The organism is Streptococcus cristatus, from assembly GCF_003944225.1.
GTDB classification, from domain to species: Bacteria; Bacillota; Bacilli; order Lactobacillales; family Streptococcaceae; genus Streptococcus; species Streptococcus cristatus_K.
Window position 1 is genome coordinate 115343 of the sequence record NZ_RJPN01000003.1, and the last position, 57671, is coordinate 173013.

General features: G+C 42.4%; 56 protein-coding genes and 1 pseudogene. 6 read left to right on the plus strand and 51 right to left on the minus strand.

What is annotated here, in order from left to right; genetic code table 11:
* Positions 1–99: 99 nt before the first annotated feature.
* From D8797_RS05015 to udk, 15 genes are all read right to left on the minus strand, one after another.
* On the minus strand, positions 100–1620 hold the full coding sequence (locus tag D8797_RS05015) for an ABC transporter permease/substrate-binding protein (RefSeq protein WP_125379503.1): 1521 nt from the start codon (positions 1618–1620) through the stop codon (positions 100–102).
* Entirely contained in the window at positions 1613–2341 is a 729-nt protein-coding gene (locus D8797_RS05020) for an ABC transporter ATP-binding protein (RefSeq protein WP_125379504.1), read from the minus strand. Before D8797_RS05020 ends, D8797_RS05015 begins: the two co-directional genes overlap by 8 nt.
* Positions 2338–3300, minus strand: coding sequence for a zinc-binding dehydrogenase (locus D8797_RS05025; RefSeq protein ID WP_125379505.1), 963 nt, complete (start codon positions 3298–3300; stop codon positions 2338–2340). The genes D8797_RS05020 and D8797_RS05025 overlap by 4 nt, the downstream gene beginning before the upstream one ends.
* A gap of 14 nt (positions 3301–3314) precedes the next feature.
* On the minus strand, positions 3315–4079 hold the full coding sequence (locus D8797_RS05030; RefSeq protein ID WP_125379506.1) for a nuclear transport factor 2 family protein: 765 nt from the start codon (positions 4077–4079) through the stop codon (positions 3315–3317).
* Positions 4080–4082: 3 nt separating this feature from the next.
* Entirely contained in the window at positions 4083–4520 is a 438-nt protein-coding gene (locus D8797_RS05035; RefSeq protein WP_125379507.1) for a MarR family winged helix-turn-helix transcriptional regulator, read from the minus strand.
* A 129-nt stretch (positions 4521–4649) separates the two neighbouring features.
* Entirely contained in the window at positions 4650–5954 is a 1305-nt protein-coding gene (locus D8797_RS05040; RefSeq protein ID WP_125379508.1) for an McrC family protein, read from the minus strand.
* Complete coding sequence (locus D8797_RS05045) at positions 5917–7446, minus strand: AAA family ATPase (protein WP_125379509.1); 1530 nt, start codon at positions 7444–7446, stop codon at positions 5917–5919. The genes D8797_RS05040 and D8797_RS05045 overlap by 38 nt, the downstream gene beginning before the upstream one ends.
* 162 nt (positions 7447–7608) lie before the next feature.
* On the minus strand, positions 7609–8388 hold the full coding sequence (locus D8797_RS05050; RefSeq protein ID WP_005590290.1) for an L-threonylcarbamoyladenylate synthase: 780 nt from the start codon (positions 8386–8388) through the stop codon (positions 7609–7611).
* Positions 8389–8487: 99 nt separating this feature from the next.
* Positions 8488–9078 carry a 3-isopropylmalate dehydratase small subunit gene (gene leuD / locus D8797_RS05055; protein ID WP_125379510.1) on the minus strand — a complete coding sequence of 197 codons (591 nt, stop codon included), beginning with the start codon at positions 9076–9078 and terminating at the stop codon, positions 8488–8490.
* A 9-nt stretch (positions 9079–9087) separates the two neighbouring features.
* Positions 9088–10470 carry a 3-isopropylmalate dehydratase large subunit gene (leuC, locus tag D8797_RS05060; protein ID WP_125379511.1) on the minus strand — a complete coding sequence of 461 codons (1383 nt, stop codon included), beginning with the start codon at positions 10468–10470 and terminating at the stop codon, positions 9088–9090.
* Between the two features lies 1 nt (position 10471).
* A complete protein-coding gene (locus tag D8797_RS05065; protein WP_125379512.1) occupies positions 10472–10738 on the minus strand; it encodes a DUF1294 domain-containing protein in 267 nt (88 codons plus the stop codon).
* Positions 10735–11772 (minus strand): 3-isopropylmalate dehydrogenase, encoded by a 1038-nt coding sequence (leuB, locus tag D8797_RS05070; protein WP_125379513.1) that lies wholly within the window; start codon positions 11770–11772, stop codon positions 10735–10737. The genes D8797_RS05065 and leuB overlap by 4 nt, the downstream gene beginning before the upstream one ends.
* Before the next feature lie 12 nt (positions 11773–11784).
* Complete coding sequence (locus tag D8797_RS05075) at positions 11785–13350, minus strand: 2-isopropylmalate synthase (RefSeq protein ID WP_125379514.1); 1566 nt, start codon at positions 13348–13350, stop codon at positions 11785–11787.
* Between the two features lie 495 nt (positions 13351–13845).
* Positions 13846–14514 (minus strand): YoaK family protein, encoded by a 669-nt coding sequence (locus tag D8797_RS05080; protein ID WP_125379515.1) that lies wholly within the window; start codon positions 14512–14514, stop codon positions 13846–13848.
* A 40-nt stretch (positions 14515–14554) separates the two neighbouring features.
* Positions 14555–15190 (minus strand): uridine kinase, encoded by a 636-nt coding sequence (gene udk / locus D8797_RS05085; protein ID WP_005591973.1) that lies wholly within the window; start codon positions 15188–15190, stop codon positions 14555–14557.
* A 104-nt stretch (positions 15191–15294) separates the two neighbouring features.
* Between udk and D8797_RS05090 the strand changes: the two genes are divergently transcribed.
* On the plus strand, positions 15295–16275 hold the full coding sequence (locus D8797_RS05090) for a Gfo/Idh/MocA family protein (RefSeq protein ID WP_125379516.1): 981 nt from the start codon (positions 15295–15297) through the stop codon (positions 16273–16275).
* On the plus strand, positions 16268–17356 hold the full coding sequence (locus D8797_RS05095; RefSeq protein WP_312023859.1) for a DEAD/DEAH box helicase: 1089 nt from the start codon (positions 16268–16270) through the stop codon (positions 17354–17356). The genes D8797_RS05090 and D8797_RS05095 overlap by 8 nt, the downstream gene beginning before the upstream one ends.
* A gap of 81 nt (positions 17357–17437) precedes the next feature.
* Here the strand turns inward: D8797_RS05095 and D8797_RS05100 are convergent, their stop codons facing one another.
* The 32 genes and pseudogenes from D8797_RS05100 to D8797_RS05260 form a co-directional block, all read right to left on the minus strand.
* Complete coding sequence (locus tag D8797_RS05100; protein WP_125379518.1) at positions 17438–18835, minus strand: polysaccharide deacetylase family protein; 1398 nt, start codon at positions 18833–18835, stop codon at positions 17438–17440.
* 89 nt (positions 18836–18924) lie between these two features.
* On the minus strand, positions 18925–19311 hold the full coding sequence (gene gloA / locus D8797_RS05105; protein WP_005590267.1) for a lactoylglutathione lyase: 387 nt from the start codon (positions 19309–19311) through the stop codon (positions 18925–18927).
* Positions 19312–19385: 74 nt separating this feature from the next.
* Positions 19386–20750, minus strand: a complete 1365-nt coding sequence (locus D8797_RS05110) for a sensor histidine kinase (RefSeq protein ID WP_125379519.1) — start codon at positions 20748–20750, stop codon at positions 19386–19388.
* On the minus strand, positions 20740–21414 hold the full coding sequence (locus tag D8797_RS05115; protein ID WP_125379520.1) for a response regulator transcription factor: 675 nt from the start codon (positions 21412–21414) through the stop codon (positions 20740–20742). Before D8797_RS05115 ends, D8797_RS05110 begins: the two co-directional genes overlap by 11 nt.
* Positions 21415–21534: 120 nt before the next feature.
* Positions 21535–21981 carry a hypothetical protein gene (locus tag D8797_RS05120; RefSeq protein ID WP_125379521.1) on the minus strand — a complete coding sequence of 149 codons (447 nt, stop codon included), beginning with the start codon at positions 21979–21981 and terminating at the stop codon, positions 21535–21537.
* Between the two features lie 219 nt (positions 21982–22200).
* Complete coding sequence (locus D8797_RS05125) at positions 22201–24744, minus strand: M1 family metallopeptidase (RefSeq protein WP_125379522.1); 2544 nt, start codon at positions 24742–24744, stop codon at positions 22201–22203.
* 242 nt (positions 24745–24986) lie between these two features.
* Positions 24987–25313, minus strand: coding sequence for a hypothetical protein (locus D8797_RS05130; protein ID WP_125379523.1), 327 nt, complete (start codon positions 25311–25313; stop codon positions 24987–24989).
* An 8-nt stretch (positions 25314–25321) separates the two neighbouring features.
* Positions 25322–25618, minus strand: coding sequence for a hypothetical protein (locus D8797_RS05135; RefSeq protein ID WP_125379524.1), 297 nt, complete (start codon positions 25616–25618; stop codon positions 25322–25324).
* A 10-nt stretch (positions 25619–25628) separates the two neighbouring features.
* Positions 25629–26968: pseudogene (locus tag D8797_RS05140) on the minus strand (hypothetical protein).
* On the minus strand, positions 26959–27588 hold the full coding sequence (locus D8797_RS05145) for a hypothetical protein (protein ID WP_125379525.1): 630 nt from the start codon (positions 27586–27588) through the stop codon (positions 26959–26961). The pseudogene D8797_RS05140 and the gene D8797_RS05145 overlap by 10 nt, the downstream one beginning before the upstream one ends.
* 270 nt (positions 27589–27858) lie before the next feature.
* The gene (locus tag D8797_RS05155) at positions 27859–28422 is read right to left on the minus strand and encodes a hypothetical protein (protein ID WP_125379526.1); all 564 of its coding nucleotides are present in this window, start codon (positions 28420–28422) and stop codon (positions 27859–27861) included.
* 362 nt (positions 28423–28784) lie between these two features.
* A complete protein-coding gene (phoU, locus tag D8797_RS05160; protein ID WP_005591940.1) occupies positions 28785–29438 on the minus strand; it encodes a phosphate signaling complex protein PhoU in 654 nt (217 codons plus the stop codon).
* A gap of 11 nt (positions 29439–29449) precedes the next feature.
* Entirely contained in the window at positions 29450–30208 is a 759-nt protein-coding gene (gene pstB / locus D8797_RS05165) for a phosphate ABC transporter ATP-binding protein PstB (protein ID WP_045497249.1), read from the minus strand.
* A gap of 27 nt (positions 30209–30235) precedes the next feature.
* A complete protein-coding gene (pstB, locus tag D8797_RS05170; RefSeq protein ID WP_125379527.1) occupies positions 30236–31039 on the minus strand; it encodes a phosphate ABC transporter ATP-binding protein PstB in 804 nt (267 codons plus the stop codon).
* A 10-nt stretch (positions 31040–31049) separates the two neighbouring features.
* On the minus strand, positions 31050–31934 hold the full coding sequence (gene pstA / locus D8797_RS05175) for a phosphate ABC transporter permease PstA (RefSeq protein ID WP_037615389.1): 885 nt from the start codon (positions 31932–31934) through the stop codon (positions 31050–31052).
* Positions 31924–32841, minus strand: coding sequence for a phosphate ABC transporter permease subunit PstC (gene pstC, locus D8797_RS05180; protein WP_125379528.1), 918 nt, complete (start codon positions 32839–32841; stop codon positions 31924–31926). The genes pstA and pstC overlap by 11 nt, the downstream gene beginning before the upstream one ends.
* On the minus strand, positions 32838–33722 hold the full coding sequence (locus tag D8797_RS05185; RefSeq protein ID WP_125379529.1) for a phosphate ABC transporter substrate-binding protein PstS family protein: 885 nt from the start codon (positions 33720–33722) through the stop codon (positions 32838–32840). The genes pstC and D8797_RS05185 overlap by 4 nt, the downstream gene beginning before the upstream one ends.
* 97 nt (positions 33723–33819) lie before the next feature.
* Entirely contained in the window at positions 33820–35133 is a 1314-nt protein-coding gene (locus D8797_RS05190; RefSeq protein WP_125379530.1) for an RsmF rRNA methyltransferase first C-terminal domain-containing protein, read from the minus strand.
* 1 nt (position 35134) lies between these two features.
* Complete coding sequence (locus D8797_RS05195) at positions 35135–35905, minus strand: inositol monophosphatase family protein (protein ID WP_125379531.1); 771 nt, start codon at positions 35903–35905, stop codon at positions 35135–35137.
* Complete coding sequence (locus D8797_RS05200; RefSeq protein ID WP_125379532.1) at positions 35895–36173, minus strand: UPF0223 family protein; 279 nt, start codon at positions 36171–36173, stop codon at positions 35895–35897. Before D8797_RS05200 ends, D8797_RS05195 begins: the two co-directional genes overlap by 11 nt.
* A 3-nt stretch (positions 36174–36176) precedes the next feature.
* Positions 36177–36575 (minus strand): Spx/MgsR family RNA polymerase-binding regulatory protein, encoded by a 399-nt coding sequence (locus tag D8797_RS05205; protein ID WP_005590248.1) that lies wholly within the window; start codon positions 36573–36575, stop codon positions 36177–36179.
* A gap of 119 nt (positions 36576–36694) precedes the next feature.
* Positions 36695–37618: a bifunctional riboflavin kinase/FAD synthetase gene (locus D8797_RS05210; RefSeq protein ID WP_312023861.1), complete on the minus strand. Its 924-nt coding sequence runs from the start codon at positions 37616–37618 to the stop codon at positions 36695–36697.
* A 133-nt stretch (positions 37619–37751) separates the two neighbouring features.
* The gene (gene galE, locus D8797_RS05215; protein WP_125379534.1) at positions 37752–38753 is read right to left on the minus strand and encodes a UDP-glucose 4-epimerase GalE; all 1002 of its coding nucleotides are present in this window, start codon (positions 38751–38753) and stop codon (positions 37752–37754) included.
* 76 nt (positions 38754–38829) lie between these two features.
* Positions 38830–40311: a UDP-glucose--hexose-1-phosphate uridylyltransferase gene (galT, locus tag D8797_RS05220; RefSeq protein WP_125379535.1), complete on the minus strand. Its 1482-nt coding sequence runs from the start codon at positions 40309–40311 to the stop codon at positions 38830–38832.
* On the minus strand, positions 40308–40967 hold the full coding sequence (locus D8797_RS05225; RefSeq protein WP_125379536.1) for an HAD family hydrolase: 660 nt from the start codon (positions 40965–40967) through the stop codon (positions 40308–40310). Before D8797_RS05225 ends, galT begins: the two co-directional genes overlap by 4 nt.
* 11 nt (positions 40968–40978) lie before the next feature.
* Complete coding sequence (locus D8797_RS05230) at positions 40979–42157, minus strand: galactokinase (protein WP_125379537.1); 1179 nt, start codon at positions 42155–42157, stop codon at positions 40979–40981.
* A 174-nt stretch (positions 42158–42331) separates the two neighbouring features.
* Positions 42332–43468, minus strand: coding sequence for an ABC transporter ATP-binding protein (locus D8797_RS05235; protein WP_125379538.1), 1137 nt, complete (start codon positions 43466–43468; stop codon positions 42332–42334).
* A 21-nt stretch (positions 43469–43489) separates the two neighbouring features.
* Positions 43490–44935: a sucrose phosphorylase gene (gene gtfA, locus D8797_RS05240; RefSeq protein WP_125379539.1), complete on the minus strand. Its 1446-nt coding sequence runs from the start codon at positions 44933–44935 to the stop codon at positions 43490–43492.
* Positions 44936–45110: 175 nt separating this feature from the next.
* On the minus strand, positions 45111–45944 hold the full coding sequence (locus D8797_RS05245) for a carbohydrate ABC transporter permease (protein ID WP_002915387.1): 834 nt from the start codon (positions 45942–45944) through the stop codon (positions 45111–45113).
* Positions 45945–45957: 13 nt separating this feature from the next.
* The gene (locus D8797_RS05250) at positions 45958–46824 is read right to left on the minus strand and encodes a carbohydrate ABC transporter permease (protein WP_125379540.1); all 867 of its coding nucleotides are present in this window, start codon (positions 46822–46824) and stop codon (positions 45958–45960) included.
* A 13-nt stretch (positions 46825–46837) separates the two neighbouring features.
* Positions 46838–48097, minus strand: a complete 1260-nt coding sequence (locus tag D8797_RS05255; protein ID WP_125379541.1) for an extracellular solute-binding protein — start codon at positions 48095–48097, stop codon at positions 46838–46840.
* A gap of 12 nt (positions 48098–48109) precedes the next feature.
* Positions 48110–50272 carry an alpha-galactosidase gene (locus D8797_RS05260; protein ID WP_125379542.1) on the minus strand — a complete coding sequence of 721 codons (2163 nt, stop codon included), beginning with the start codon at positions 50270–50272 and terminating at the stop codon, positions 48110–48112.
* 139 nt (positions 50273–50411) lie between these two features.
* Here D8797_RS05260 and D8797_RS05265 point away from each other — a divergent pair, with 139 nt between their 5' ends.
* The 3 genes from D8797_RS05265 (at position 50412) to birA (ending at position 53262) form a co-directional block, all read left to right on the plus strand.
* Positions 50412–51245: an AraC family transcriptional regulator gene (locus D8797_RS05265; RefSeq protein ID WP_125379543.1), complete on the plus strand. Its 834-nt coding sequence runs from the start codon at positions 50412–50414 to the stop codon at positions 51243–51245.
* Between the two features lie 65 nt (positions 51246–51310).
* Positions 51311–52312: a LacI family DNA-binding transcriptional regulator gene (locus D8797_RS05270; RefSeq protein WP_125379544.1), complete on the plus strand. Its 1002-nt coding sequence runs from the start codon at positions 51311–51313 to the stop codon at positions 52310–52312.
* Positions 52313–52326: 14 nt separating this feature from the next.
* Positions 52327–53262, plus strand: a complete 936-nt coding sequence (birA, locus tag D8797_RS05275) for a bifunctional biotin--[acetyl-CoA-carboxylase] ligase/biotin operon repressor BirA (RefSeq protein ID WP_125379545.1) — start codon at positions 52327–52329, stop codon at positions 53260–53262.
* An 82-nt stretch (positions 53263–53344) separates the two neighbouring features.
* Here the strand turns inward: birA and D8797_RS05280 are convergent, their stop codons facing one another.
* The 3 genes from D8797_RS05280 to dnaG all read right to left on the minus strand — a co-directional run bounded on the left by D8797_RS05280 (position 53345) and on the right by dnaG (position 56727).
* On the minus strand, positions 53345–53683 hold the full coding sequence (locus D8797_RS05280) for a metal-sulfur cluster assembly factor (RefSeq protein WP_125379546.1): 339 nt from the start codon (positions 53681–53683) through the stop codon (positions 53345–53347).
* 126 nt (positions 53684–53809) lie between these two features.
* Positions 53810–54922, minus strand: a complete 1113-nt coding sequence (rpoD, locus tag D8797_RS05285; protein ID WP_002895944.1) for an RNA polymerase sigma factor RpoD — start codon at positions 54920–54922, stop codon at positions 53810–53812.
* Between the two features lie 2 nt (positions 54923–54924).
* Entirely contained in the window at positions 54925–56727 is a 1803-nt protein-coding gene (gene dnaG / locus D8797_RS05290; protein WP_312023860.1) for a DNA primase, read from the minus strand.
* 137 nt (positions 56728–56864) lie between these two features.
* Here dnaG and mscL point away from each other — a divergent pair, with 137 nt between their 5' ends.
* Positions 56865–57251 carry a large conductance mechanosensitive channel protein MscL gene (gene mscL / locus D8797_RS05295; RefSeq protein ID WP_125371418.1) on the plus strand — a complete coding sequence of 129 codons (387 nt, stop codon included), beginning with the start codon at positions 56865–56867 and terminating at the stop codon, positions 57249–57251.
* 98 nt (positions 57252–57349) lie between these two features.
* On the opposite strand, the gene rpsU is transcribed toward mscL, so the two are convergent.
* A complete protein-coding gene (gene rpsU / locus D8797_RS05300) occupies positions 57350–57526 on the minus strand; it encodes a 30S ribosomal protein S21 (protein WP_000048054.1) in 177 nt (58 codons plus the stop codon).
* Between the last annotated feature and the right edge of the window lie 145 nt (positions 57527–57671).

Genomic DNA, 57671 nt, shown 5'->3' on the forward strand with positions numbered 1-57671 from the left:
AACGGATGAAGATTGCTGATGTATCTTCTTCAATCCGTAGTCTGTCTATCCTCGGGTAAGCAAAAAAGCTAGACCTAACAAGTCTAACTCTTTTACTTCTTATTTTTTTAAAAGTCCTTCCTTGACCAGATAATCACGCGCGACAGCTTCCGCTTTTTTGCCTTCAATGCCGACTTGATAATTCATCTGGCTCATCTGGCTTTCTGTAATTTTACCAGCCAGCTTATTGAGAATACCTTCCAACTCAGGGTGTTTTTCTAGCAGTTCAGCCTTCATGAGAGGCGCTCCTTGATAAGGAGGGAAAAGATGTTTATCGTCTTCTAAAATCTGAAGTTGATAGCGCTCAATTTCAGGGTCAGTTGAATAGACTTCCATAATCTGAATATCGCCTGATTTAATCGCATCATAGCGAAGAGCTGGCTCCATGGTTGACACATTGAGATTCAGTCCATAGACAGATTGAAGTCCCTTGTTTCCATCTTCACGGTCGTTAAATTCCAAGGTAAACCCTGCCTTGAGCTTGTCTTGGACTGCTTTAAGATCAGAGATGGTTTTAAGATTGTATTCTTTTGCAACACTCTTAGGTACAGCAATGGCATAAGTATTTTGATAAGCCATGTGATTGAGCAAGACTAGATTGTCCTGTTTTTTGATTCCATCACGTGCTGCTTCAAAAACTTCTTCAGCATCATTGCTGACCTTTGGAGCAGGTTGCAAGAGAGTTCCAGTAATCGTACCGGTAAACTCAGGATAGATATCAATATCGCCTTTTTTCAGGGCTTGATAAAGGAAGTCTGTCTTACCAAAGTTCGGTTTGACTGTCACAGTCATATCCGTATTTTCCTCGATGAGAAGTTTATACATATTCATGAGAATTTCTGGCTCTGGACCTAATTTCCCAGCAATAACCAGATGATCCTTCTCCTGCTTGGGAATTAGACTCGGTGTATAAGAAGCGCCTAGTCCGAGGATTAAGACAGCAAAAGCTGTAAATACAGTCCGAAGCTTGGCCTTTTCCATCCATTTAAGGAGACTGTTGAAAAGAATTGCTAAAACTGCGGAGGAAATTGCTCCAATCAAGATCAGACTGGCATTGCGGCGGTCAATTCCTAGAAGGATAAAAGAACCTAGTCCACCAGCTCCGACGAGGGCTGCTAGAGTTGCTGTTCCGATAATCATAACCGTTGCCGTCCGAATTCCAGAAACGATGACGGGCATAGCTAGAGGCAGTTCAAACTTTTTGAGTCGCTCCCACTTGGTCATCCCAAAGGCGATTCCAGCTTCTTCTAAACTAGGATCAATCCCATTCAAAGCTGTGACAGTATTTTCTAAAATCGGGAAAATAGCGTAAATCACCAGAGCAGTCAGTGCCGGCAGTGTACCAATCCCCATGAGGGGGATAAAGAGTCCCAGCAAGGCCATTGAAGGAATGGTTTGAAAGATTCCCGCAATTTGCAGCACCCAATTGGCTGCTTTTTTGTGACTATGAAGATAGATAGCGAGCGGAATGGTCAGGAAGATGGCCACTAGTAAGGTCAGAAGAGACAGCTGGAGGTGTTGCCCTAAGGCTGCCAACCATTCGCCAAAGCGCTCCTGGAAGGTAGAAAACAAATTAGCCATGTTGAACACCTCCAAATAAATCTGCTACGAAGTTAGTCGCAGGTGCAGATAAGATTTCCTCAGGTGTCGCCACTTGACGAATCTCCCCGTCCTGCAAAATAGCAATCCGATCACCTAATTTCAAAGCTTCGTCCGTATCGTGAGTGACAAAAATGGTCGTCATCCCAAACTCATTATGCAGTTGCTTGATCAACGTCTGCAATTGTTTTCTGGAAATAGCATCCAGCGCTGAAAAAGGCTCGTCCATGAGAAGTATCTTGGGCTGACCAATCATGGCGCGGACAATACCAACACGCTGCTGTTCCCCACCTGACAGCTCACTCGGCAGTCGATGACCATAGTCAGCTACTGGCAAGCCAACTTTTGCCAAGAGCTCTTCTGTTTTCTTAGCAATTTCTTCCTTGCTCCACCCCTTCATCTCAGGAATGAGAGCAATATTTTCAGCCACCGTTAGGTTTGGAAAGAGGGCAATTGCTTGTAAGACATAGCCAGTAGAAAGACGTAGCTCACGCTCATCATAATCCTTAATCCGCTTATCATCCATATAGATATTTCCATCAGTTGGTTCCAAAAGACGGTTGATCATCTTGAGCATGGTTGTCTTACCGGACCCAGAAGGCCCAACTAAAACCATGAATTCACCATCCTCAATCCGTAAGTTGACATCTCTCAAGACATCCTTTTCAGTATAGCGTAGCGCTACATTTTTGTATTCAATCATTTCTTCTCCTTATTTATTACGATAACCTTGCCAAAAGACTGGCTACTTTCCAGATAAGCATGAGCGTCCTGGATTTGCTCAATAGAAAATACTTTCTCAGGTCGCACATCTATCTGATAACGCTCCACAAAGTCCACCAAAGCTTGTAGCTTGTCTTGAGACACATTGCCAGAAGCAAAGGTTGTTAAGTAGAGATTGCGGTAAAGCATTTCAATAGGGTCAAAGTCTGGAATAGTCCACTGACCGCCCAGCAAGCCACAAGAGCAGATCATACCACCATCTGCCGTACGAGCAAATGTATCGAGAATAGCACTCGAACCGACAAGATCTAGGACCTTATCAAACTGCTCTTCCGTTTGCAAAACGCCATCCTTATCCAAAATCACCTGGTCAAATCCTGCCTCTTTTAGTTGCTCTTCCTTGCCCAGACTACGGCTACTTCCCGCTAGATAGACATTTGGAAATTGCCCTTTGAGAAGCTTTGCAAAAGCAATCCCAACACCACTAGTCGCTGCTCGAACCAGAACTCTGTCTCCCTCCTCAATCTTGAGATTGAGATAAGAGCCAAATGCCGTGTAGTAGGTTTCAGGCAGTGCGATTAAACTTTCCAAAGCAAGCTCTGTCCTCACAGGATAAACCTGTTCATCAGGTAGCAAAACATACTCAGCATAACCACCATCAAAAGCACGCCCCATTTCTCCCATGATGGAGATGACTTGCTGCCCGACCTGCAAATCAGGACGATGTGTCTCCTCTACAAGTCCTACACATTCAATCCCTAAAATCCGTGGAAATTGAACGGAGGGCGATAGTCCTTGACGAGTAAAAATCTCGCTATGGTTGATTCCAAATCCTTGTACCTTGACCAAGGTCCAACCTTCTTTAACAGTCGGTTTTGGAACTTCCACAACCTGCAGAACTTCTGGTCCTCCGGCTTCCTTAACAAGCACAGCTTTCATCTTAGTACCTCCTTTTAAAACTTCCCTCGGTTGGTCAGGTCTTCTACCTTAGGCATGACTTCTTTATTGTCCCAATGCTCCACAATCAAGCCATTCTCCAAACGGAAGATGTCATACTGGGCATAGGCAACGCCATCAATCTGAGTCTGCCCATAGCTGACCACATAGTTTCCTTGTCCCAAAAGTTGGAAAACAAAGTCAAAAGTAACCCCGTGCTCAGCTACATAGTCTTTATAAGCCTGACTTCCTTGTCCAATCTCATGATTATGCTGAATCAAATCTTCTGCCACATAATCATTCCACTGCTCTAGTTCGCCGTTTTGAAAGATTTCTGTCAAGAAACGACGAACGGTTTTTTTATTTGCTACTGTCTTGTCCAAATCCGTGACTTCAAAATCTCCAAAGATCTGATCTAACTGTCCATTTTCTGGAGCGCGATAGTAGTCAATCACATCCCAATGCTCCACGATGCGACCATTCTCATCAGAACGGAAAGTATCCGTCGTCACCCATTGAGCTTCCCCGCCATTGAGATATTGGTGAACATGGACGAAGACTAGATTGCCGTCTTCAATGGTGCGAACAATCTTCATCTCACGCTCGGGATAACGCTCAAAGAAATTTGCAAAAAAAGCCGCAAACCCTTCTTTCCCATCTGGCACACCTGTCGAGTGCTGAATGTAAGTATCTCCTACAGATTGGGCTTGAGCCTCGGCAACGCGTCCATCTTGAATGGCATGGATGTATAAATTTTGTGCATTTTCAACTTGTTTTGACATGATTTAAGCTTCTTTTTCTTTTAAATTTGCTAAGATGCGTTCCTGATAACTTTCAAACTGACGAATTTCTTCCTCAGAGAAGCCTTTATAAAAAATCTCATCCAGTTTTTGACTGACACGATGGCCAACTTCTTTCTGTGACCAACCCTGATCCGTCAATTTAACATATTTTTTTCGCTTGTCTAAACCACACTGACTAAAGGTCACCAAATCCTGCTCTTCCAACTTTTTCAGCATAGTCGTCAGAGTATTATTGGCAAGACCCGTCGCCAGCGCAATGTCTGTCGCCGTCACGCAGCCCGTTTCACTATTCCATAAAACTGTGAGAATCTTGCCCTGTTCACTTCGATAAAGGGCTTCAGGCTCCTGGCCCAGTAACTTTTGAAAAATCCGCCCATTCAACAAACGAATATGATAGGCTACCAAATGACTGTCTTTCATACTTCCTCTAATTTATTTCTATATCGAATTGTTTTTTATTGTAACATCAGATATTACATTTGTCAAGAATTTAATTCGATTTGGAAATAATTTGAAAAATATGCATAGAAAAATCAGGTTGAACCTGCTTTAAAATCTAAAATTTATTGTTTCCGATTGATGTATCTGTTGAACAAAATGGTCATAATTTTCAGCTTCTTGAGGAATAAGAATGGACCACTTTTTCAAGAGTGCCCCGTAACCTGATAATTTACCTATGTCGTTATCAACAACCTTCTCCACGCTTGGGAAAATAAGACCGGCTGTTTTAGCTTTTAAAATGTATGCATAGGAAATCAGTTGATATAAATCCTCACGATTGATTCCTTTTTCAGTAAATTCTAGCTTTTTATATTTGGCATCTAGTACGATTTTTAAATCTTTATGATAGAAGTCCGGATAAACCTTTCGAACATGACTGCTAAATACAGAAATACCATCCGTCTTTTCTTTATTTCGTGGGTGGATAAAACCTTCTGGCAATAATGTCTGGACATACTCTTCCCAAAGCCAAGCAACATCAAAGAGAACACCGTGTATTTTTTGCTCTCGAAGTCCTAAACCGTGCTTTTCTCTACTCAGAATCAACAGACAGAGTTCCTGTAATTTTCTATATTCTCGAAAAAAGGCATGACGGACAGGTTTAGTTTGATTCAGCCTGATAATCTTGACACGATCAGCTAGTTTATAAGACGGGGTCACACGAATAATTTCTGTTACATTTTCACGATTAACATTAAATACTCCACTCCCAATTATTTTCTGATTCTTAATATACTCAATGTTGTGTCGAATCAGCTGCATCAATGGATTATCATAAGCAAACTCTCTAGTAGTGTAGGAAATATTTCCCATAAAAGGAACATTTTTCTTAAGATGATTTCCTACATCAATCGCTCCCTTTACATGGCTATCATTATAGAAAAACCTCTGGTATTCCTTATAAAGTCCTTTTCTCAAAGCCGCTTGCAGATATTTTGGGAAGAGGTAAACCAATAGTTGATAGAGTTTATCTTCGCTAGATAAACCAACATCCAAATTAGTGAGATTGATATTGAGGACCTTCTGTAAGAGATAATGTAAAAAATAGTTGTTATTAGCATTTGAAAAACGAGAGGAAATCGTTAAACTTTCCTGACCGTAACCCAGAAAACCAATCATATTACCTGTCTTAATGTTCTGATTTACAGTTTCAAAAATTTTCTGTTCCTTGTCCAAGTCAGAAGTATTTTTCAAGTCATTTGGAAAAATGAAAATACTATCCTCTTGAGAAAGACTTTCTAAAGTTCTATCTAAAAGTACCTGACTAATTTTGGGATAGATTTCAACAAAATCCTCTTTTTTTATCAGCTGCTGATTATCTGTTATCCGTATAGTCATTTCCATCGCTTTCATTGTCACCAGTTATTGATTGATTGGTTTGCTCAATGCTTGTCTGATCAAATGCCTTTTTTAAAGTTTCCAAAGTTTCAACCTCATCATAAGAACCTCGCAAGTAGTCTTCTAGGAGCGGCTTAATATAATCGGACCAGAGCAATTCATAGTCAAAGACTACTTCCTGCAACTTAAGGAAATAACTTGGGCCAACATGGTAATGACTATTGAGCTCTTCTACTTTTTCTATGGCAGCATTCAAGTTTCTTAGACGCATTTTCGCTTCTTCAGCTCTATATCCAAGAGGTTCATCAAGCATTCCCAGCTGACTTTCAGCCGTGATTTCTACAAAACGGAAACGACGTCGCATGGCAAAGTCAAAGGTATCCACGGACCGGTCAATGTCATTCATTGTTCCTATGATGTAGACATTTTCAGGAATATAAAACTTCTCATGATTTTCGTGCAAATTAGCATATTGGGTCGACACCTCTCCATCCTTACCACGATAGCCCGGATCAATAGAGAAAAAGAGCTCCCCAAAAATCTTAGAAATCCCACCACGATTAATTTCATCGATGATGAAGACGAATTTTTTGTCTGTGACAATCGTTGGGGATACATAATCGCATAAGCCATAACTTTCTTTCATGTGATCCAAAACAATTTTTTGATAAGTTTCGTACTTTAACTTAGTCTCCTCACCCTTATATAAAAGATAGACTTTTTCTTTGGTGGCAACGGGAGAATCAAACTTCACATTCCCTTGACTATTTAAACTAGCTGGAACCGAGCTACGAGGGAACAAATATTGCCCCTGTTTCTCATTGATAGCATCGGTTAGCTTAGTCCAAGTTTCTTCAAAGTTATCTTGTCCCCCAATCTTCTGGGCTTCTTTTGCTTTCTGACAAAACTTCTTAAAAATGCCGTCCTGCAAGCCAAAGTTAATCTGCCCATCATTTCCCAGAATTGGTCTCAACCCCTCTACAAAATCTGTATAGTCATAAGATGGATGAAACTGTACAAAGCTGATTTGATCTTCATTGCCTCCTGCTAACTCTAAGGCAATTTCTTTAGCAAGGTGGGTTTTACCTGTACCAGGAGCGCCACGGAGGATTATATTTTTGGATGAAAGCAAAATATTTTTATATTTATCAATATTTTCTGGCATTTTTATCTCCATAGATCCCTCACCTTTAATAAATAAATACGATTTGTTTATATAGGGTAAAATTTCATTAAATTTTTCTTCACTAGTAATCACATATTCAGCATCTAGTGTCCAACGATGAGTAGCTGGTTTCTTGTCAAACTTCAATAATTGTGATTTATTCAGGCACTTTGATATGATACCTATTTTAATTCCTTCTTTTTGAAAATGAATTTCTATAAAATTTTGCAATTTCCCATTTGAGTTCTTTACCTCAAAAGATGTATAACTCTTTGTCTCATTCTTTTGAGCATCTGGAAATTCTTTCTTCATTCTTTTTAGAAACTCTTCTTTTTTCATCATATAGACCGTATTTCCTTTTCTCTAACGTTATAGCCATAAGAGGATTTAACTATTAATATATTCTATATCATAGCATAATTATAGGAAAAATAAAAGAAATTATAAACTAAAAAGCTCAGTGTAAAGAGGAAATCCCCCTCTTACACTGAGCTTCTTTTTATCTTAGTAATATTCACCCTGACGGTAATCCCATGAGTTGAAAGTATCGGACAGGTGCATCATGATTTTGTCGATGTCCAAGCCTTTGCGGATGACCACTGGTGCTGGCGAGATGGAACGTTGCCCACCTTGTTCTGGAATTAGTTTTCCATCCTTGTCCACCATGGAGACCATAACACCTTGCTCGTAGCGAGTTTCAATGGTCTTATCAGGCTGGATAGAGGCTACATAGTCATCTGCTTCAATGACTAAGTCAACAGCATTTTCGATGCGCTCTCCAATTCCTTCTACCTTGCCGCGGTTTCCTTTACCGGATGGGTTGGCTGAGGAAGCATAAACCATCTTGCCTTCTTCCCAAAGCTTAGCTGCCAGCTGCTCGCCAGCCTTACCAAACTTAATAACAAAACAGCTAGTACCACGAACATCTGTCATCAGCTCTTCCCGACCGTCACCATAGGCTTTGAGCTTTTCAAAAGCTTCTGGCTTCCATGGAAGGATACAACCCAAGAGGATATCTTCATCCCAATGCTTTTGATAAAAAGCTTCAATTTCCGGATTTAGCTGCGCTAAAGCACGAAGCTCATCCATACTGCCACAGAGGACAACACCTGGCTTATTACGGTTACGGGCCTTTGCTTCGAACTTACGCTCCAAACCTGCCTTATCACTAGTCATAATGATGTAACCCACCTTGGTCGGGCAAACGATACAGCCGCCATCGCCTTTCAGGATGTCATAGCCTTCTTGTGAAAGAGTTCCGTTCCATTGAATGTGTTTTGTCATAAGTTTCTTCCTTTTCTATTAAATTAAGATTTATTTTACCATATATTTTTATCGGAGACAAGATTTTTTCAGAATTTTCTCAATATAGCAAAAATAAGGTTACTGCCAATAAGATGGACGATTTTTTTCATATTCTGTAATCAAATCCTCATACTGAAGCGTAATGCCGATATCATCCAAACCGTTTAGGAGCTTGTGCTTCCATTCTCCATCAATGTCAAAGGAGAATTCTCCCACTGGTGAAAAAATCTTCTGCTGCTCCAAATCCACCGTCACTTGATCCGTCGGCTTCAGATTAGCCAAGGCTTGCCGCACTTCTAGCGGCTGGACAATTGGTAGCATACCGTTATTGAGCTCGTTATTGTAGTGAATATCCCCGAAAGATCCGGCAATAACTACTTTGAAGCCATAGTCAGCCAAGGCCCAGGCAGCGTGCTCCCGAGAGGAACCCGCTCCGAAATTGTCCCCTGTGATCAGAATAGTCGCCTTACGGTACTCCGGTCTATTAAAGACGAAATCAGGATCTTCAGTATATCGATTGTCCAGGTAGCGCCAAGCGTACATGAGGTACTTACCAAAGCCCTTTTTATCAATCAACTTGAGGAACTGCTTGGGTAAAATTTGGTCCGTATCAATATTATCGTTCATGAGGGGGACTGTTGTCCCTGTGTAGATTGTAAATTTTTCCATAAACCTTCCTTACTGGACCTCCGGTAGTTGGCGGACGTCTACGAAGTGCCCGGCAATGGCTGCCGCGGCTGCCATGGCTGGACTGCAAAGATGAGTCTTAGCACCAAATCCCTGACGATCCTCAAAGTTCCGATTACTAGTAGAAGCACAGTGGACTCCGTCTGGCACCTTATCTGGATTCATTCCTAGGCACATGGAACAGCCCGGATCGCGCCATTCAAAGCCTGCATCCATGAAAATTTTATCCAGTCCCAGCTTTTCAGCAGCCCGCTTGACCGGACGAGAGCCTGGTACGACGATAGCAGTCAGATTGGGAGCAATATGCTTGCCAGCGACAAACTTAGCTGCCAGCTGCAAATCGCTGAGTCTGGCATTGGTACAGGAGCCGATAAAGATATAACCTAGGTCAATATCTTCTGCTTTCTTACCCGGAGAGAGGTCCATGTAATTGTAGGCACGCTCGTCGTTCATGTCGCGGATTTCTGGGAAAACCGCGCCGAACTCCACTCCCATAGAAGGATTGGTCCCCCAAGTCACCATAGGTGCCAGCTGGGAGACATCCATCTCAATGATCTTATCATAGACAGCATCAGGATCACTGACTAGTGTCTTCCAATCAGCTACTGCTGCCTCAAAGTCCTTGGGAGCACCCGGCCGCCCTTTAACGTAATCATAGGTCTTCTGATCGGGGTTCATAATGCCCATCTTAGAGCCAAACTCTATGGACATATTGCAGATAGTCATGCGCTCTTCCATGGTCAAATGCTCAATGGCATCACCGGCATACTCGACCACATAGCCAACACCCGCAGCTACACCGTATTTGGCAATCAGTGCAAGGATGAAGTCCTTGGAATAAACACCTTTAGGTGGCACTCCAGTAAATTTGACCAACATTTTCTTAGGCTTGACCTGCCAAATGGTCTGCGTGGCAAAAACGTGCTCTACCTCCGAAGTACCAATTCCAAAAGCAATAGCTCCAAAGGCTCCGTGAGTGGCTGTGTGACTATCACCGCAGACAATGAATTTGCCTGGCTGAGTCTTGCCTGTTTCCGGTCCAACCATGTGGACAATACCTTGCAACTCTGATCCATGAGCCGCATGCTCGATGCCAAAATCCTTGACATTCTCAGAAAGTTTATCAATCTGAGCCTTGGAAATCACATCCCGAATATCATAGATATTGACCGTAGGAACATTATGGTCAAAAGTTCCAAAAGTTAAGTCTGGTCGTCTAACCTTGCGACCCGCATCTCGAAGGCCTTGAAAAGCCTGAGGGCTGGTTACTTCATGAATATAATGCTGATCCACATACATAAGCTGGGGTTGACCTTCTTGGCCTGTTATCACATGTCTTTCCCAAATCTTATCAAAAATTGATTTTCCAGCCATACTAGCTTCTCCATATGTAATACAAAATTCCAATTTCCACTATTATTCCGCAAATCCAAGCCAACCAGAAATACCATTTTCTGGTCTTGTGATGAAAGAAGCGACCGCCTAATAAAGCGCCCAAACCTCCGGCTGCCAAAGCTGACAAGAGCAAGGTCCTCTCTGGAATGCGGTAGTGATTTTTCTTAGCCTTTCGCTTATCCCAGCCATAAAGCAGGAAAACGATAAGGTTCCATAGCAAGCAAATACCTGTTAATATCCATTTCATAAGTTATTGATAATGGCCTCCGTCATTTGAGCTGTCCCTGCCTGACCACCCAGATCTCGGGTTAAAATCCCCTGAGCCAAAGTCTTCTCCACTGCTGCTTCAATCGCTTCTGCAGCTTCAAATTCTGCAAAACTATCCCGCAGCATCATGGCTACAGAAAGGATCATACTGATAGGGTTGGCAATACCTTGCCCTGCAATATCAGGAGCTGAACCATGGATAGGCTCGTAAAGACTGGGTCCTGCAGCCGAATGACTGGCCGATGGCATAACTCCCAGCGTCCCTGACAAGACACTGGACTCGTCTGAGAGAATATCACCAAAGAGATTTTCCGTTACAACAACATCAAACTTAGCAGGATTGGTAATCATGAGCATCGCAGCGCTATCCACCAGTTGGTGCTCCAAGGTCACATCTGGATAATCCTTGGCCACCTCATCTGCTACTCTGCGCCAGAGTTTGGATGTCGCTAGCACATTTTGCTTGTCAATACTGGTCACAAGCTTTCTGCGACCACGCGCAATGTCAAATGCCTTACGGACAATTCGCTCCACCTCTTCATAGCTATAGTCGTTGATATCACGCGCGGTTCTGTCCTCCAAAATATGCTCACCAAAGTAAATCCCACCAGTCAGCTCACGCACGACCACGAAGTCCACGCCAGCAATTCGCTCTGCTTTCAAAGGCGACAAATGCTTCAGAGCATCAAAAATCTTAACTGGGCGGATATTGGCATAAAGTTCAAGCTCCCTGCGCAGAGCGAGCAATCCTTGCTCCGGCCGAACTGGAGCATTATCATACTGGGGACTGCCGATAGCTGCTAGAAGAATAGCATCTGCCTCCTTGGTCGCTTCTAGAGTTGACTGAGGCAGAGGATGACCTTCCGCATCAATACCAGCACCCCCAAAAGCTTTCTCCGTGACATGATAAATAAAGCCAAACTTGTCCGCAACAGCAGCCAGCACTTGGAGACCAGCCTCCATGATTTCTGGGCCGATCCCGTCACCCGCCAGAGCTACAATTTCTTTTGTCATAGTCGCTTCCTTCTAATTATTTGCAGGCAGATCGTGGTAGGATACCTGATGGCCGATTTCACCTGCATTTTCCTTTTGCACAAAGGTATTGGCATGAATATAGGCAATGGCGCTGGCCTTAAGAACATCAAAGTCAATACCAGAGGAGTTGAAAATCGTATCTGTATCCGTATTTTCAACAGCTACTAAAACACGCGCCTGAGAGTCAATTCCGTCCGTCACGGCCTCAATGTTATAGGCCAAAAGTTGAACAGACTGGTTAAAGAATTGGTCAATAGCATTAAAGATAGCTTCGACACTTCCCTTGCCTTCTGCCACACAGCTGACCGTCTCTCCGTCGCCATTAACCAGCTGCACATCTGCTGTGATGGTATGATCGTCATTGGTCGTCAGCTGCAGATCATCAAAGTGGAAGCCTTCAGGATTTTCGACGGTCGTTCCGGCAATCAGAGCCCGAATATCAGCATCCGTGACTTCGTTTTTCTTATCCGCCAAGACCTTAAACTTAGCAAAGAGATCATTAATTTCAGATTCCTCAAAATCTAGAGCCAGTTCTTTGAGTTTTTCAACAAAGGCGTGGCGGCCAGACAGCTTGCCGAGGGGAAGTGAATTGCTCTTGACTCCAACCAGCTCAGGTGTGATGATTTCATAGGTCAGTGGATTCTTAAGAACACCATCCTGATGGATACCAGACTCATGAGAGAAGGCGTTGCCACCAACAACCGCCTTGTTCTTAGGCACCGGAATACCTGAGAAACGGGACACCAACTCAGAAGTGTTGATGGTTTCATTAAGGACGATATCTGACTCAACCTGATAATAGTCCTGACGAATCTCTAAAGCAACTGCTACTTCTTCCAGCGCAGCATTACCAGCACGCTCGCCAATACCATTGATTGTGCCTTCCACCCGTCTAGCTCCGTATTTGACCGCAGACAGGCTGTTGGCTACTGCCATTCCCAAATCATCGTGACAGTGAGGACTGTAGATAATCTCACGATCTGTTTGGACATTGTCAATCAGATGCTTGAAAATATTGCCAAATTCTTCTGGCGTAGTAAAGCCGACTGTGTCTGGAATATTGATGTAGCTAGCACCTGCATCAACTGCTGTCTGGACAACTTGAAGCAGAAAATCAAGCTCTGTCCGCGTCGCATCCTCAGGTGAAAACTCGACAATCTCAAACTTGGAGCGAGCATAGGAAACGTGCTCCTTAATGGCTTCTAAAATCTCTTCCTTGGACTTTTTCAGCTTGAACTCTCTGTGGATGGGACTGGTCGCAATAAAGACGTGAATCTGAGGATGTTTGGCATCCTTGAGTGCCTCGTAGCAGGCATCGATGTCCGATTTAACCGAACGCGCCAAGCCAGTGACAGAAGCTTTAGTAATGACTTTAGCAATCTCTTGTACTGCCGCAAATGAATCTGGACTAGCAGCTGGGAAACCAGCTTCAATAGCAGAAATTCCCCATTTTTCTAGTTGTTTAGCAATGGCAACCTTTTCCTTAATAGAGAAATTCACTCCCGGTGTTTGCTCACCATCCCGAAGGCTGGTATCAAGAAACTCAACTTTTTGCATAGACTTTCCTCTTTCTTTATCGTTTAAAACAGCTATAAAAATCAATGAGAGATACAACTATGAAATTAATTTTTCGCAGTATATCCTAGCAAAGATTTTCGTAAAGAATAAAATAAAAACATCTCGCTGGAAACCAAGCGAGATGTTGATTTACTCCCGCTTGGTAAGCCAAACAGGACTAATGCTTTCGCACTAGCCCGAGTAACGCAACAACAAAGCAAAGTTTGAAAATTGAGTTGACATCATGTTTGACTGACTCCTTTTGAAATGTTATTGATTAGTATTTTAGCACAGTATCATTCGGCTGTCAACAGATAATTCGTTATTTTCTGAAAATTTTTAATATGCTGGATTATTTTGTAGCCTTATTAGTATAAATGCGAAAAAGAAGAAGCAGGCCAGCTCCTCCTTCTTCTAGTATTATATTATTTCTCTCATTTCTCTTCTTTTAATAATTTACTAATCAGGCTTCTTCTTTCCTAAGCCATTTCGTCTTTATCTTCGTACATACTGAACCAAGCGGAACATCATGAAGGTAAATAGAATTCCTGCAACGATCCAAATGGTTCTTAAGGCGTAAAATTGAAGCAGGTAGGTCGAAATAATGGCTCCGATGACAAAGCTTCCTAACAAAGCAACAAAGAAAACGCCTTCTTTCAAGTATGGTTTTTCCTGTGTTCGCACAAAATTTCCAAAAGCCACCATCGTTTTCTTGATATTTCCTGTCATAAAGGAATTATTGTAGACTATGCCATCTACTTCGCCAAAAGCTGTCGCAACGACTCCCATACAGAAAGCAATCGGAGGAACGATCAACATATTTGGCACAGTACTTGGCATAAAACCTACCAGAGTACAGATGAGCACCATTGGTGAAATGCTACTTACTCGCCATATTGACTGCTCAAAAAAAGGACGGAAAATTGTTATCAGAAAAATTCCCAGCATAAAGGCTAGCATGGTAGCCAGTTTGACTTCAATCTCTCCAGTCTTGTGATGAATCAGCTCAACGGACAAAAAGACGACGTTTCCTGTCTGGCCCGCAACCAATGTACCCCCGCGCTCCATGAAAGTGTAAGCATCCACGAAACCTGCGCAAAAAGTCAGCAAACAGGCAAAAAACTTTGATCGAGAATGGAATTCCCTTTTGACGAACTTTCTCATAATTTACCCAAAAAGTCCAGTGTAACACCAGACTTCCTTTCTATCCTTCTCTAGCTTCCTCCAAAATCTTTTCAATCTTGGTAGTAATCAAATCAATCGCAACTTTATTAGAAGCGCCCTCTGGAATGATGACATCCGCATAGCGCTTAGTTGGCTCGATAAACTGATGGTACATAGGCTTTACGACACCCAGATACTGCTCAATGACACTATCCAAACTGCGTCCGCGCTCTTCCATGTCCCGCTTAATCCGACGAATAATCCGCACATCATCATCAGTATCGACGAAAATCTTGATGTCCATCAAATCGCGGAGGCGTTGATCTTCCAAGACCAAAATTCCCTCTACAATGAAGACATCCTGCGGTTCCTGACGATAGGTTTTATTGCTGCGCGTGTGCTCCGTATAATCATAGGTCGGGATGTCCACTGGACGGCCAGCCAAAAGCTCTTTGATCTGCTCAATCATGAGGTCTGTATCAAAAGCAAAAGGATGGTCATAGTTGGTCTTAACCCGCTCCTCAAAGGTCAAATGCGACTGATCCTTGTAGTAAGAATCATGCTCAATCATAGAAATCTTTTCATTTGGAAAATGATCTAAAATCGCCCGAGATACACTGGTTTTTCCCCCACCAGAGCCACCTGTAACACCGATAATAATAGGTCTATTTTGCATTGTTTTCTCCATTACTTGTTATCTTATCTATTTTACCTCAATTCATGATATAATGAAAGGGTGAATCAAGAAAAATTCAGGAAAATCATTTTAAAGGAGAAAGTATGTTACAACTCGGTATCATCGGTACGGGAACCATTTCCCATGAGTTTATCAAGGCAGCCCAACTGAGTGGTGAGTATCAGCTAACAGCTGTTTACTCGCGCACCTTGAGTTCCGCGGAGCGTTTTGCGCGAGATTATCAAAACGTCGCACTCTACACCGATACGATTGAATTCTTATCTGCCGACCTAGATGTAATTTATATCGCCAGTCCTAATAGCCTCCACTTCAACCATGCCAAGGTAGCCATTTTGGCTCGAAAGCATGTCATCGTTGAAAAGCCAGCTGTATCAAGGCCTGAAGAATGGCAGGAATTGGTTAAGCTGGCGGCTGAACATCAGGTTTATATCTTTGAGGCAGCCAGAAACTACCACGAAGCAGCTTTTACAGTCATTCAGAACTTTCTAAAGGACAAGAAAATCTGGGGAGCTAATTTTACTTATGCCAAATACTCCTCCAAGATGGGAGCTCTACTGAGTGGACAGGAACCCAATGTTTTTTCTGCTAAATTCTCAGGCGGTGCTCTAATGGATTTGGGAGTTTATACGCTTTATGCAGCTGTCCGGCTGTTTGGTGCTCCACAAAACGTCTGCTATACAGCTCAACAACTGCCAAATAGCGTTGACCTCAACGGTTCAGGCAGTCTGATTTATCCAGATTTTCAGGTTCGTATCCAAGCTGGAAAAAATATTCATAGCCAGCTACCAGCTGAAATCTATACGGACCAAGGCACTCTGACCTTAGATGGTATCGAGTTTATCCGCTCTGCCATTTTCCAAAAGCTGACTGGAGAGACGGAAAGTCTAACTATCCATCAAGCAGAGCACCAAATGCTGGAAGAGGCTCAGGCTTTTGCTCGTGTGCTTAAAGGCGACCAGGAAGAGCTTTATACCAACTACCTACAGGCTGCTACCGCTGTGCATGAGTGTCTGTTTGCCATGAGAAAAGATGCTGGTATTAGATTTGAGGTTGACCATGATTAAAGAAACATTTCCAACAGTCTGGCAGGAACAGCTAAATCAGCTCGGTTTTGCTGAACTGACTGCCATCCAAGAAAAAATATTCCAGCCCATTTCTCAGGAAGAAACGGTGCTAGGCATCAGTCCGACCGGTACGGGCAAGACATTGGCCTATCTCTTTCCTAGTTTATTGAAATTAAAACCTAAAAAAGCGCAACAGCTTTTGATTTTAGCTCCAAATACAGAGCTGGCGGGACAGATTTTTGATGTTTGTAAGTATTGGGCGGAGCCTTTGGGATTGAGTAGTCAACTCCTCCTCTCTGGTAATAGCCAGAAAAGGCAGATTGAGCGGCTCAAGAAAGGGCCGGAGATCCTAATTGGCACACCAGGGCGGATTTTCGAGCTCATCAAGCTCAAGAAAATCAAGATGATGAATGTTGATACTATTATCCTAGATGAATTTGACCAGCTTCTCAGTGATTCCCAGTATGCGTTTGTTGATAAGATTCTGCATTATGCACCGCGGGACCACCAGCTGATTTACATGAGTGCTACTGCTAAGTTCGACCAAGAGAAGATCGCTGAAAATACTCTGCGCATCAGCATTGAAGACCAGACTTTGGACAATATCCAGCACTTCTATATGCAGGTGGAAAAGCGTGACAAGGTTGAACTCTTGCGCAAGCTATCCAATGTAGAAGAATTTCGTGGTCTAGTTTTTTTCAACAGCTTGTCAGATTTGGGCAGCGCCGAAGAAAAGCTTCAGTACCGAGGAGCTAACGCGGTCTCTCTAGCCAGCGATGTCAATGTAAAATTCCGCAAGGTCATTCTTGAGAAATTTAAAGATTACGATATCACGCTCTTGCTGGCGACTGACATAGTTGCGCGTGGCATTGATATTGATTCTCTAGAGTGCGTAGTCAACTACGAAGTGCCGCGCGATTTGGAAACCTACACTCACCGTTCTGGCCGAACAGGTCGCATGGGCAAGGAAGGCTATGTCATCACCTTCATCAGCCACCCAGAAGAATTAAAAGCTCTCAAAAAATATGCCTCTGTTCGAGAAATCATCTTGAAAAAACAAGAACTGTATGTGTGTCCTTAAGCGAGAATTACGGTCATCAATATTCTTATTTGATGATAGCAAAGCAAAAAGCATTGGAAATTTAATATTTCCAATGCTTTTTTAATTTCTGCTGTAATAAATCTGATGTGGTTGAAGCTGATTTTCTAATAGTTCATCAACTGTCACCAGAGTATAGCCGTTGTTCTTCAGATAGTCAAGGACGCTTGGCAGAGCATCGATGGACGTCTGATGGATATCATGCATGAGGATAATAGATCCCGGCTGGGTCTTCACGATCTCCTGCATAATAGCCTTTGTATTGCGTGTTTTCCAATCGAGACTGTCCACACTCCACATGATAAAGGACTGATCTACAGCATTTTGAACCGTAGAGTTGATGGCTCCGTAAGGCGGTCTTGTGATCATAGGTCGGATACCAGTCGCCTTATAAATGGCTTCCTGAGTATCTAAGATCTCCTTTTTGGATTGATTCAGAGGTAACTTGGTCAAATCCGGATGGCTCCATGTATGGATGCCGAGCTGATGGCCTTCATCAAGGACACGTTTAGCCAGTTCTGGATTGGCAGCAACATTTTGTCCCACCATAAAGAAGGTCGCTTTAGCATTGTAGCGTTTCAGAATTTCCAAGGCCTGAGGAGTCGTTTTACTGTCGGGACCGTCATCAAAGGTCAAGGCAACCATTTTCTCATGCCGCTTGGTTTCATACTGCTGGTAAGCTTCCAAATCAGCCCCCTGCAAATATTCCGAACGGATTAGGTCATAAAAACTAGACAGAGGCACTGTCACGCTCGACACACCTTTGATTTCTTTGGGCAGACGAATGGAAAATAAACTTTGCTCATAGTGAAAATTCCACTGGCTCAGTTCTATTTCTCGGAGGTCATTTAAAGCTGCTGTTTGCTGACTTTCCTCCACCTGTCTAAAGGTTAGCTGACTGGTCAACTCCTTCAGGAAAATTTCCTTAGCAGCTTCTGGATTTTGAAACAGCTTGTCCAAAGTGACCGACGTACCTTCCTGATTGATATAAGTTGAGGCTACCTCTCTTGCCTCCTCAGACTTGATGTCTCTTTTTGAGATGCTGTAATCTTTTCGCTGAATGACTACTTCCTTGGTATTGGCAAGACTAGTAGACTTCTCCTCCGTATAGTAAAAGGTAAAAGCCGTCAAGTTTTCCTTCTGCTTTTTGTCATCTGAAATGCTCTGACTGTCCTGCAAGATTTTATCTTTGACACTTTGAAGAGGCTGCCCCTTCATCAGAGGATAAAAAGCTGCCACATAATGGCTACCAATCCTACCAGCCTGCTTCTCAGCATTGTCAGTATGTTTTTGCTCTTCCTTGGCAATCACTTCTGTAATCTTTTTCTGGAATTCCTGCTCCTGAAACATTTCATAGATTCGTAGTCCGCCAAAAATAAGAAGTCCTAAGAAAAGCAGATTCAGAAGACTGAGAATCAGTCTATATTTTCGTCTACGCTTCCTTTTATGTTGTCTTTTCATCTATTATCCCCTAAGCTATTGTCATAAAATGATTCTGATGTTAAAAAACTTGTATCTTACAAGTGCTAAAATACAAGTTTCACCTATTTTTAAAGACTTTTTTCTCGAATCACTTCGACCTTGTAGCCATCAGGATCTTTGATGAAATAATAATTTGGTGGGTTTCCAGGCAGCCCTTTTGGCTCAGTCACTTCATAGCCCTTAGCAGCATGCTCAGCGTGCAAGCCTTCCAAATCAGGCGTGCTAAGAGCGATATGGGCAAAGCCATCACCGATTACATAAGGTCCATGGTCGTAATTATAAGTCAATTCAAGCTCATAATCATCGCCATCCAAACCAAGATAAACAATGGTAAAAGCATGCTCTGGAAAGTCCTTGCGGCGCAATTCCTTAAAACCAAACGCGTCTTCATAAAAGGCAATCGAAGCCTCTAAATTTTCCACTCGTAAACAAGTGTGCAACATTTTTGATGTCATGGTTGTACCTCTCTCATTTCTTTCTTTTATTATACCGCAAAAGCAGTCAAATTTGAAATAATATGAAAAGTTTTTCAGCTTTTGCTGATTCGTTTTCTAATATCTGACCTAAGAGGAACTCTGATTTCAAAGATGGTTCCACGCGGTTTGTTATCTTTGACTGTGATAGTTCCTTTTAAGGCGTCTACAATTTGTTTTGCCAAGGATAGGCCTAGTCCAAAACCACCCTTTTGACGAGTCCGAGCCTTGTCCACCCGATAAAAACGATCGAAGACTTTTTTCTTATCATCGCCCGCAATCCCTGGACCATTGTCAGAGATCCGCAAGGTCAAGCTCCGATCATTGGCGGAAGCCACGAAATAGATCTCTCCATCTTCTTCCGTGTATTTGATGGCATTATCAAAAAGGATGGTCATCACCTGCTTAAGCAAGACCTTGTCTGTCGTGATTGATTTTGAAACAAGATTTTTGAAATCAAAGACCTTGTCGCTCTCCTCTGCAATAATAGCATAGTTAGAAAAAGCTGTCGTGAAGAAGTCTGGTGTGACTTCACCGTATTCTGGCTTGATACCGTCATCGCGCCGAGCTAGGTTGAGTAAATTGGTCGTCAACAGGCGCATATTTCGCACTTCCTCTAAACTAGATGCGATGCTCTCACTAGACTCCATAATCGTGGCTTCAGGCTTGCGAAAGAGAGATTCCAGACGATTTTGCAGCACAGCCAAAGGAGTCCGCAATTCGTGGCTAGCATTTTCAACAAAGGATTTCTGCTTCTGCATGCTGTCCAAGAGAGGCTTGACACTCATCCGAGCCAGATAGATACTGGCAATCAAGGAAATCCCCCAAAAACTAATCATGACAATGGCAATCAGCTTTTCATGCTTTTCGCTAGTCTGCTCCAGCTGGCTGATGCTGGTCATGACAACTGCGTATTTGACATTTTCAATTTCATCATTTGGATCAATGTCAAACATGTAGGCCCGATAACTCTCGACCTGTCCATAGCTATTAGTTAGTTGTATTTGCTTGATCTGATTAAGAAAGCGTTTGTTAAATTTAATCGCATCAAAGTTTAAAAAGCTATTTTTGGCTGATACATTCTGATAATCATCATTCAAAAGAATAGCTGAAGTATTGGCACTGACATTGACCCTGCCTGGTTCCTCAATCTTAATATCAGGAGCTTGCTCATGCTCTGAATCCTTGTTCTCTGGCTCTTGGTATTGTCGCCCCGTCGTCCGATAGGCTAGATTGGCTACCCAGGCGGGATTTTGACTGAGACTTTTGAGATTATCATCAACGGTCGTGTAAAGGCTAGAGCGCATGACTTGGATAATAATGAGCGTCATGGCCGAGAAAATCAGGGTGAACACACCAAAATAGCGAATGAAATAAGAAAAATCATCCGCATAAAAGGTTTTTTTGAGTTTATTCAGCATTCTTTAAAATGTAACCGACACTGCGAAGGGTTTGAAGATTATTCGCAAAAGCCGTTCCTTTCAATTTTTTCCGAATCTTAGATACATAGACTTCCACCACAGAAATCGTCGTATCGCTGTCAAAGCCCCACAAACGGTCGAAGATTTGAGTCTTGGGCAAAATGACATTTTGATTCTGAAGGAAGTAGACCAACAAATCAAACTCTTTACCCAGTAGCTCGACTTCTTTTCCATCTATCAAGGTCGAATTGGTCGAAAGATTGACCGTCACATCGCCATAGGACAAGGTATTTTCATTAAACTTACCAGAGCGCTTGAGCAAGGCCTGAATCCGCATTTTAAGCTCTTCCAGGTAAAAAGGCTTAGTCAGGTAATCGTCGGCACCGAGTTCAAAACCATGGCCTTTATCATCGATACTTTCCTTGGCAGTCATGATGAGGACAGGAGTGGTTACCCCTTTTTCACGCAATTCTTTAAGCACTTGGAAGCCATCTTTTTCAGGAAGCATCAAGTCCAGCAAAATCAGGTCATACACGCCACTTTCCGCCTCGTATAGTCCTTCTTCGCCATCAAAGACCTGCATAACATCTGCAAAATCATCTAAAAAATCAAATACTGAATTTGACAGACCGAGGTCATCCTCCACTAATAGAATCTTAATCATCCTGTTCCTCCCTTTCTAGAAAAAGCATATCTTGTTTAGTTTAAATAGAGACAGGGCAAACACTTCTCATTCTATCTTAAGCTCTCTTTTTCTATTATATCATGACTTGTCGAAAATGCTTTAAGAATTTGTTGTTTTCGAGTTATTTTCTACCGTTTCACTGTTCTTATCGTCTTTTGTTGTCCCGTCGGCGTTTGATGGCTTCTTTTTTGATTGATTTCCTTCTTGTGGTCCTCCTGGCTGACCATTTCCTTGTGGTGGCTGACCTCCACCTCCCGGACCGCCTTGACCATCTTGACCGTTTTGTCCACCCATCTGCGGTGGCATCCCATTTTCATTTCCTTGCCCCTGACCTTGAGGAGGTTGCCCACCTTGACCTGGCATCTTACCAACTTGATTGTTTTGCTGGGGCATAGTAGCCTGCACTGAACTCTGCTGCGGGCTTTTCTGTGTCAAGGCACCAATTCCATAGCCACCAATCGCTCCGACGGCTAAGGATGCACTAGCCACTGCCGTCATCCACCATTTAGTACTCTTTTTAACTACAATCATTTTTTCCATATCCATTTTAAAGTTTTCCTCTTTCTACATTTTATATTTTCATGGATTTTAACATGATGAAGCAATATAAATCTTGTATACACAAGCTCACATCCCTTCACATGCTAGGATTATTATAGGGAGGCTTGCTTAAACGGGACTGAATTTTTTCTTAAAGAAGACTGAAACTATGGGATTCTAAACAACAAAAAAGACCAGATATTAACATCTGATCTTTTCATTAGGCTAAACTGAAGCCTTGATTGCATTTTCCACCGCTGCTTTTTCACGGGCAATCAAGTCAACACGCGCTGCGATTTCTTTGATTCCCATGCTGATGTTACGGCTGATAGCCATATCGTCCAACTGTGGCTCAAAGAAGGCCTTGTATTCTGCTAGCCTTTCTGCTGTCTTGAAAGCATTAGCTGGATAAATAACGAATTTGTCGAAGCTCATATCGCCACCCAAAGCCGCCTTTATCCACTCCCAATTCTCACGCGCCCAGGTCCAAGCAGTGGCTTGAGTAAATTGGTGATTCAAGAGAGGGAAATACCAACTCATGGCCAAATCTTGTGGTTTTACGATATCCTTGTTTTTCAAAGATTCCAAGATACGAGCAAGTGTTTCTGCGTCCTTAGTGTAAGCCAAAGCAGCTGCCAATTGGCGTTTGAAGCTACCATCAACTGTCGAAACATAATCATTCAAGTATTGGTCGGCCAATTCTTTGCTCTCAAAATGCTTGATTTGGTTGATGAGAATATGTAAGCGAATAGCTGCAGGCAATTTCTCCAAGTTCTCTTGATGAGCAGCAAAAATGCGACTTGCTTCTTGACTTGCTGCTTGATCGTCAGCTGCAATCAGACCTCCTACAACGATCTGGCGAACCAACTCATCCTCATCACTTTCCCCTTCTTTTGCTTCAAAGCCTAGACGATCAAAGTTGAATTTGATAAGTTTAACAACCAATTCGTTATATGCTTTCTCGCACTCGCTTCCTTCGTCCACAAATAGCTTGAGACCGTTCAGAACGGCTTTGACTCCAGAGACAACCAAATAGGAGGTTTCTTCTGTCAGTTTTTCAATAACTGGAACCAAAGCAGCAAATGAAATGCTGCCTGCTTCAGCCAAGAGACGGCGCTCTTGCACCACTTGAAGCTTGCTGGTGCTATCCAAGTCTGTAATGGTATCTAAAATCTGGTCAAGCAAGACACCTTGATAGTCCGTGATATAGTGGGCTGTATTTTCAGTATTAAAGCGCAGGGCACCTTGGTTTTGAGCAGCTAAGGCAGAATAATTTGGAATTTCCAACGTTTCTGTTTCCAGCGTATCTGGCAAACCTTTCCAGTTGCTATTTAAAGGCAAGACCCAAGTGCGTTTCTTATCTTCGTGCTCTCCGATAAAGAATTGTTTTTGAGAGAGTTTCAATGTATCGTTTTCTACTGTAGCTGTCAAAACAGGGTAGCCTGGCTGTTCCAACCAAGAGTCCATAAAGGCTGCTACATCACGACCAGAAGCAGCTCCCAAGGCATTCCAAAGGTCACGACCGATGGTATTTCCATACTGGTGTTTAGCAAAGTAAGCGTTCAATCCTTTAGCAAATGCCTCATCACCCAACCAACGACGAAGCATGTGCATAAGGCGGCTTCCCTTAGCATAAACGATAGCCGGATCAAACAAGGTATTGATTTCGTCAGGGTGCTTCACTTCCACATGGACAGACTGAACTCCGTCTGTCGCATCGCGCTTAAGCGCCAAAGGCACACCTGTTGTTTGGAAATTCTCAAAGATATTCCAGCTTGGTTCAATCGCATTTACACAGACATACTCCATCATGTTGGCAAAACTTTCGTTGAGCCAAAGGTCATCCCACCACTTCATAGTAACCAAGTTTCCAAACCATTGGTGAGCCAACTCATGAGCAACGACAAGTGCTACATCTTGACGGCTGGATACCGTAGAATTTTCATCTACTAAGAGGTAAATCTCACGGTATGTGACCAGACCCCAGTTTTCCATAGCGCCAGATGAAAAGTCTGGCAGAGCTACATGAAGCGACTGAGGAATAGGGTATTTGACACCATAATATTCTTCGTAAAATTCAATCGAGCGAACCGCAATGTCCAAAGCAAACTCTAAGTTGCTGGCTGGATGAGCCTTGGTTGCATAAACACCGACCAAAGTGCCGTTTTTAGTTTTAGCAGTAATGCCTTGCATATCGCCTGCAGCAAAGGCCAAGAGATAGGAAGACATGCGAGGCGTTCTTTCGAACTTCCAAATGCCAGTCGCTTTCCGGTTTTCAACGTCGATTTCAGGCATGTTAGACAAGGCAAGTTCACCTTCTGCTTGGTCAAATTTCAAGGCCATATCAAAAGTCGCTTTAGCTTCTGGCTCATCTACACTTGGAAAGGCTTCACGGGCAAAATGGCTCTCAAACTGCGTAGAAATAATTTCTTTTTTCACTCCATCTACAGTATAGTAAGATGGGTAAATCCCCGTCATATTGTCTGTAATCTTACCTGTATAGGTCAAGGTCACTTCCACATGGCCTGCTGATGCCAATTCAACATAAAGAGCTTCATTATCATTATCAAGAGTGAAGGGACGGGCTTGTCCAGCCACTTCTACGGCCTCAATCGTCAAATCCTTTTGGTGTAAGGAAATTTTCTCAGCATTGGCTTCCCCGGTAATGGTAACTTTCCCTGAGAAAGTCTTATCCGCACGATTTAAATCCAAAAAGAGATCATAGTGCTCTGGAACAAAAGTATCAATAAAATGTGCAACTGCTTGCATGTTTTTCTCCTCATCTAATTGAAGGGGCTGGTATTAAACCAACCTCCATTCATGATTCATCTCTTACTATTCTACCATATTTAGTGACTTTATACTCATCCTAACTGACTCAAAATTGATTTTTACTTTCAAACATAAAGTAATCATTTTAAAGCTATCCTGTTATTCACTTTTCTCCTCCTCAAAACAAAAAAGACAAGCTTAGCCTGTCTGACAGATTCGTCACAAAAGAAAAGTGAAGTTCAAGTTTGCTTTGTTTCTTTCTTCAGTTCGTTCAATTTTTTATTGTATAAGCGATTTTCTTCTTGACAGACTTCATTTAGTCGATCTTCGTAACGCCTTATTTTCCGCTCGAAATCTTCTCGATTTTCCTCAATTTGGTGTAATATATAAGATGAATCAGCAGGCGAACTGTGACGACAGAATGATATAACCCAATTGCTCATTTCTTCCGAAAAATTTCTAGCTTCCCGTTTCATCTCGTGATAATCCCATTCCAATTCACTGGCTTTTCTACGAAATGCTAGATGTTCATCATCTAATTGTGCTATCTGCTTTTTTGTATCCATAATCCCTCCTACAGAATTGGACTTATCAAATTAGGCGTTGAGACTTCATTTAAGACATTCTTGATAGATTCGGCTGCTAATCCTGAAAAAGCACCTTCCAAATCGGCAGGAACCTGAACTGATGAGAATGATTTCATTGTCTCAGCCTGATTGGTGAGCCATTCTTGCAATAGGCGACTTTCTTCAAGGAGAGTGGCTCTTTTAGCTGAGATTAAGCCTCGAATAGCCAGACGTTCCTGTATCCTCAGATACTCTTTTTTGATACGTTCTGCTTCCGCTCGATCCTCTATCATTGGTTCAATCATACGCTTCCTCCTATAATTCCCCAAAAATCTGGCTACCTTTTTGGTCGATTTCTACAATTCTATCAGCTGCCTTATTTAATTTACCTGCTATACTTGTCATTTCCTTCTGATATGAGTTGGCCGAAGAAAGAGTTGCTGCTTCTATTCCAGTATTCCAAGCTAGCTCAAAACTCAACTCAGACAGTAAACCCTCTATCTCTCCACCAGAAAGGTTATGAGCCAGCGTATACGCTGCTGATCGTAGTTCTGTTATATGCTGAGAGACACTTTCCTTGGCATTTGCAAGTTTATCTTTGATCTCCTGCTCATATACTTCAGCTTGTAACTGAGCCGTTTGCGCACTTGTACGAACAAGTTCCTCTCTCAAGCTAATCATTTGACTGCCTGTAGTCGTTTTCAAAGAAGCGTGCAGTTCATCAATGCGTCGTCTCTTTAGAGTGAGTAATTCTTGCTTAGAAGGTTCTGGAGCAAAAGAACCATATTTTTCTAGATATTCCTTGACATAAGATTCTGGATCTGTACTGTCAAACCATGTCTCTAGCTTAGACAAGTCAAATTTTTCAGCAGCTTTAGCCTTTCTTTTGGCAATCTCCCTCACTTGCTTTTCAGTCATGCCGGAACAGAAAAGACTATTTTTTACATACCAATTAATATCTAGACTGTTACCTTTAATCTTTGGTAAGCCAGCATTATGATGTTTTCCCTCTACAGTAAATACTTTTCCATACGGAATGATCCCCCCATGACCATCCCAACTTGTTAAATCTTTCCCCCGATCACTGTATGAATGTAAGTGTTTATTAAGATAATCAAATTCTTCATCACTAATCCCTCTATAATCGGCTGTATTTTTTGTTAACGAATTCCACGCACCCCAGTCCATGAAATTTGTAATCTTCTGGACTTTCATTTCCGCAGCTACTTTAGCAACTGCTGGTCCCGCTTGACTAAATCCCGACATATTACTGATATTAACTTCTTGTCCTGTTCCAGCCATTTTTTTAGCCTTAGTTAATGATTGGTTATAAAACTCCCGAACGTCCTTTGTCTGTTCCGTTAATTGATTTCTTGCCATTACTGCATTGAAGCCAGATTCTAAAACATGATTATTAATGTCTCCACCCGGAGCTTGAGTTCCAGCAACAACAATAGTAGTTTGGCTGTAATCTGGCTTACCTTCCTTATCAAGAGGCGCAACAGCAATGGCTTGGGTGGTTTCGTTGACTTCGTTAATCAGTTTATATTTCTTTCCGCTATCATCAAGCGAGAACTCATTCCCCTTTTTTCTTTTTTTATTATATTAAGAACTTCAACTTGTAATTCTTGTATGCTCTCGTCTGTTAAGGCCATTCTAAAAAGTCTCCTTTCCTAATTTCTGTATTGTAGACAACTTCTGCATCTGGACTGCCGATTTCACTTTTAACCACATTCTTCAATTGACTAGCTTTGACTAAAGCTTCTATATTCTCATCCATTTTTGGTTTAGTTGATAATTTGGCTTCCACAGGTAATTCTTTACACTTGGAAATATCAATAAAATCGTCACCAACCTTTAATTCTATGATTTCTTCATCCAAGCCATTAAAATCAAGCCTAACATCCCAAAAACTACCATAATGACTGTAGGATTTCTCGCCAATTTTTTTTCCCAAGTAAGCTTTATTGCCTTGTAAATCATAAATCACAGGAACAATATTAGCTCGAAACATGCTCTGCCCATCCCCACCTTGAACAAAAATTGGTGAAAACTCTATTTTACTGACTCCTGAATATCGCTCTTTGATATATGTTGACAACTGTTCTTCCAACAAACGAAATCCTCGTTTGTAAAGTTTTACTTCTTTATCATCTAAAACGTCACTAACATTATACGGTGAGTTTTGATATTCAATCCATTTTGTCATACAGTATCCCCCTCCTGAAACTAAGATAATTATTACAGCTATAATTGCAAGTTTTTTTTTCTTCATTAACTGTCACCTTTATGTCTAAATGAAAACGAATCCATTATTTCTGTTTATAGTATATCACAATATAATATTTCTTGCCGACTTTTCCTGTAATATTATCTATCCATAAACAGAAACATCCCCATTTAATCAAAGATTATTCCCATTCTGAGTAGCTCCCTCTTTTAATTTATAAGTTGTAGTCTATTTCAGCATTCGGACTTACTACATCTGATTCCTTAACATCTTTTAGCCTTACTAAGTGTTATTAATATAAACAATGCCATTCTATCAACGCCATTCCCACTCATTTCCTTTCTTAATTTCTGTATTATAGGCAACTTCTGCTTTTAGACTGCCTTTTTCACTTTTAACCACATCTTTTAGGTGACCAGCATTGACAAGCGCTTCAATATTTTCATCTATTGAGGGGTTGATTGTTAATTTAGCTTTTGGAGGCAAGCTTTTGTAATTCGTTATGTCAAGAAATTTACCATCTACATCAATTTCAATCACTTCCTCATCAAATCCATTAAAATCTAACCGTAGATCTCCTAAAAGACCGTAGCTTGCATATCCATGCTTACCAACTTTCCGCCCTAAATAAGCCTTATTCCCATGATTGTCATAAATTACGGGAACGATATTAGCATCGAACATAGTCTGCCCATCCCCACCTTGAACAAAAATTGGCGAAAACTCTATTTTACTGACTCCTGAATAGTGCTCCTTGATATAAGTTGACAACTGTTCTTCCAACAAACGAAATCCTCGTTTGTAAAGTTTTGCTCCTTTATCGTCTAAAACGTCACTGACATTATACGGCGAGTTTTGATATTCAATCCATTTTGTCATACAGTATCCCCCTCCTAAAACTAGAACGAACAAAATTGCCAGAACGACAATAATATTTTTTCTCATAATTATACCTCCATTGTAGTATGCTATAAAACAAGGCTTTCAGCTATCACTTTCCTACATTGTAGCATAATTTTTAGCATTATCCTCCATTTCTTTTTCAATCATTTCAACCAAAAGGGGAGTACTTAGGTCATATCGATAAATTATCTTTTTGTTTTAGACCTTTTAATCCATTGAAATCCAATTTGTCTGTTATCTACATGAAGTCCAAGTATCTATCTTTTGAATTCGTCTCATATCACCTTTTCTCCTCCCAAAACAAAAAAGACAAGCTTAGCCTGTCTCTTTAACATATATTATAATTCAATAATTTTACCCGTTTCAAAGTAAACGACCCATTCGCAGATGTTTTTGGCATAATCGCCGATACGTTCCAAGAAAGAAATAACCTGGAAGTAATCACGACCTGTAACGATGGCTTCAGGATTTTTCTTGATTTCTTCCGTAGCCAGGTCACGAATGCTATCGAAATAATGGTTGATTTTTTCATCCATAGCTGCTACCTCATAGGCTTGATCTACAGAACCATTCAGGTAGAGATCAAGAGCAGCTTCAACGAAATTTTTCACATCGCGGCCCATCTTTTTAATTTCGTCCTCGACGGCTGGAATACGCTGTTCACCCTTCATACGAATAGCCGCTTTTGCAATGGATACCGCATGGTCTCCCATACGCTCTAAGTCTGAAACAGCCTTGAGAACGGTCAAGACAGTACGAAGGTCTTGAGAAACAGGTTGTTGGAGGGCAATCATTTCAAATGATTTCTTTTCCAATTTCACTTCATATTCATTTACTTCTGCATCATCTTCGATGACTTCCTTTGCCAAGTCACGGTCATGCGTGACAAAAGCACGCACCGTGCGGTTGATTTGTGAGAGCACTTCTTGTCCCATTGCGTAGAACTGATTGTGCAATTTCTCCAAATCTTCTTCAAATTGAGATCGTAACATCATTCAACTCCTTATCCAAATTTTCCTGTAATATAATCTTCTGTTTCCTTATTTTGTGGGTTGAGGAACATCTCCTTAGTATCATTAAACTCCATCAAATCGCCACCCAAGAAGAAGCCTGTTTTATCCGAAAGCCGAGAAGCCTGCTGCATGGAGCGAGTTACCAAGAGCATGGTATAGGTGTCCTTAAGTCCATAGAGAGTTTCCTCAATTTTACCCGCAGAGATTGGATCTAGCGCTGACGTTGGCTCATCCAAGAGGATAATTTTCGGACTGGTAGCCAAAACGCGTGCTACACAAATCCGCTGCTGTTGACCACCAGAGAGACCAATAGCGGAATCATGTAAACGGTCTTTCACTTCGTCCCAAATAGAAGCCCCAATCAAGGAACGCTCTACCGCTTCATCTAAAACCTGTTTATCCTTGACACCGTTGATGCGCAGTCCATAGACAACATTTTCATAAATGGTCATCGGGAAAGGATTAGGTTGCTGGAACACCATGCCAATTTCCTTGCGCAACTCCACCGTATCTGTCCGAGGACTGTAGATATTGTGGCCGTTATAGATGACTGTGCCTGTCGTAGTGACTTCAGGATTCAAATCTCCCATGCGATTGATAGCCTTGAGCAAGGTAGATTTCCCTGAACCGGACGGTCCAATCAAGGCAGTGATTTCATTAGGCATAAAGTCCAAGGAGACACTATTGAGTGCTTTCTTTTTATTATAATAAACCGACAAGTCCTTGACTTGCAAAATAGGTTCTGTCATAAATTCATTCCTTTAGTTTCTTCACCTCTAACCAAAATGACCAGAAACATAGTCATTGGTCGACTGCAGTTTGGCATTTTGGAAGATATTGGCGGTCTTGTCGTACTCAATCAAATCTCCCAGATAAAAGAAGCCGGTGTAGTCACTGGCCCGGGCAGCCTGCTGCATATTGTGAGTCACGATGATGATCGTGTAGTCCTTTTTGAGCTCAAACATGGTTTCTTCCAACTGCATGGTAGCAATCGGATCCAGCGCAGAAGCTGGCTCGTCCATAAGCAAGATATCTGGCTTGACTGAAATAGCTCGGGCAATACAGAGCCGCTGCTGCTGACCTCCTGACAAGGTCAAGGCTGATTTATGAAGATCATCCTTTACTTGGTCCCAAAGCGCGGCTTGCTTGAGCGAAGTTTCAACAAGCTCATCCAAAATCTTTTTATCTTTTACACCAGCCCGTTCATGAGCAAAGGTAATGTTGCGATAAATAGACTTGGCAAATGGATTGGGCCGTTGAAAGACCATGCCGATGTGCTTACGCATTTCGTAAACATTGATATCAGACTGATTGACATCTATTCCTTGGTAAAGAATTTGCCCCGTTACCTTGGCAATATCAATCGTATCATTCATACGGTTGAGACTGCGAAGATAGGTTGATTTCCCTGAGCCAGACGGACCAATCAGAGCTGTGATTTTATTCTTTTCAAATTGCATATCAATGCCCTTGATGGATTCTTTTTTACCGTAGTAAACATGCAAATCCTTGGTAGAAAGGGCTACCTTTTCTTCAGGAAAAGTAATGATATGTTTTTCATTCCAATTATATTCTGTCATTGCTTCTCCTTTATGCAGAGGTTAATTTCTTGTGCAAGTAGGAACCGAGTTTGCGGGCTCCAAAGTTGAAAATCAAGATAAAAATCAGAAGCACCGCTGCTGATCCTGCTGACACCACAGTGCCATCAGGAATGGTTCCTTCACTATTGACCTTCCAGATATGGACAGCAAGAGTCTCCGCCTGCCGGAAAATCGAAATCGGGCTGGTAATGCTGAAAATGTTCCAGTTAGACCAATCCAGAGCCGGCGCAGATTGCCCCGCAGTATAGATCAAGGCAGCTGCTTCACCAAAAATCCGACCAGAAGCAAGGACGATCCCTGTCACAATCCCTGGCAGAGCCTCTGGAATGACCACATGAAGCACTGTTTCCCAGCGGGAAATTCCGAGAGCCAATCCTGCTTCACGTTGTGTATGGTGAACGTGACGTAAGCTGTCTTCGACATTGCGAGTCATCTGAGGCAGATTGAAGACGGTCAGCGCCAAAGCACCAGAGATGATAGAAAAGCCATACTCAAACTGGACAACGAAAATCAAATAACCAAAGAGTCCGACTACCACGGATGGCAGCGAGGACAGGATTTCAATACAGGTACGAACAAAATTAGTCACCGGACCTTTTTTAGCGTACTCGGCTAGATAGACACCCGCTCCCATCGAAAGGGGAACAGAGATAATCAGGGTAATCACCAACAGGAAGAAGGAATTGTATAGCTGAATCCCAATACCACCTCCAGCCTGATAGGAAGAAGATTTTCCAGTCAGGAAAGACCAAGAAATGTGCGGTAATCCTCTTACCAGAATATAAAGAATCAGAGAGGCAAGGATAGCAACAATGATACCAGCTATCGTGTAGAGGATACCAGTCGCCAATTTATCTAATTTCTTAGCGTGCATAGTTTTTCTTACCTCTTTCTTTTGTAATCAGTTTAATGACACTGTTAAAGGCTAAGCTCATCATCAAGAGCACCAGAGCCAGAGACCAAAGAACGTTATTGTCCACTGTTCCCATAACGGTATTTCCGATTCCCATGGTCAAAACGGAAGTCAGTGTAGCTGCCGGTGTTGTCAAAGAGGTTGGAATCACCGCAGAGTTACCGACAACCATTTGAATGGCCAAGGCTTCACCGAAGGCACGTGCCATTCCAAAGACCACAGCTGTAAAGATACCAGAGCGAGCAGCCTTTAGCGTTACCCGCCAAATGGTCTGCCAGCGCGTTGCACCCATAGCCAGACTTGCCTCACGGTAGTGACGTGGCACAGCACGCAGACTGTCCGTCGTCATAAAGGTTACTGTCGGCAAAATCATGACAAAAAGTACGAAAATACCAGACAGAATCCCAAATCCGGTACCGCCAAAAACAGTCCGAACAAAGGGAACAACGACCTGCAAGCCGATAAATCCGTACACAACAGACGGAATCCCAACCAAGAGTTCGATTGCAGGCTGGAGAATCCTAGCTCCTTTAGGCGACACTTCAGTCATAAAGACTGCTGCTCCAATAGCAAATGGCGTTGCTATCAGTGCTGACAGGATCGTAACAATAAAAGAACCTAAGATCATTGGCAGGGCACCGAATTCCTTACCTGACGGATTCCAAGTGGAGCCAAATAAAAATTCAAATACATTAACTCCGTTGACGAAGAAGGTCGATAAGCCTTTTTGTGCTACGAAGATTAAAATCATGGCTACGATCAGGACGATTAAAGACAGGCAGGCAAAGGTGATATATTTCCCAAATTTTTCCAGACGAGAGTTTTTCGAAGGGGATAGTAATTTTTTTGCTAATTCTTCATTTCTCATTTGCTATCTCCTTTTAAGCTCGTAACATTTCCATCAGCATCCTTGCTGACCTGCATTTCTTTGATGGAAATATAGCCCATTCCTGAGACAATCCCATCCTGAACCTCATCTGACAGCATGTAGTCCAGAAACTCTGCTGCCAGACCAGTCGGCTTGCCCAATGTATACATATGCTCATAAGACCAGAGTGGCCAATCGTTGGTCGCAACATTTTTGGCCGTTGGCTCGTAGCCATTGAGCTTCAAAGTCTTGACAGAATTATCGACATAAGCAAAGGCCAGATAAGAAATGGCTCCCGGTGTTTGAGAAACAATGGACTTAACCATCCCATTTGAATCTTGTTCCTGACTTTGAACGGCCGATTTACCAGCCATGATGACACTGTCAAACGTAGCTCGAGAACCAGAACTTGCCGCACGATTGATGATGGAAATCTCTAGATTTTTCCCACCCAGCTGCTTCCAGTTGGTCACTTCACCAGTAAAAATCTTCTGCAATTGCTCCGCTGTTAAATTATCGACAGATACTTCTTTATTGACAATCACGGCAATTCCAGCGACTGCTACCTTGTGGTCAACAAGGGCTGAAGCATTAATCCCTTCTTTTTCCTCAGCAAACACATCTGAGTTGCCAATTTCGACCGCACCAGACTGAACCTGAGACAAGCCCGTACCAGATCCGCCCCCTTGAACATTGACCGTTTTTCCAATATTGGCTGAACCAAACTCATCCGCTGCTGCTTCAACGAGTGGCTGAAGGGCTGTCGAACCAACGGCAGTCATGGACTCCCCTCGGTCAATCCAGCTGGAGCAGGCTGATAGGCTGACTGCAAATAGCACTAGAACTGCTGACAAAATCAGCTTATATTTTTTCTTTACCATTTTTTTCCTCGAAATCTTGTGAATGATAGTGGAATGTCTATTTGAAAGAAACTGAAAATCCCACTATATCCACTATAACATAGAAAGAGGGCTTTGCCTAGTCTTTTGAACGAAAGCGAAGCCCCTTTGGGAAATAATTTTTCAAGGTATTTCCAGTAATTTTTGCAAAACCCAAACCGTTGCCCTGGGCAAGGACTTGATACCAACCATTTGGATAGTTTTGAGAGAGTTGAACCGTTTCGCCAGCTACATATTTGCTAAAGGCATCCTCATCAATCTCAAAGACTGAGACAACTTCACTAGGACTCAAAGCTAGGCCTAAGGCAAAGCTCGGTTCAAAACGATTTTTCTTAAATTCACCCAGATGCAGGCCATTGCGAGCAATTTTCAGTTTTGAGATATCTGGCAGTCCAGCTGGCAGCAGATAAAGATTGTCCCCAAAAATATCTAAATGTCCTTCTAGCTCAATTTTTAGATGCTTTTTCTGAAAATCTTGCCAGAGTTTTCTCTGCTCTGCTGTCAATTTATTTTTGGTCGCCTTGATTTTTTTAGCAGACTGACTGCCTGTAAAACGAAATTTCGCTACAAATTGCCCTTCACCTTTAAAATGGTGGGGATACATACGAGCTGTTTCTGGGAAATCAATCCCTGCCACCATGCCATTGACTTTTGGTATTTCCAGCAATTCCAAAGGAAAATTCTCCAAAAGCCAAGCGACAATTTCTTCATTTTCTTCAGGTGCCCAAGTGCAAGTTGAATAAACTAACTGCCCGCCTGTCGCCAACATCTTGACAGCGTCCTCCAGAATTTCTCGCTGCAGACGCGCACACTGAGCCGGATATTCCGGACTCCAATACTGGGTAGCATCTGGCTGCTTGCGAAACATTCCTTCGCCAGAGCAAGGAGCATCCAGAACAATGAGATCAAAATAGCCCTGAAAGACCTTAGCCAATCGATCCGCAGATTCGTTGGTGACAAGGACATTTCGCGCTCCAAAACGCTCAATGTTTTCCACCAAAATTTTACTGCGTTTGGCATTGATTTCGTTAGAAACCAGCAAGCCTGTATTTCCTAGATAAGAGAGTAAATGAGTAGATTTTCCACCTGGTGCAGCCGCTAAGTCCAAAACTTTCATGTCCTTTTGCGGTGCTGCAACTTGGGCAACCATTTGTGCAGCTGGCTCCTGAGAATAAACCAGCCCCGTGACATGTTCCGCCGACTTCCCAGACACTTTTCCGTAATGGCCCCAGTCTGTATTTGGAATCGCATCTGCAAATTTTTTCTGATTTTCTTTTAAAGGATTGCTGCGAAAGGCTGAAATCGGATCTTGATCAAAAATCGCAAAAAAAGCCTCTGCCTCCTGACCCAAGAGCTCCTCATACTTTTCCTTAAAACCTACTGGAAAGTCCATTCTAGCCTTTTCCCTTTCGTAAATACTCTTGTAATTCGTCTAACTTACACTTTGGTGCAATCATAATCGGCTCCTGAGTCTGAAAATTCGGCTGATTGCCATCTAGGGTCTGAATGACAAAGCCCAGTTTGTCAGCCATCACATAGGCCGCTGCATAGTCCCAAGGCCAATTATAAGAGAAATAGGCCGCCAAACCACCCGCCAGAGCCTTGCCAAAACTAATCCCAGCGCTGCCATAGACACGCACGCCTAAGCAAGCACGAGATAAGTCAGCCAGTCCCCAGTGATTATGCTCTAACATACAGGCATTTGAAGCGATCAAATATTGCTGCAAGGGCTTATCGATAAAAGCAGATAACTTTCTGTCATTGCAGTACACATCAAAAGCCCCGCCTCCGTGAAAAAGCTGGTCTCTTGTCACATCGTAAATCAATCCAAACTTGCCCTGCCCATTTTCAAAATAAGCTAACATAATAGCAAAATCAGCCCGCTGGGTGATGAAATTATTGGTACCATCAATGGGATCAATCACCCAGACATTACCATCCGCAATGTCGTGTCGCAGGTCATTTTCCTCAGCCAAAATCGCGTCGTTCGGATACTGAGCTAAAATTTTCTCAACCAAATCATCTTGGATGAAGCGGTCCATTTGAGTCACCAAGTCAGTCGGGCTGCTCTTTTGTACGACATCCAAGTCATCATAGAGATGGTTTCTTAAAAAAGCACCTGCCTGATAAACTATTTCTTTCGCAAAATGAAATTTATTTTCCAAGAGAAATCATTCCTTTCCCTTTCCTTTTTGCCTCCTGAACAGCGCGATAAAGAGAATAGCTACTAACCGTCTCAAACTCACGGCCTAGTCGCTTCTCTTCTCCCTTGCTGGGAACAACTTTCTTGAAGACTGCATAAGACTGGAGCAGTTTCTCCGCTTGAATCTTCTGTTCATAGGCTTGCTCTACATCATTAAAAAAAGAAAGCACTGAAGCAAGCTCTTCAGTGCTCCACGATAAGTCTAGTGGGTAACTATAATTTTTTTCCATATTTTAAATATCAGCACGCATAGTTGCGGCTCTTAGTTCTTCTTTCCGATAACCTCTAGGCAAGAAAGCACGGATTTCGTCTTCATTGAAGCCGATTTGCATTCGTTTACCATCGAGGATAATTGGGCGACGCAAAAGACTAGGATTTTCCTCAATCAGCTTAATGAGCGTTGAAATCGATAAATCCTCTACATCTAAATCTAGTTTTTGAAAAATTTTTGAGCGGGTTGAGATGATGTCATCAGTGCCATTTTCTGTCAATGAAAGAATATGTTGCAATTCTGGAGCAGACAGAGGGCTCGTCATGATATTATGCTCCGTAAATGGAACTTCATGACCAATCAACCAAGCACGCGCCTTGCGACAGGAAGTGCAGCTAGGCGATAAAAATAATGTAATCATGCTGTTCTCTTCTTATTTTTATATAGTAACTAACTCTATTATACTAAATTTTATCTCTCTTGACTAGATATTTTTGAGAATCGGCTTGAAATACTATGAAAAATATCAAGAACTGACAATTATTCCGAACGTTCCCAATTTCTTGCCACTTCTTCATCACTCTTTAATTGAGCAACCAGTTCTTCAATACCATCAAATTTGACCATATCACGAATCTTATCCAGCCAGATAATTCGAATCGTATCGCCATAGATTTCCTCCGCAAAGTCAAATAGATTGGCCTCAAACCGAAGTTCATCTCCTTCAAAGGTCACATTTTTGCCAACGCTAGCCATGCCTCGATAAATCTTGCCATTGTGCTCAACATCCACCACATAGACACCATCTGCTGGCAAAATCACGCGATCCAAAGGAGCTAGATTAGCTGTTGGATAGCCAATGGTACGCCCCCTAGCATTGCCATGAACCACAATGCCACGAGTAGAGAGAGGATAGCCTAATAGCTGATGCGCCTTGGCAACATCACCATTTTGGATGGTTTCTCTAATCCGAGTAGAAGAGATTTTTTCCTCATCTTGATTGACTGATGAGACAATGACAATCCGACCATCGAAATAGTCTGCAAGCTCCTCTGCCCTTCTCTTGTCAGATCCAAAATGGTAATCAAAACCTGCCACAACTGCCTTTGCTTTCAGCGCAGCAACGTACTTATCAAAAAATTCTTGGGCTGTATTTTTAGAAAAATGGCTAGTAAAGTCAATCAAATAAAGGTAGTCCACACCCAAATTTTCTAAGTGAGCAGCTCGTTCCTCTGGATGATTCAAATGCAACATCAACTCTGGCTGATAGCGGACAAAAGCTAATTTTGGTGACTCAGGAAAGGTCAGTACGGCAATCTTCAGTCCTTGCTCAGCTGCAATTTTCCTTGCTTCCTTAAAAAGTGTCTGATGCCCTTTATGCAGGCCGTCAAAATAGCCCAGAACCAAGACTGTATCTTCTTCCTGATTTATCTCTAATTCATTATTTATTCGTCTTATTTTCATCATTTTTCTATTTTACTATGTATCCGCTTTTTTTACAACAAATTAAATCCCATGAAAAGAACTTCTATCACTCCAAGAAAACACCTTGCTATCTCTAACAAAGTGTCTCTGTAAATATTTGAAACTACACTGGTTACTGGCGATCATCATAGCCGTTTGGATGACTGGAATGCCATTTCCAAGCAGTTTCGATAATGGTTTCGATATTGTCAAATTTCGGCTGCCAGCCCAAAACTTCTCTTGCTTTCTCAGAGGAAGCAATCAGCGTATCCGGATCCCCTGGGCGCCGCTCTGCTATTTCCAAAGGAATAGGATGGCCGGTCACCTTGCGAGCGGCTTCTACAATCTGAAGGTTGGAAAAACCAGTCGAAGAGCCAAGGTTAAAGGCATCCGAAGGTTGACCAGCTCGCAGGTGTTCAACAGCCAGAATATGGGCATCAGCCAAGTCGAAAGGATGGACATAATCGCGGACATTGGTTCCGTCTGGAGTATCATAATCGTCTCCAAAAACGGCAATCTTCTCACGTTTGCCCTGAGCCACCTGGAGCACAATGGGCAGGAGATGGGTTTCTGGTCCATGGTCCTCACCAATCGAGCCGTCGGGCTTGGCACCCGCCACATTGAAATAACGCAGAGCTACAAACTTGATGCCATAGGCCTGGTCTGCCCAGCGCATAATGGTCTCCATCATAAGCTTGCTCTCACCATAAGGATTGATCGGCTTTTGCGGAGTCGTTTCCAGTATCGGCACTTCCTCAGGAATGCCATAAGTCGCTGCTGTCGAAGAAAAGACAATGTTTTTAACGCCGCATTCCTGCATGACCTCCAAAAGAGAAACCATGCCGGCTGTGTTATTGTCAAAATATTTGAGCGGATCAACCATAGACTCTGCGACCAGTGAAAAGGCAGCAAAGTGAATGACTGCATCGATGGATGGATGCTTGGCAAAGACATCTCGTATAAAGTCCTTATCCGCCAAATCCCCCTCATAAAAGACTGCTTGAGGATGAACCGCTGCGCGATGACCAGTCACCAAATTATCAACGACGACTACCTCTTCCTTGCCTGCTGCTACCAAACGGTCTACCATGTGCGAGCCGATATAGCCAGCGCCACCTAATACTAAAATTGCCATGTTTCTCTCTTTCTTGTCTTGATTTTTATTTAACTATTTTATCAAAAATAGGGACAAATGAAAACTCTCACTGCAATTATTCTTCCAAACCAACAGATCGTACAAAGCGCATGAAAGCTTCTTGCCCTTCCTTTGTTCGCTTGTAAACTCCCGCGTCTTCCAGCACACGGCTGAAAATTTGTCCGACTGAAGCCTGCACTATTCCTTCCACCGTCTCAGCGGTGACATATGGATTCTGGTCTTTGAGTTGATTGGCCCACTCCTGATGATAGGCCGCGACCTGACAGTCTTCTCCCAGCAAGAAAAGTTCCACCTGCTTGAGTTCTTCCTTGAGCCGAGGCGGCAGAATAGCCAGCCCCATCACCTCAATCAGGCCGATATTTTCTTTCTTAATATGCTGAACATCTCTATGAGGGTGGTAAATGCCGTCTGGATGTTCTGGGGAAGTTTGATTATCCCGCAAAACCAAGTCTAGCTCAAAAGATCCATCTTTCCTGCGGGCAATCGGTGTGATGGTATGGTGAGGCTCACCCTCAGACTCTGCCAACACCTGCACACTTAGATCAGAATAAGTCCGCCAAGCTTGCAAGATCTTGTCAGCCAACTCAATCAGAGACTCCTTCTTCTCAGATCTCAGCCGAATGACGGACATGGGCCACTTGACAATGCCTGCCTCTACCTCATCAAATCCGCTAAAAGTAAAGTTGCAATCCAGCTCTGCTATTTCCATAGGGAAGGTATGACGTCCGCCCTGATAGTGGTCGTGCGTCAGGATGGAGCCGCCGACAATCGGCAGGTCGGCATTGGATCCAGCGAAATATCCTGGAAAGGTCTCGACGATGTCCAGCAGGCGCTCAAAGGTCAGCCGGCTAATGGCCATAGGAAGGTGCTGGCTGTGCAGAAAGATGCAGTGTTCATTAAAATAAGCATAGGGCGAATACTGGAAGCCCCACTCCTGTCCAGCCAAATCAAATCGAATAATCCGATGGTTGGCTCGGGCTGGGTGGTCCAAGCGGCCTTGGTAACCTTCATTTTCCATGCAGAGCTGGCAGGCTGGATAATGCCTGTTCTTAGCCTTTTTAGCTGCCGCAATTTCCTTGGGATCCTTTTCTGGCTTAGAGAGATTGATGGTGATTTCCAAATCTCCGTATTCAGTTGGCGCTTTGAAAGCAATGTTTTTAGCAATGGCCTTGACCTTGATGTAGTCGTTCTTTTTACTAAGCTGGTAAAAATCAGCCACAGCTTGCTCAGGATTGGAGCCATAAGTTGTCCAGAAGTCCCGATTGAGCTGACTAGGGGCTGGTGTGATGAAGTTCATAAGCTCAGCACCAAGGATTTCACGCGCAGTCTGACTATCCTCAATCGTCTCTAATCTAACTGCCTCCTCAACCAGCTGGTCCTTGAGGTCAATCAAGTCATCCAACTTAGTCTCAACTTCTAAAACACCATCTCCCACTCGTGCCAAAACACGATTGGTCAGGTAGATTCGATCCATTTCCTCAAATGAACTTTCAGAAATGACTTTTGTGATAAATGCATCTAGAACTCCCTGACTCATTGATTCTCCTTCTTACATTCTAAATAGTCTCTGACAGCGTCTAAATCCTGAAAAACTTGTTCTGTTTTATTTAAGAAAGACTGCGCTGGTATTTTTAAGTCTGGAATACAAATGACTGGTATCCCAGCCCTATACGCTGCCTCAATCCCTGCTTCACTATCCTCTAATACTAAGCAATTCTCTGGTAAAACATTCAAATCACTGCAGGCCTTTAAAAATATATCAGGGTAAGGTTTGCTTCGCTTTACATCTTTTGCAAAAACTAGATGATCAAATAGAGCCAGTATACCATTGCTATCCAAGATCATTCTCGCTCGAGATTCAATACTTGAAGTTGCTAAGGCGATTGGAATACCTTCTCTTTGCAAAAAAGCAAGCAAATTTTTAGCACCTTTTTTTAAATTTACACCTTTGGCTAATATTCGAGCTTCCAGTTCATAAACTTTTTCCAAGGTTTGGTCAAAGTTCCAAGGTAAATCATAGGTATCCAAAAATCGTTGAACATTCTCCTCTTCCCTATGTCCACTGTATTCTCTAGAATATGTTTCTTCTGTGAAAGGAATTCCAAAATCTTCAAGCAATTCTTGATAAACTTTTAGAGAAATGATCTCAGTATCAGCTAATAAGCCATCTAAATCAAATATTACAGCGTCCATTTACTTCTCTCCTAGTCTAAAACTCGACTGCCACCTGCAACTTCAGCGATATAGAAGCTTGGAGCATATCCAACGACTTCCTCGTAGTGCTTGCCTACAGCTTCCTTAAAGGCCTCAACAGCATCTTTTCGCACCAAAGCAATGGCACAGCCACCAAAGCCTGCTCCGGTCATACGGGCTCCCAGAACACCTTTTTGCTCCCAGGCCGTGTGAACCAAGGTGTCCAGCTCTAGACCAGTCACTTCATAGTCATGCTCCAACGAAACGTGGGAAGCATTCATGAGACGGCCGAACTTGTCAAGATCGCCTGCCTGCAAAGCTGCCCGCGCTTGCAAAGTGCGCTGATTTTCCAAAACAGCATGGCGAGCCCGTTTGAGGCGATTTTCGTCCTCTATCAGATAGCTATACTCGTCAAAGGACCACTCGTCCAACTCACCCAAGGTTGCGATAGATAGCTTGCGGTTCAGTTCTTCAACAGCTTTTTCGCACTCCGCCCGACGCTCATTGTACTTAGAGTCCGCCAACTCACGCCGCTTGTTGGTATTCATAATCACTACAACATTATCCTTGAGATCAAGCGGCACCAAGTCATACTCCAATGTATTGGTGTCTAGGTAAATAGCCCGCTGGTCAGCGCCCATTCCGATAGCAAACTGGTCCATAATACCAGAATTAACCCCGATAAATTCATTCTCAGTTAATTTACCAATTTTCACTAGATCCAGACGTTCCAACTGCAAATCAAAGAGTTTCTCAGCAATGACACCCGTCAAAAGCTCTAGCGATGCAGAAGATGATAAGCCAGAACCATTTGGAATATTTCCATAAACATAGACATCCATGCCTCGGTCAATCTTATGGCCAGCCTCCTGCAGAAAATGCAGAACTCCTTTTGGATAGTTGGTCCAGTTATGCTCAGGCTCAAAGTGCAGGTTTTCCAGCGGCACTTCAATAATCCCTTTTTCTTCAAAATTCCCTGAGAAGAATCGCAAGAGCTGGTCGTCCCGCTTGCGAGCCGCTCCATAAGTTCCAAGAGAAATGGCTGCAGGAAAGACATGGCCACCGTTATAGTCCGTATGCTCACCAATCAGATTGATCCGACCGGGTGAAAAGAAAGTGTGGTCCGCTTCTACTCCAAAAACCTTGGCAAAATCTGCGCGGATTTGCTCTACTGAAAGTACGTTTGACATAAACTAAACTCCTTTAAAATGATGATCGATATTGTAATCGTTTTCTTAATTTCATTATAACTGTTTCCGAGTGAAACTTCAATAAATTTAGTAAAATTTTACTAATTTTATAGATAGATTTTTTTAAAAATCCAAACAGTAATCTGTCTGGAGTATTTTATAAGGAGCAATAGATTAGAAAATATTGTCTTCAGTCTCAACATCAAAGTAATGCGCCTTATTTAGATCGAAGCCAAGTTTAATACTGCTTCCGGTATTCATATGATCACGTGCATCAACTTTGGCAACAAACTCACTGCCACCAACCGCACAGTAGAGGTGAGACTCCGCTCCAAGCAACTCAGAAACAGAAATCTTCGCAGTTAGAACCGACTCAGGGAAGGTTTCCAGAAAGGCTGGTTCCATGTTGATATCTTCCGGACGAATACCCAGAATAACTTTCTTGCCTTGATAGCCTTTTTCTTTGAGCCCCTTAAGGCTGCCTTCTGGTACTTTGAGGCTAAAGTCACCGTTCAGTCCGACCAGGCGATCGCCTTCTACAGTTACTTCGAAGAAGTTCATAGCTGGGCTACCAATGAAGCCAGCAACAAACTTATTTGCCGGATGTTTGTAGACTTCCTGCGGCGTACCAATCTGCTCCACCCGTCCAATCGTTCCAGTTCCAGCAGGATTCTTGGTCGCTGACATGATAACAATCCGGTCAGCCAGAGTCATAGCTTCAGTCTGGTCGTGGGTAACATAGATAGTTGTTGCACCGATACGGCGGTGAATCTTGGCAATCTCCGCCCGCATAGAAACACGCAGCTTCGCATCCAAGTTAGACAAAGGCTCATCCATAAGGAAAACCTTTGCATCCCGAACAATAGCGCGTCCCATTGCTACCCGCTGACGCTGACCACCAGACAAATCAGCTGGCTTACGTTGCAAGAATTCCTTCAAGCCTAGGATTTCTGCTGCTTCATTGACCCGTTTTTCAATATCTTCCTTGCTGTACTTGCGCAGCTTGAGGCCAAAAGCCATATTGTCGTAGACAGTCATGTGCGGATAAAGGGCATAGTTCTGGAAGACCATAGCGATGTCACGGTCTTTTGGTGCCACATCATTGACCACCGTACAGTCAATAGAGGCAGTTCCTTCTGTGATGTCTTCAAGACCCGCAATCATACGCAGCGTAGTTGATTTTCCACAACCAGACGGACCAACAAAGACGATAAATTCCTTGTCCTTGATATCTAGATTGAAGTCTTCCACCGAATAGTGGTCGCTGTTGGGATATTTTTTATAGATATTTTTCAGATTTAATTCTACCATTCTTCTTCTCTTTTCTTATCTCTATTCAAAAGTGATAGCTTGGCAATTTTCACTCGCGCTATATGTCAATTCTTTGAGGTTGATAACTACTTGAGCAGTGACTGACTTATCTGCATTGCTACGGACAATCCGGAGGCTATTTTCATCCAATAGATTGACTTCAATAGTGCCATCTAGGTCAAAGGCAGCAGACTGGTTTCGGTAACTGAAAAGCTTGAGCAAGGCTTGCACAACTGGACGCTTGACTTCTTCAGCAATCTCCTCATTACTGTAATAATGACGGTTGATATTGCGGCCTTCCTTAGTGTTTTCTAGCAGTTCAAGGTCATTTTTCCCAGCTAAGAAACCAACATAATAGACCTGTGGAATCCCTGGAGCAAAAGCCTGAATCAGACGACTAATGAAGTACTTCTTGTCGTCATCGCCCAGGGCTGAGTAGTAAGTCGAGTTAATCTGGTAAATGTCCAGATTATTGTACTCAGCTGAGGAATACTTACGCTTGACATTGGCCCCGACCTTATATAGTTCATTGGTCGCAAAGTCAATTTCTTCATCAGTCAGAATATCCTTAACATCAACAACCCCAATACCATCGTGAGTGTCCAGTGTTGTGAATTGCTTCATAGGACTCATTTCAAGCCACTTGACTAGACGCTCTGCTTTACCACTGTATAGAGAATAAAGAGTTACCATCGGTAGCGCAAAATCATAGACAAAGTAGCCATGCTCTGCAATCTTGAACTGTATAGAATAATGCTCATGAATTTCTGGTAAAATATCCGTCCCAAAATCAGCCGCTTGCTGCTGGACTTTTTCTAAGAGATCCCAGATTTCTGGCTCAACAAAGAAATCATTGGTATCTAACTTTTTGACTGCATAGGCAAATGCATCTAAACGAATCAGATCACAGCCATGCTCTGACAGTTGACGCAATGTTTTCTTGATAAAATCATTAGTTACCTGACTGCGAACATCTAGATCAATCTGCTCTTCACCAAAGGTGTTCCACAAATACTCAGTGCTTCCATCTGCAAAGACAATTTCCTGCTTAGGCGCCCGATCCTTACGCTTATAAATCAAATCAACATCAGATTGCGTCGGACGATTTTCTGGCCAAAACTTATCCCAGCTGAGAAAGAGGTCACGATACTCACTCTGATCCTTCTTTTCCTGAAAATCCTTATAATACTTGGACTGGCGTGAGATGTGGTTGATCATAAAGTCAAACATGAGATAATATTTCTCGCCCAGCTTTTCTACATCCTCCCAGTCACCAAAGGCTGGATCAACCTCTTCATAGTCTACTGGGGCGAATCCCCGGTCACCAGTTGATGGGAAGAAAGGAAGCAAATGCACTCCTCCAACCGCATCGCCAAAATGCTTTTCTAAATTGTCATATAAATCTTTTAAATTCTCCCCCAGGCTGTCTGAGTAAGTAATCAGCATGGTCTTATTTTGAATAGCCATAGTTTTCTCCTCTAAAATCTTGTCTTATATACTCTTTCCCGTGCGCTGAATAGAACACGCCCTAAGCTCTGTACGAAAAAGATGAATCTTCCACAGGCGTTACAAATTCAGTAGTTTACGGATGTGGTTGCCTTTGTATGCACTGTGAGCTTTTTACAGTCTTTGTATCTTGAGCTTACTTCACTGCCCCATTGCTCATTCCAGCAATAATGTTGCGCTGGAAGATGAGATAGACAATAGTAATGGTGATAATCCCAACAACATAAGAAGCAAAGCTCGGTCCATAATCATTAAAGTATTGACCTGTGTAGTTATATTGGAAGAGTGGCAGAGTCCACATCTTGGAGTCTTTATTGAGTACCAAGAGAGGAAGCATGAAATCATTCCAGAACCAGAGAGCATTGATAATCATGGTTGTCGCATGCATGGGTTTCATCATAGGAAAGATAATCTTGAAATAAGTTGTAAACTTTCCAGCACCGTCAATTTCTGCTGCCTCATCCAGACTGTCTGGAATGGAAATCTTAATGTAACCTACATAGAGAAAGAGAGTCTGTGGAACAGCGTAAGCCAGATAGAGGATAATTAATCCCCAAGTGTTGGCTAGTCCTAGCTTACTCATCATAACTGTAATAGGAATCATGATAACTTGAAAAGGAACGAAAATCCCCAAAATCAAAAGCGTATACATAATACCAAAAGCTTTTTTCTTAGACATATTACGAGCGATAGAGTAAGCAGCCATGGGAATAAAAATCATGACAACAGCTAAAGATAGAACCGTGATTACAATTGAATTCCAATAGTAGCCTCCGATACCATCAGCCAAAAGGCGTTGGAAATTTTCCAAAGTCGGTTGAGTCGGAAATCCGAAAAAATTATTAACGATGTCTTTGGTAGACTTAAAGGAACTGAATATCGTTGCTAAGAGTGGAATTAAAATGATAATAGATCCCAGTGTTAGCAAAATATATTTACTAAAATTAGCTTTTCTTTCTGCATTTTTCATCGGGCTTCTCCTCTTAGATTTCAAATTTCTTAGATACTCTCAACTGGATAATAGAAATAACCGCAATCAAGAAAAACAAGATAACAGCAATGGCATTGGCATAACCAAATTGATTGCTCTTAAAAGCATAGTTGTATACCAGAAGTCCTAGAGAGGTGGTCGCATTATTCGGACCGCCGCCTGTCATGGCAAAGACTTGGTCAAATGCTGTCAAACCGCCTTTTAGAGCCAAGATAAAGACCATGGAAACACTTGGTAGGAGATAAGGAAGTTCCACCTTCCAAAAAATTTGTTTGCTGCTAGCTCCATCAATTCGAGCTGCTTCAGTAATCTCAGTCGGGATAGACTGAAGACCAGCTAAGAAGATGATAATAGGCATAGCTACCCCTTGCCAAAGCAAGACGAAGATTGCTGCAAAGATTGCACCGCCATTCGTTCCTAGAAGGCTGGTTTTAAGAAATTCAATTCCTAAGACATTCCCTATAGCTGGCAATCCGTAGTTGAAAAGTTGCTTAAAGATAAGAGCCACGGTCAATCCAGATAGAACAGCAGGGAAGAAAAACCAAGCTCGGAAGAAAGTTTTCCCCTTTATCTTCGAGTTGAGAGCTCGTGCTATCCAGATTCCCAGCATAATCTCACCAACCACCATACAAATAGTAATGATCAATGTAAAGCCTATCGCGTTCATAAACTTAGGATCGTTCATGAGAAGCATAAAGTTATTAAGTCCGACAAACTTATAATTATAGGTCAAACCAGTCCAGTTTGTCAGGCTGTAGAAGGCACCTTGAAACATGGGCACATAGAAGAATACAGCCTGTAGTACAAGGGGAACAAGGACAAAGAGCCAGCCCCAATATTTCTCAATCAATTTTTTCATAGTAGATCTACTCCTACTCTACGTCTGCTTTCATCGGATTGAAGAAGGCATTTAGTGCTTTCGCCATATCCTCTTTGTTTCCAGTTGTAATATAATTCCCAGTCAAGGTATAAAAATCACTTTCACTGGTCCAGTCTTGAGCTAGCCAAACGAGGTGTCGGTCTGTAAATGCTAGTTCAGCAAGACCGGCTAGCGGTGCATCTGACCCAGCTTCCTTGACACCTTCAATAGCTGTTGGCGAGCCGTCCACATCATAATATTTCTGCATAACTTCTGGACGTGACATATATTCAACAAAAGCATTGGCTTCTTTCTTGTGCTTACTACTTGAAGAGATAGACCAAGCTAGGTCTCCTGCTCCAATGGTCAAGCTTTGTCCTTTTTGCTTTCCAGGGAAAGGGAACGTTCCAACATTAAACTTAGGATCTTGCGCATTGATTGCTGTGATAGCCCAAGAGCCATTTGGAGTCATCAGGGCATCGCCTCTAGCAAAGGCACCGACAACATCAGTATAGCCTGCTCCCTGCCAGTTGGTCTGCATGGCACCTTTTTTGCGGAATAAATCTAACAACCTGAAATCATCTTTAAGCACTGAATCTGAAGACTTGATGGCATTTGGCTTGGAAAAACGTAGGTAATCATTCGCTTCCTTACCGCCACCTGTAGAAGTGGCAAGAGCCAACTGATGATAACCATTCAAGGTCCAAGTATCTGCTCCTGCAATGGCAAAAGGCGTCTCCCCTTTTGCTATAATCGTATCAACTAATTCCTCAAATTCCTCCCAAGTCTCTGGAACTTTCAATCCCAGTTCTTTAAATTTATCCTTGTTGTAATAGATACCATAAGCATTAGCAGTATAAGGGATATTGTAAATCTTTCCATCTATCGCATATTTATCTGCGTAATGATTCTTAACTCGCTTAATATAGTCTTTGTCAGATAAATCTTCAAAGTACCCAGCCTTAGCCCATTCTTGCAATTCAATAGACTGGGGATAGATATTGACAACATCAGGAACATCTCCAGCCAGAACGCGAGTTTTGAGTACTTCCCCAGCGTTAGGGACATTCACCACTTTCACATGCACATTCGGATTTTCTTTTTCAAAGTCTTTGGCAATCTCACGAAGGGTATCAACCATTTCACCCTTCTGATTGAAATACTCAATCGTTACCTTACCATCTGCCGATTCCCCTTGGCTGCTGCAAGCTGACAGCCCCAAAAGGGACAGTCCTGTAATAGCAGCTAAGCTCATCTTTTTATACCATTTCATGGTCTAGCCTCCTTATTTTTTAATAAAATGCAACTGTCTGCTAAGATAATCTCCTTGCGGAAGATTCATAGTGATACCAGCATACATGAGTTCTGCACCTGAGTAAACTGCGCCATTTTCCTGCAGCTCATAAAGTCCTTCTTCCTCTAAGTCTTTTAGTTTCAAGGTTGTTTCCATCGTTTCCACAACTGATAAGACTCGGACATAGGTTACAATCGTTTGATTTCCATAGTTAAATTGAACTGCTGCTTCATTGGAGCCAACATCTGGATTGATTAGCCTATACTGACGCCCTAACTGGACCACTGGCCGTAATTCTTTATACAACTTCACCTGGTCAGCAATCGCAGCTTTCTCTTCATCTGATAGACTAGTCAAATCAAGCTCATACCCCAGATTTCCCATCATAGCAACATGACCACGTGTTGCTAGTGGAGTAATCCGTCCCATCTGATGATTAGGCACTGCCGACACATGGGCACCCATTGAAATAGTCGGATAAAGATAAGAAGACCCATATTGGATTGGCAAACGAGCTATGGCATCGGTATTGTCACTAGCCCAAACTTGAGGAAAATACCGCATCATACCAAGATCATTTCGTCCACCACCACCTGAGCAGGACTCAAATAAAATGTTCTCATATTTCTCTGTCAAAAATTTTACAATTTCATAAAGCCCCAAGATATACTTATGCGACTGCATTTTGGTCTCCAGATAGTTAGTGCCATTCCCAAGATTGGTAATATTACGATTCATATCCCATTTTATGTAGTCAATATCGTGCTGACTCAACAGCTGATCCAGTGTTTCTTTGATATAGGCTACCACATCTGGATTAGCATAATCCAATACGAGTTGATTGCGAGAGTACGTATGATCCCGATCAGGCACTTGAACAGCCCAGTCTGGATGTGCCCGATAAAGCTGACTGTCTACGGAAATCATTTCTGGCTCAACCCATAAACCAAATTGCAATCCTCTGCTATGAACTTCTGATATGAGCTCCGTCAAACTGCCGCCTAGCTTATCTTCATTGACAAACCAGTCACCCAGAGCCCGATTGTCATCAAAACGGTTGCCAAACCAGCCATCATCGAGAACAAAGAGCTCAATACCAACTTTCTGCGCCTCATCTGCTAACTCTAGCAACTTCTCTTTTTTGAAATCAAAGTAAGTTGCTTCCCAGTTATTGATTAAAATTGGCCGCTCTCGCTTCGCAAATGCTTTAGGAATGATATGCTCTTGAACAAAAGCTTGGCTCTCATGACTAAGACCAGTCAAACCCTGAGCCGAATAATTCAACAGAGCAACAGGACTATAGAAAGTCTGCCCCGCTTCCAGTTTCCAAGCAAAGTTATCTTCATTGATACCAATACCTAGCCGAACTTCATTCAACTGATTTTGCTGAATCCAAGCTTCAAAGTTTCCGCTATAAAGGAGCTGAATTGCCCAAACTTGACCAGCCTCTTCCGTCGTTTCACTATCACAAAGGATAAGGCTCGGAGTCTGCGCGTGACCAGAAGCTCCTCGGTTGGAAGCTATTTTGAAAATTCCTTGTTCTAACTTGTGACGACGAACTGTTTTCTCCCTAGCATAAGCTCCCTGTAAACTAATTACATCATAAGTCCCTGCCGGCAAATCTGCCATTAAGCTCAAGTTCTTATGTATGATTGCTGTCTCTCTACCGATATTTTCCAGCTTAGTAAAGGTTGCAATGGTATTGCTATCTTCAAAAGCTGTGTAATAGAGAGTGAGGCGTAAGTGAGCTACTGCATCCTCTAAAATAAAAGCCAGTGTTTCTGCATCTTCTGTACTGTGAGGGCTAGGCAGTCCTGGAACTTCCAAACCTCCCTTAATCAGCTGACTCTCAACAAACCGAAAATCTGTTACTTCATTATTAGCATGTTGGACTTGCAGAGAAGGTTGCCGAAAGTCTCCTAAACCATGCTGACCCAAAACCTGCCGCTGGGTATCTAAGCTAAAACTCCGATCATTCAACCTCGGATTACCAGAAAATGCATGATCTCGCTCAAATACTGTATTGGAAAAATGATAGGATTCGATTTTTCTGCCTAAGTGTTTAAGCAAAAGGTAGCCATCCCTTTCCTCAATGATAAGACTGGAATTTTTTGTATTGATGTAGAATAGATGTTTGTCTATTTTGATTGTCATTTTTGAACCTCCATATTTACTAATATTTTACCTTTTGAAATCGCTTCCTAAAATAGAATTATGTTAGGAAAATATGGTAAAATGTTAGGTAACAATAAAAATTACAATATTATTTCTAAAGTATGGAGATGTAAAAAGTATGCTTATATTTTCAGAATACCAGACGGGAACAATTGATTTATTATTAGACTTTTACGGCTATGAGGATTGCCAGCCAAACTATTCTTTCGGGCCTGCTATTCGTGACGGATTCGTCCTTCATTTTATTACAAAAGGCAAAGGAGTCTTTCACTATAAAGGGGAACAAATTTTCCTGAAAGCTGGAGATTTATTCCTACTAAAACCAAACGAACTAACTTACTATAAGGCAGATTCTGAAGATCCTTGGTCCTATTATTGGCTCGGAATTAGTGGAACAAAGGTTTCAGATTATTTTAACTTATCAGAAATTGGCAAAACAGGTTTTCTAAGAAATTCAAGTACTACTACTACTGATAGTTTAGGAAAGTTTATTATAGATATTATTCAAGAGGCTGAACATTCCCAATCTACCATGCTAAGTCATTTACAACTTCTCGCCATGCTCTATGAACTACTATTTAAATTGGGGAAGCTCGCACCAAACCAACAGCTCCTAAAACAACAAAATTCCACTTATCAGTTGTATTTAGATACTAAACGTATTCTAGAAACTCGCTATCCGCTTGAACAACTGAGCATCCAAGGTATTGCTAATGAACTAAATGTCAATCGCAGCTATTTGACAACTATTTTTAAAGAATACAATGGACTCTCTCCCAAAGAGTATCTGCATTATATACGTATGCATCGAGGAAAACAACTTCTAGAAACTACTACTCAACCAATTAAATTTATTGCCTATTCGGTTGGTTTTTCTGACCCGCTTTATTTTTCAAAAACTTTCAAAAAATATTTCAACTGTTCACCAAGCCAAATGCGAAATATTTACTAAATTCCTCTTTGTTATTTACTTGTATTTGAGGTATAATAGCCCATATAAGACAATAGGAGAAAAAAATGGCTACGATTAAGGATATTGCCCAAGCTGCTGGGGTCTCTCCCGCTACGGTCTCTCGCGTACTCAACTACGACCCAGGCATGTCAGTCAGTGATGGCACTCGTAAAAAGATTTTTGACATCGCTGAGCAGCTGAACTATAAAAAATCAAGAAAAAGGAAGCCAAGCAAGACTCAGGCCTACCGTATCGGCCTCATCGAATGGTACACTGAGCAGGAAGAGCTCGATGACCTTTACTACTACTCTATTCGCTTGGGTATTGAAAAAAAAGCCCAAGAATTGGGCTATGAGATTCTCAGAGTGTTTCAAAATGATTCTCTTGATCAATTGAAAGACATTGATGGCTTGATTGCCATCGGTAAATTCAGCCCAGCTCAAATTCAGCAGCTGGAGCAGTACAGCAGCCACTTAGTTTTTGTCGATAGTGATACGCTTAATGCAGGCCACAGCTGTGTGACGATTGATTTTGAGAATGCTGTACAGAAGGTTCTTGAGCACTTCATGAACGCTGGTTTTGACCAGATTGGCATGATTGCCGGGCAAGAAAGAACCTCTGATCAGACTAGCCTCATCAGCGACCCTCGTTTGGCAAGCTTTCAGCAGTATCTGTCTGAAAAAGAAATTTATCAACCTGACTTGGTTAAGGTAGGCAGCTTTTCTCCGGAATCAGGCTATCAGATGATGACAGAGCTCCTTAGCGAGCACGAGAACCAGCTCCCGCCCGCCTTCTTCATCTCTAGCGATGCTTTGGCTATCGGTGCCTTGCGAGCTCTGCAAGAACACGGAATCCAAGTTCCCCAAGATGTCAGCATTATTTCATTTAATGATACGTCTATTGCTAAGTACATCTATCCCAGTCTCAGTACGGTCACCGTTTTTACAGAAGAAATGGGCAAGCAGGCTCTGCATATTCTGAATCAAAGTGTAACATCCGAAGAGGATTCCATTCCCTATATGGTCAAACTTTCTACCAAACTGACCATTCGAGAAAGCAGTATTTAACAGAGAAAGAACGAATGAAAACTTACGAACAATTATTTACCATTCTCAGCCAAGCTGACGATTATGTCAATGGAGAAAGTCTGGCCCAGACATTGGGTATTTCCAGAACTTCCATTTGGAAGGCCATTCAACGATTGGAAAAAGAAGGAATCCAGATTGATTCCATTAAAAATCGCGGCTATAAGCTCAAAGTAGGGGATTTACTAATCCCAGAAATCATTGAAAAAGAGGCACCCATCAAAGTTTCCTTCAACCACAACTGCCAATCTACTCAGATAGATGCCAAAGCAGGTCTGGAGGCGGGTGGCGAAGCAAATACCCTTTATCTAGCTGCTGCTCAATCCGCTGGTCGCGGTCGCTTCGGCCGAGATTTTTTCTCTCCAAAACAGGGCGGCTTTTACATGTCCCTTCATCTCAAGCCCAACCTGTCTTTTGATCAAATTCCCGCCTATACTCTCCTGACAGCTGGAGCCATCTATCAAGCTGTAAAAAATCTAACTCTCATAGACATAGATATTAAGTGGGTCAACGATATTTACTACAAGGATAAAAAAATCGCAGGTATTTTAACCGAGGCCATTACTTCCGTCGAGACAGGCTTAGTCACAGATATTATTATCGGGGTCGGGTTTAATTTTTGCGTTAATGATTTTCCAGAAGAATTGCAATCTAAGGCTGGATCACTCTTTACTGAGCAGGCTCCTATCAGCAGAAATGAGCTGATTGCTGAAATCTGGAGATGTTTCTACGAAAGCGATCCCCAAGACCTGCTCTATCTTTACAAAAAGCACTCCCTAGTCCTTGGCCGCCAAGTGAGCTTCCAGCAAAATAATCAAACCTATAAGGGAATTGCCAGCGATATCTCGGACAGTGGCCAACTTCTAGTCCAGTTGGAGAACGGCCAAAATATCTGGCTCAACAGCGGGGAAATTTCACTGACTAGCTGGTAGTTTGTATAAAATTGCATTCAAAAAGCACTTGATTTTCGTTTCAAGTGCTTTTCTGTATAGTCTTTCTTCCAGTGTGATGTCGCTATTTAATCCCTAATGCAATCCGAGCATAACGACTCATCTTTTCCACTGTCCAAGCGGGGTACCAAACCAACTTAACATCCGTCTTAGTAACCTCTGGAACATCTGACATGGCATCATAAATCTGGTCAGTCAGAAGATCCGCCAGAGGGCATCCCATAGTGGTCAAGGTCATATCGATTTCCGTTTCCCCAGTGCTCTCGTCAAAACGGATTTCATAGATTAGACCTAGATTGACAATATCAATCCCCAGCTCTGGGTCAATGACCTGCTCCAAGCTCTCCAAAATACGCGTTTTAATCTTTTCAACTTCTTCAGGGCTGTATTTTTTTTCTGACATGCATATCCTCCTTATTAGATATAGCAGAAATTTCAAGTTAGCTCGAGGGGGCCTTTGTTTTCAGCTAGGATTGCCTACTTGACACTTCCTACTGAAAGATTCCTGCCCCTTCTTGCTCTTCACTTCTTAATCTTCGATAAAGTCTCTGAGTGGTTTGCTGCGGCTTGGGTGGCGGAGTTTACGTAGGGCCTTGGCTTCAATCTGGCGAATCCGCTCACGGGTGACATTGAAGACCTTGCCGACATCTTCCAGTGTCCGCATTTTTCCATCGTCCAGACCAAAGCGCAGACGCAAGACATTTTCCTCACGATCTGTCAGCGTATCCAATACTTCATCCAGCTGCTCACGAAGGACGACACGAGTAGTATAGTCGACTGGATTTTCAATCACTTCATCTTCGATAAAGTCTCCCAGATGACTGTCATCTTCCTCACCAATAGGTGTTTCCAATGAAACTGGCTCCTGAGCAATTTTGAGAATCTCACGAACCTTGTCCGGCGTCATATCCATACGCTCAGCGATTTGCTCAGGCGTAGGATCTTGACCTAATTCTTGCAAGAGATTGCGTTGCTCGCGGACCAGCTTGTTAATGGTTTCCACCATATGGACCGGAATCCGAATAGTCCGAGCTTGGTCAGCAATCGCACGGGTAATGGCCTGACGAATCCACCAAGTCGCATAAGTTGAAAACTTAAATCCCTTGGTGTAGTCAAACTTATCAACAGCCTTCATCAGCCCCATATTTCCTTCTTGAATCAAATCAAGGAACTGCATACCACGGCCGACATAGCGCTTGGCAATGGAAACAACTAGACGAAGGTTGGCCTCAGCCAGACGCTGCTTGGCTTCCAAGTCTCCCTGCTCTACCAAAATCGCCAGCTCCTGCTCTTCTTCATTGCTAAGAAGGGGCACAACCCCGATTTCTTTCAGATACATGCGAACTGGGTCATTGACCTTGGCTGAATTGCTACCCAAGAGCTCTTCATCCGTCAGCTCCGCTTCTTCCTCTTCAGTATTCAAGACACGCGCGCTAGGATTTCCTTCCTTATCCGTGATAGAAATTCCCGCATCCTGAATGCGTTGCAGCAAATCCTCAATCCCATCAGCGTCCAAAGTGAAAGGAATGACCAGCTGGTCATTGATTTCATCGTCTGTCGCTACACCTGTCTGCTTATGATTGCGGATAAATTCTGCAATTTGAACATCTAATGTTGTTACTTCTTTTTGTTTTGTAGCCATACCTACTCCATTCTTCTTTTTTGTGCGATTAAGCGCTCCACCTCTAATATAGCGGCATTCTCATCTCCAGTATGCAAAGCTTCTCGAATCTTTTTGCTAATCAGCTGATTATTCTTACGAAGCAATTCGCGTTCCCTGGTCAGCTCAACTTCTGCTAACTCTCCGTCTTCCATCTCCTCTGGCAAATCTTCCTCCAACATCCGATACCAAAGTTGCTGGACCCTTTCCGGTAAGCTAGATAAATCCTGCGAAGTCACTTCACCATTGGCCAGTAAAAGCTCGTATAACTCCTGCAGTTCCGCCGTATCAAAGGCAAAATCTGTGCGAAGCCGATAGCTATTTAAAACCAGCTGATTGTGTACCATACGATAGAGGATATGGATTTCTGCCTTTATCAACCGTGATAGCTGTTTAGACAACGGAAGATCTACCAGTACAGGTCTTCTTAGAGATTCTGACTGCTGTCCGCTTCGACTACTTCGTTCAGCCAAACGGCTATTATTAACCGTGTTCTCTACCTGCTGGTAATCAAAATCCGGCAGCAACTCAGCCAACATATAAATATAGGAATTCTGAGCTGTAATAGACTGAGTTTGAGCAATGATTGGCGCCATTCGCTCCACGAATTCAATCTGAGCCTGCAAATTTTCAATATTATCCGGTTTGAGATAGCGTAAAAGGAACTCTACATCACTAATTCGCGTTTTGGTCAGAAATTGTCTCAATTCCTCGGCAGAATTTTTAGCAATAAACTCATCCGGATCCATATTGTCAGGAAAGGACACAATCTCTACCGACATATCCCGCAGCTCCTCTAAAGCTTTGGCTGTCGCAGCCTGACCAGCCCTGTCTCCATCATAAGTCAGAATAATTTTCTTGCAATACTTACGCAGATGCTGGACATGCTCAGGCGTCAGAGCTGTTCCCATCGACGCGACTGCATTTTCAACTCCAGCCCGATAGGCCGCGATCACGTCCATAAAGCCCTCCATCAGATAGACTTCGTGGCTCTTCTTGATCACCGGCTTAGCCTTATCCAGATGATAAAGCTCATAGCTTTTATTAAAAATAGGTGTGCTGCGACTATTCTTATACTTAGCAGTTTGCGAACCAGCCTCCGAATCTTGCCAAATCCGACCAGAAAAAGCTACAACCTGACCCTTGTCATTGGTTAAAGGGAACATAATCCGGTTCTGAAAAGCATCATAGACCAGATTATTCTCTGCTAGATTAAAAAGTCCCGAGTTCATGATAGTGGACTCATCAAACTTACCAGCCATGCTCTTATGAAGATAGTTGCCTTCATTAGGAGCCAAGCCGATTTGAAAATGCTTAATGACTTCATCCGTCAGCCCACGCTTGTAGAGATAAGCGCGTGCTTCTTCTCCCATTTTGGTCGTCATCAGAACCGCATGGTAAAACTTCGCTGCCTCTGTATGAATATCGTAGAGCTCCTGATGCGGATGAGCCTGTCTCGGTCGATCTGCGCTAGCTCTCTCCATACCTAAGGAAATGCCCGCTCTGTCTGCGACAATCTGCACAGCATCCATGAAGGATACGCCTCGGTAGTCCTCAATAAACTTGAAAACATCCCCCGACTTGCCACAGCCAAAACAGTGATAAAACTGCTTGTCCTCTACAACATTGAAAGAGGGCGTCTTTTCGCCATGAAAGGGACAAAGTCCCAGAAAATTTCTCCCAGCCTTGGTCAAGGCTACCGTTTCTCCTATGACATCGACGATATTGACACTATTTTTTATTTCAGAAATCATTTCTTTATCCAATAGACAATACCTCCAATTCATCACAGAATATCACTCTATATTTTATAATAATTTGACGCAAATGTAAAACATTTGATAGGCAAATGACTTGAAATAATTGCTACTTTAAGCTATAATATAATCCCAAATATTAAATCATTTTTTGAAAGGAAAAGAAAATGCTAAAGGATCTTAAAGAATTTTTGCTACGCGGTAACGTGATTGACTTGGCAGTCGGGGTTATCATTGCGAATGCTTTCGGAGCAATCGTCAATTCATTGATTACTGACGTTATCACTCCCCTCTTCCTCAATCCAATTTTGAAAGCTGCAAACTTGAAGCAAATCGCTGAATTGAAATGGAACGGAATTGCTTATGGTAACTTCTTGAGCGCCGTGATCAACTTCTTAGTAATCGGTACTGTTCTCTTCTTCATCGTTAAGGCTGCGGAAAAAGCACAAAATCTTACTAAGAAAAACGAAGAAGCTGCTGAAGAAGCACCAGCTGGACCAACAGAACTTGAAGTTCTGCAAGAAATCAAGAGCTTGCTTGAAAAACAAAACTAATATCCAAACAGCACTGAAAAAATCAGTGCTGTTTTTATTATGTGTTTCCCATTCAAAAGAAAAAAACAGCCAAATCGGCTGCTTCCTCATTCTATTGATTAGAATTTTTTACGTTTACGAGCTGCTTCTGATTTACGTTTGCGTTTTACAGAAGGTTTTTCATAGAATTCACGTTTGCGTGTTTCTTGAAGAGTACCAGCTTTAGTAACCGCACGTTTGAAACGACGAAGAGCATCGTCAAGAGATTCATTCTTACGTACTACTGTTTTTGACATTTTTTTCACTCCCTTCAAGTCCAAGATCTATTCTATTCTACACGCAAAATGGATAAATGTCAAGAAAAAAACTGCCATAAAGTTATATTATCTTCACTTTCTTTTTTAAAAGCAACAAATTGTTAGAATGAACATCATAATAGCA

Bases quoted from the DNA above. Each gene is read 5' to 3' on its own strand.
- D8797_RS05015 (WP_125379503.1), bottom strand. From the start codon at position 1,620: ATGGCTAATTTGTTTTCTACCTTCCAGGAGCGCTTTGGCGAATGGTTG.
- D8797_RS05020 (WP_125379504.1), bottom strand. From the start codon at position 2,341: ATGATTGAATACAAAAATGTAGCGCTACGCTATACTGAAAAGGATGTC.
- D8797_RS05025 (WP_125379505.1), bottom strand. From the start codon at position 3,300: ATGAAAGCTGTGCTTGTTAAGGAAGCCGGAGGACCAGAAGTTCTGCAG.
- D8797_RS05030 (WP_125379506.1), bottom strand. From the start codon at position 4,079: ATGTCAAAACAAGTTGAAAATGCACAAAATTTATACATCCATGCCATT.
- D8797_RS05035 (WP_125379507.1), bottom strand. From the start codon at position 4,520: ATGAAAGACAGTCATTTGGTAGCCTATCATATTCGTTTGTTGAATGGG.
- D8797_RS05040 (WP_125379508.1), bottom strand. From the start codon at position 5,954: ATGAAAGCGATGGAAATGACTATACGGATAACAGATAATCAGCAGCTG.
- D8797_RS05045 (WP_125379509.1), bottom strand. From the start codon at position 7,446: ATGATGAAAAAAGAAGAGTTTCTAAAAAGAATGAAGAAAGAATTTCCA.
- D8797_RS05050 (WP_005590290.1), bottom strand. From the start codon at position 8,388: ATGACAAAACACATTCAATGGAACGGAACTCTTTCACAAGAAGGCTAT.
- leuD (WP_125379510.1), bottom strand. From the start codon at position 9,078: ATGGAAAAATTTACAATCTACACAGGGACAACAGTCCCCCTCATGAAC.
- leuC (WP_125379511.1), bottom strand. From the start codon at position 10,470: ATGGCTGGAAAATCAATTTTTGATAAGATTTGGGAAAGACATGTGATA.
- D8797_RS05065 (WP_125379512.1), bottom strand. From the start codon at position 10,738: ATGAAATGGATATTAACAGGTATTTGCTTGCTATGGAACCTTATCGTT.
- leuB (WP_125379513.1), bottom strand. From the start codon at position 11,772: ATGACAAAAGAAATTGTAGCTCTGGCGGGTGACGGGATCGGCCCAGAA.
- D8797_RS05075 (WP_125379514.1), bottom strand. From the start codon at position 13,350: ATGCAAAAAGTTGAGTTTCTTGATACCAGCCTTCGGGATGGTGAGCAA.
- D8797_RS05080 (WP_125379515.1), bottom strand. From the start codon at position 14,514: ATGAGAAAGTTCGTCAAAAGGGAATTCCATTCTCGATCAAAGTTTTTT.
- udk (WP_005591973.1), bottom strand. From the start codon at position 15,190: ATGCAAAATAGACCTATTATTATCGGTGTTACAGGTGGCTCTGGTGGG.
- D8797_RS05090 (WP_125379516.1), top strand. From the start codon at position 15,295: ATGTTACAACTCGGTATCATCGGTACGGGAACCATTTCCCATGAGTTT.
- D8797_RS05095 (WP_312023859.1), top strand. From the start codon at position 16,268: ATGATTAAAGAAACATTTCCAACAGTCTGGCAGGAACAGCTAAATCAG.
- D8797_RS05100 (WP_125379518.1), bottom strand. From the start codon at position 18,835: ATGAAAAGACAACATAAAAGGAAGCGTAGACGAAAATATAGACTGATT.
- gloA (WP_005590267.1), bottom strand. From the start codon at position 19,311: ATGACATCAAAAATGTTGCACACTTGTTTACGAGTGGAAAATTTAGAG.
- D8797_RS05110 (WP_125379519.1), bottom strand. From the start codon at position 20,750: ATGCTGAATAAACTCAAAAAAACCTTTTATGCGGATGATTTTTCTTAT.
- D8797_RS05115 (WP_125379520.1), bottom strand. From the start codon at position 21,414: ATGATTAAGATTCTATTAGTGGAGGATGACCTCGGTCTGTCAAATTCA.
- D8797_RS05120 (WP_125379521.1), bottom strand. From the start codon at position 21,981: ATGGATATGGAAAAAATGATTGTAGTTAAAAAGAGTACTAAATGGTGG.
- D8797_RS05125 (WP_125379522.1), bottom strand. From the start codon at position 24,744: ATGCAAGCAGTTGCACATTTTATTGATACTTTTGTTCCAGAGCACTAT.
- D8797_RS05130 (WP_125379523.1), bottom strand. From the start codon at position 25,313: ATGGATACAAAAAAGCAGATAGCACAATTAGATGATGAACATCTAGCA.
- D8797_RS05135 (WP_125379524.1), bottom strand. From the start codon at position 25,618: ATGATTGAACCAATGATAGAGGATCGAGCGGAAGCAGAACGTATCAAA.
- D8797_RS05145 (WP_125379525.1), bottom strand. From the start codon at position 27,588: ATGAAGAAAAAAAAACTTGCAATTATAGCTGTAATAATTATCTTAGTT.
- D8797_RS05155 (WP_125379526.1), bottom strand. From the start codon at position 28,422: ATGACAAAATGGATTGAATATCAAAACTCGCCGTATAATGTCAGTGAC.
- phoU (WP_005591940.1), bottom strand. From the start codon at position 29,438: ATGTTACGATCTCAATTTGAAGAAGATTTGGAGAAATTGCACAATCAG.
- pstB (WP_045497249.1), bottom strand. From the start codon at position 30,208: ATGACAGAACCTATTTTGCAAGTCAAGGACTTGTCGGTTTATTATAAT.
- pstB (WP_125379527.1), bottom strand. From the start codon at position 31,039: ATGACAGAATATAATTGGAATGAAAAACATATCATTACTTTTCCTGAA.
- pstA (WP_037615389.1), bottom strand. From the start codon at position 31,934: ATGCACGCTAAGAAATTAGATAAATTGGCGACTGGTATCCTCTACACG.
- pstC (WP_125379528.1), bottom strand. From the start codon at position 32,841: ATGAGAAATGAAGAATTAGCAAAAAAATTACTATCCCCTTCGAAAAAC.
- D8797_RS05185 (WP_125379529.1), bottom strand. From the start codon at position 33,722: ATGGTAAAGAAAAAATATAAGCTGATTTTGTCAGCAGTTCTAGTGCTA.
- D8797_RS05190 (WP_125379530.1), bottom strand. From the start codon at position 35,133: ATGGACTTTCCAGTAGGTTTTAAGGAAAAGTATGAGGAGCTCTTGGGT.
- D8797_RS05200 (WP_125379532.1), bottom strand. From the start codon at position 36,173: ATGGAAAAAAATTATAGTTACCCACTAGACTTATCGTGGAGCACTGAA.
- D8797_RS05205 (WP_005590248.1), bottom strand. From the start codon at position 36,575: ATGATTACATTATTTTTATCGCCTAGCTGCACTTCCTGTCGCAAGGCG.
- D8797_RS05210 (WP_312023861.1), bottom strand. From the start codon at position 37,618: ATGAAAATAAGACGAATAAATAATGAATTAGAGATAAATCAGGAAGAA.
- galE (WP_125379534.1), bottom strand. From the start codon at position 38,753: ATGGCAATTTTAGTATTAGGTGGCGCTGGCTATATCGGCTCGCACATG.
- galT (WP_125379535.1), bottom strand. From the start codon at position 40,311: ATGAGTCAGGGAGTTCTAGATGCATTTATCACAAAAGTCATTTCTGAA.
- D8797_RS05225 (WP_125379536.1), bottom strand. From the start codon at position 40,967: ATGGACGCTGTAATATTTGATTTAGATGGCTTATTAGCTGATACTGAG.
- D8797_RS05230 (WP_125379537.1), bottom strand. From the start codon at position 42,157: ATGTCAAACGTACTTTCAGTAGAGCAAATCCGCGCAGATTTTGCCAAG.
- D8797_RS05235 (WP_125379538.1), bottom strand. From the start codon at position 43,468: ATGGTAGAATTAAATCTGAAAAATATCTATAAAAAATATCCCAACAGC.
- gtfA (WP_125379539.1), bottom strand. From the start codon at position 44,935: ATGGCTATTCAAAATAAGACCATGCTGATTACTTACTCAGACAGCCTG.
- D8797_RS05245 (WP_002915387.1), bottom strand. From the start codon at position 45,944: ATGAAAAATGCAGAAAGAAAAGCTAATTTTAGTAAATATATTTTGCTA.
- D8797_RS05250 (WP_125379540.1), bottom strand. From the start codon at position 46,824: ATGAAAAAATTGATTGAGAAATATTGGGGCTGGCTCTTTGTCCTTGTT.
- D8797_RS05255 (WP_125379541.1), bottom strand. From the start codon at position 48,097: ATGAAATGGTATAAAAAGATGAGCTTAGCTGCTATTACAGGACTGTCC.
- D8797_RS05260 (WP_125379542.1), bottom strand. From the start codon at position 50,272: ATGACAATCAAAATAGACAAACATCTATTCTACATCAATACAAAAAAT.
- D8797_RS05265 (WP_125379543.1), top strand. From the start codon at position 50,412: ATGCTTATATTTTCAGAATACCAGACGGGAACAATTGATTTATTATTA.
- D8797_RS05270 (WP_125379544.1), top strand. From the start codon at position 51,311: ATGGCTACGATTAAGGATATTGCCCAAGCTGCTGGGGTCTCTCCCGCT.
- birA (WP_125379545.1), top strand. From the start codon at position 52,327: ATGAAAACTTACGAACAATTATTTACCATTCTCAGCCAAGCTGACGAT.
- D8797_RS05280 (WP_125379546.1), bottom strand. From the start codon at position 53,683: ATGTCAGAAAAAAAATACAGCCCTGAAGAAGTTGAAAAGATTAAAACG.
- rpoD (WP_002895944.1), bottom strand. From the start codon at position 54,922: ATGGCTACAAAACAAAAAGAAGTAACAACATTAGATGTTCAAATTGCA.
- dnaG (WP_312023860.1), bottom strand. From the start codon at position 56,727: ATGAATTGGAGGTATTGTCTATTGGATAAAGAAATGATTTCTGAAATA.
- mscL (WP_125371418.1), top strand. From the start codon at position 56,865: ATGCTAAAGGATCTTAAAGAATTTTTGCTACGCGGTAACGTGATTGAC.
- rpsU (WP_000048054.1), bottom strand. From the start codon at position 57,526: ATGTCAAAAACAGTAGTACGTAAGAATGAATCTCTTGACGATGCTCTT.